This window comes from Pseudomonas lurida (assembly GCF_013522705.1).
Taxonomy (GTDB): domain Bacteria; phylum Pseudomonadota; class Gammaproteobacteria; order Pseudomonadales; family Pseudomonadaceae; genus Aquipseudomonas; species Aquipseudomonas quebecensis.
Window position 1 is genome coordinate 1 of the sequence record NZ_JAAMRE010000006.1, and the last position, 56439, is coordinate 56439.

General features: G+C 61.1%; 55 protein-coding genes and 1 pseudogene (1 of these 56 only partly in view). 27 read left to right on the forward strand and 29 right to left on the reverse strand.

The features are described 5' to 3' along the window. Positions 1-186: 186 nt before the first annotated feature. The 5 genes from G7025_RS07050 to G7025_RS07070 are packed head-to-tail and all read right to left on the reverse strand — an operon-like array spanning position 187 to position 5747. A complete protein-coding gene (locus G7025_RS07050; RefSeq protein ID WP_181077644.1) occupies positions 187-960 on the reverse strand; it encodes an enoyl-CoA hydratase in 774 nt (257 codons plus the stop codon). 11 nt (positions 961-971) lie between these two features. Continuing rightward, a complete protein-coding gene (locus G7025_RS07055; RefSeq protein WP_181077646.1) occupies positions 972-2099 on the reverse strand; it encodes an acyl-CoA dehydrogenase in 1128 nt (375 codons plus the stop codon). Positions 2100-2111: 12 nt separating this feature from the next. Beyond that, positions 2112-3296, reverse strand: a complete 1185-nt coding sequence (locus G7025_RS07060; protein ID WP_181077648.1) for an acetyl-CoA C-acyltransferase — start codon at positions 3294-3296, stop codon at positions 2112-2114. A gap of 12 nt (positions 3297-3308) precedes the next feature. After that, positions 3309-4076, reverse strand: coding sequence for an SDR family NAD(P)-dependent oxidoreductase (locus G7025_RS07065; RefSeq protein WP_181077650.1), 768 nt, complete (start codon positions 4074-4076; stop codon positions 3309-3311). 21 nt (positions 4077-4097) lie between these two features. Next, on the reverse strand, positions 4098-5747 hold the full coding sequence (locus G7025_RS07070) for an AMP-binding protein (protein ID WP_181077652.1): 1650 nt from the start codon (positions 5745-5747) through the stop codon (positions 4098-4100). 242 nt (positions 5748-5989) lie between these two features. Between G7025_RS07070 and G7025_RS07075 the strand changes: the two genes are divergently transcribed. The 5 genes from G7025_RS07075 to G7025_RS07095 all read left to right on the forward strand — a co-directional run bounded on the left by G7025_RS07075 (position 5990) and on the right by G7025_RS07095 (position 15309). Beyond that, positions 5990-6883, forward strand: a complete 894-nt coding sequence (locus G7025_RS07075) for a bestrophin family protein (RefSeq protein WP_181077654.1) — start codon at positions 5990-5992, stop codon at positions 6881-6883. A 76-nt stretch (positions 6884-6959) separates the two neighbouring features. After that, positions 6960-8018, forward strand: a complete 1059-nt coding sequence (locus tag G7025_RS07080) for a tetratricopeptide repeat protein (protein WP_181077656.1) — start codon at positions 6960-6962, stop codon at positions 8016-8018. Positions 8019-8163: 145 nt separating this feature from the next. Beyond that, positions 8164-9666, forward strand: coding sequence for an ATPase domain-containing protein (locus tag G7025_RS07085; protein ID WP_181077657.1), 1503 nt, complete (start codon positions 8164-8166; stop codon positions 9664-9666). Further along, positions 9663-11333 carry an ATP-binding protein gene (locus tag G7025_RS07090; protein ID WP_181077659.1) on the forward strand — a complete coding sequence of 557 codons (1671 nt, stop codon included), beginning with the start codon at positions 9663-9665 and terminating at the stop codon, positions 11331-11333. The genes G7025_RS07085 and G7025_RS07090 overlap by 4 nt, the downstream gene beginning before the upstream one ends. Positions 11334-11466: 133 nt before the next feature. Further along, positions 11467-15309, forward strand: coding sequence for a hypothetical protein (locus tag G7025_RS07095; protein WP_181077661.1), 3843 nt, complete (start codon positions 11467-11469; stop codon positions 15307-15309). A gap of 308 nt (positions 15310-15617) precedes the next feature. On the opposite strand, the gene G7025_RS07100 is transcribed toward G7025_RS07095, so the two are convergent. From G7025_RS07100 to G7025_RS07120, 5 genes are all read right to left on the reverse strand, one after another. Beyond that, entirely contained in the window at positions 15618-15995 is a 378-nt protein-coding gene (locus G7025_RS07100) for a response regulator (protein ID WP_181077663.1), read from the reverse strand. 79 nt (positions 15996-16074) lie between these two features. Next, complete coding sequence (locus G7025_RS07105) at positions 16075-17268, reverse strand: hybrid sensor histidine kinase/response regulator (protein ID WP_181077665.1); 1194 nt, start codon at positions 17266-17268, stop codon at positions 16075-16077. Continuing rightward, positions 17262-17861 (reverse strand): chemotaxis protein CheB, encoded by a 600-nt coding sequence (locus G7025_RS07110; RefSeq protein ID WP_181077667.1) that lies wholly within the window; start codon positions 17859-17861, stop codon positions 17262-17264. The genes G7025_RS07105 and G7025_RS07110 overlap by 7 nt, the downstream gene beginning before the upstream one ends. Next, complete coding sequence (locus G7025_RS07115) at positions 17858-18688, reverse strand: CheR family methyltransferase (protein ID WP_370694730.1); 831 nt, start codon at positions 18686-18688, stop codon at positions 17858-17860. Before G7025_RS07115 ends, G7025_RS07110 begins: the two co-directional genes overlap by 4 nt. Next, entirely contained in the window at positions 18689-22186 is a 3498-nt protein-coding gene (locus tag G7025_RS07120) for a response regulator (RefSeq protein ID WP_181077671.1), read from the reverse strand. It lies immediately after the preceding gene. A gap of 135 nt (positions 22187-22321) precedes the next feature. Between G7025_RS07120 and G7025_RS07125 the strand changes: the two genes are divergently transcribed. From G7025_RS07125 to G7025_RS26735, 7 genes are all read left to right on the forward strand, one after another. Continuing rightward, complete coding sequence (locus G7025_RS07125) at positions 22322-22525, forward strand: hypothetical protein (RefSeq protein ID WP_181077673.1); 204 nt, start codon at positions 22322-22324, stop codon at positions 22523-22525. Positions 22526-22672: 147 nt separating this feature from the next. Then, positions 22673-23038, forward strand: a complete 366-nt coding sequence (locus tag G7025_RS07130) for a response regulator (protein ID WP_181077675.1) — start codon at positions 22673-22675, stop codon at positions 23036-23038. Between the two features lie 153 nt (positions 23039-23191). Then, positions 23192-24592, forward strand: coding sequence for a DUF1254 domain-containing protein (locus G7025_RS07135; RefSeq protein ID WP_181077677.1), 1401 nt, complete (start codon positions 23192-23194; stop codon positions 24590-24592). 154 nt (positions 24593-24746) lie between these two features. Beyond that, entirely contained in the window at positions 24747-25151 is a 405-nt protein-coding gene (locus G7025_RS26725) for a J domain-containing protein (protein WP_258197647.1), read from the forward strand. Positions 25152-25314: 163 nt separating this feature from the next. Continuing rightward, positions 25315-25653 carry a hypothetical protein gene (locus tag G7025_RS26730; RefSeq protein WP_258197648.1) on the forward strand — a complete coding sequence of 113 codons (339 nt, stop codon included), beginning with the start codon at positions 25315-25317 and terminating at the stop codon, positions 25651-25653. Beyond that, positions 25653-26318, forward strand: coding sequence for a hypothetical protein (locus tag G7025_RS07145; RefSeq protein WP_258197649.1), 666 nt, complete (start codon positions 25653-25655; stop codon positions 26316-26318). Before G7025_RS26730 ends, G7025_RS07145 begins: the two co-directional genes overlap by 1 nt. Next, complete coding sequence (locus G7025_RS26735) at positions 26319-26666, forward strand: hypothetical protein (RefSeq protein WP_258197650.1); 348 nt, start codon at positions 26319-26321, stop codon at positions 26664-26666. On the opposite strand, the gene G7025_RS07150 is transcribed toward G7025_RS26735, so the two are convergent. Then, the gene (locus tag G7025_RS07150) at positions 26663-27334 is read right to left on the reverse strand and encodes a DUF3313 domain-containing protein (protein ID WP_181077679.1); all 672 of its coding nucleotides are present in this window, start codon (positions 27332-27334) and stop codon (positions 26663-26665) included. The genes G7025_RS26735 and G7025_RS07150 overlap by 4 nt on opposite strands. A 161-nt stretch (positions 27335-27495) precedes the next feature. Between G7025_RS07150 and G7025_RS07155 the strand changes: the two are divergent. Further along, positions 27496-28026: pseudogene (locus G7025_RS07155) on the forward strand (tetratricopeptide repeat protein); the annotation flags it as partial. A gap of 4 nt (positions 28027-28030) precedes the next feature. Here G7025_RS07155 and G7025_RS07160 read toward each other — a convergent pair. Then, entirely contained in the window at positions 28031-28525 is a 495-nt protein-coding gene (locus tag G7025_RS07160) for a hypothetical protein (RefSeq protein WP_181077681.1), read from the reverse strand. A gap of 225 nt (positions 28526-28750) precedes the next feature. On the opposite strand from G7025_RS07160, the gene G7025_RS07165 reads away from it, so the two are divergent. Next, positions 28751-29443 carry an aspartate/glutamate racemase family protein gene (locus tag G7025_RS07165; protein ID WP_181077683.1) on the forward strand — a complete coding sequence of 231 codons (693 nt, stop codon included), beginning with the start codon at positions 28751-28753 and terminating at the stop codon, positions 29441-29443. Here G7025_RS07165 and G7025_RS07170 read toward each other — a convergent pair. The 4 genes from G7025_RS07170 to G7025_RS07185 all read right to left on the reverse strand — a co-directional run bounded on the left by G7025_RS07170 (position 29440) and on the right by G7025_RS07185 (position 33474). Next, positions 29440-29952, reverse strand: a complete 513-nt coding sequence (locus G7025_RS07170; RefSeq protein WP_181077685.1) for a GNAT family N-acetyltransferase — start codon at positions 29950-29952, stop codon at positions 29440-29442. The genes G7025_RS07165 and G7025_RS07170 overlap by 4 nt on opposite strands. A gap of 61 nt (positions 29953-30013) precedes the next feature. Further along, on the reverse strand, positions 30014-31081 hold the full coding sequence (locus G7025_RS07175) for a DUF1176 domain-containing protein (protein ID WP_181077687.1): 1068 nt from the start codon (positions 31079-31081) through the stop codon (positions 30014-30016). A gap of 55 nt (positions 31082-31136) precedes the next feature. Continuing rightward, positions 31137-32276, reverse strand: coding sequence for a glycerate kinase (locus G7025_RS07180; protein ID WP_181077689.1), 1140 nt, complete (start codon positions 32274-32276; stop codon positions 31137-31139). A gap of 91 nt (positions 32277-32367) precedes the next feature. Next, entirely contained in the window at positions 32368-33474 is a 1107-nt protein-coding gene (locus G7025_RS07185) for a sugar diacid recognition domain-containing protein (RefSeq protein ID WP_181077691.1), read from the reverse strand. A 160-nt stretch (positions 33475-33634) separates the two neighbouring features. On the opposite strand from G7025_RS07185, the gene G7025_RS07190 reads away from it, so the two are divergent. Then, the gene (locus G7025_RS07190; protein ID WP_181077693.1) at positions 33635-34945 is read left to right on the forward strand and encodes an MFS transporter; all 1311 of its coding nucleotides are present in this window, start codon (positions 33635-33637) and stop codon (positions 34943-34945) included. A 98-nt stretch (positions 34946-35043) separates the two neighbouring features. Here G7025_RS07190 and G7025_RS07195 read toward each other — a convergent pair whose 3' ends face one another. Next, positions 35044-35748, reverse strand: a complete 705-nt coding sequence (locus tag G7025_RS07195) for an SDR family oxidoreductase (protein ID WP_181077695.1) — start codon at positions 35746-35748, stop codon at positions 35044-35046. Between the two features lie 101 nt (positions 35749-35849). Between G7025_RS07195 and G7025_RS07200 the strand changes: the two genes are divergently transcribed. The 3 genes from G7025_RS07200 to rarD all read left to right on the forward strand — a co-directional run bounded on the left by G7025_RS07200 (position 35850) and on the right by rarD (position 38848). Further along, positions 35850-36752 (forward strand): LysR family transcriptional regulator, encoded by a 903-nt coding sequence (locus tag G7025_RS07200; protein WP_181077697.1) that lies wholly within the window; start codon positions 35850-35852, stop codon positions 36750-36752. An 81-nt stretch (positions 36753-36833) separates the two neighbouring features. Next, positions 36834-37841, forward strand: coding sequence for an aldo/keto reductase (locus tag G7025_RS07205; RefSeq protein ID WP_181077699.1), 1008 nt, complete (start codon positions 36834-36836; stop codon positions 37839-37841). A 125-nt stretch (positions 37842-37966) separates the two neighbouring features. After that, a complete protein-coding gene (gene rarD / locus G7025_RS07210) occupies positions 37967-38848 on the forward strand; it encodes an EamA family transporter RarD (protein WP_181077701.1) in 882 nt (293 codons plus the stop codon). Between the two features lie 63 nt (positions 38849-38911). Here the strand turns inward: rarD and hppD are convergent, their stop codons facing one another. Beyond that, positions 38912-39988 (reverse strand): 4-hydroxyphenylpyruvate dioxygenase, encoded by a 1077-nt coding sequence (gene hppD, locus G7025_RS07215; RefSeq protein ID WP_181077703.1) that lies wholly within the window; start codon positions 39986-39988, stop codon positions 38912-38914. A gap of 261 nt (positions 39989-40249) precedes the next feature. After that, positions 40250-41173 carry a DMT family transporter gene (locus tag G7025_RS07220; protein WP_181077705.1) on the reverse strand — a complete coding sequence of 308 codons (924 nt, stop codon included), beginning with the start codon at positions 41171-41173 and terminating at the stop codon, positions 40250-40252. A gap of 76 nt (positions 41174-41249) precedes the next feature. Between G7025_RS07220 and G7025_RS07225 the strand changes: the two genes are divergently transcribed. The 3 genes from G7025_RS07225 to G7025_RS07235 all read left to right on the forward strand — a co-directional run bounded on the left by G7025_RS07225 (position 41250) and on the right by G7025_RS07235 (position 44283). Beyond that, positions 41250-42176 (forward strand): LysR family transcriptional regulator, encoded by a 927-nt coding sequence (locus G7025_RS07225; RefSeq protein WP_181077707.1) that lies wholly within the window; start codon positions 41250-41252, stop codon positions 42174-42176. Positions 42177-42205: 29 nt separating this feature from the next. Further along, positions 42206-43747, forward strand: coding sequence for an EAL domain-containing protein (locus tag G7025_RS07230; RefSeq protein WP_181077709.1), 1542 nt, complete (start codon positions 42206-42208; stop codon positions 43745-43747). A gap of 173 nt (positions 43748-43920) precedes the next feature. Continuing rightward, complete coding sequence (locus tag G7025_RS07235; protein ID WP_181077711.1) at positions 43921-44283, forward strand: histone-like nucleoid-structuring protein, MvaT/MvaU family; 363 nt, start codon at positions 43921-43923, stop codon at positions 44281-44283. Between the two features lie 109 nt (positions 44284-44392). Here the strand turns inward: G7025_RS07235 and G7025_RS07240 are convergent, their stop codons facing one another. Then, positions 44393-44929, reverse strand: a complete 537-nt coding sequence (locus G7025_RS07240; RefSeq protein ID WP_181077967.1) for a DUF4946 domain-containing protein — start codon at positions 44927-44929, stop codon at positions 44393-44395. 196 nt (positions 44930-45125) lie between these two features. On the opposite strand from G7025_RS07240, the gene gloA reads away from it, so the two are divergent. Further along, positions 45126-45647, forward strand: coding sequence for a lactoylglutathione lyase (gene gloA, locus G7025_RS07245; protein ID WP_181077713.1), 522 nt, complete (start codon positions 45126-45128; stop codon positions 45645-45647). Positions 45648-45697: 50 nt separating this feature from the next. Here the strand turns inward: gloA and ahpF are convergent, their stop codons facing one another. From ahpF to G7025_RS07260, 3 genes are all read right to left on the reverse strand, one after another. Then, positions 45698-47263: an alkyl hydroperoxide reductase subunit F gene (ahpF, locus tag G7025_RS07250; RefSeq protein WP_181077714.1), complete on the reverse strand. Its 1566-nt coding sequence runs from the start codon at positions 47261-47263 to the stop codon at positions 45698-45700. Positions 47264-47396: 133 nt separating this feature from the next. Next, positions 47397-47960, reverse strand: a complete 564-nt coding sequence (gene ahpC / locus G7025_RS07255) for an alkyl hydroperoxide reductase subunit C (RefSeq protein ID WP_003191303.1) — start codon at positions 47958-47960, stop codon at positions 47397-47399. Positions 47961-48093: 133 nt separating this feature from the next. Next, positions 48094-49026 (reverse strand): site-specific integrase, encoded by a 933-nt coding sequence (locus tag G7025_RS07260; protein ID WP_181077716.1) that lies wholly within the window; start codon positions 49024-49026, stop codon positions 48094-48096. Between the two features lie 172 nt (positions 49027-49198). Between G7025_RS07260 and G7025_RS07265 the strand changes: the two genes are divergently transcribed. Then, positions 49199-50206 carry a DNA-binding protein gene (locus tag G7025_RS07265; RefSeq protein WP_181077718.1) on the forward strand — a complete coding sequence of 336 codons (1008 nt, stop codon included), beginning with the start codon at positions 49199-49201 and terminating at the stop codon, positions 50204-50206. Here the strand turns inward: G7025_RS07265 and gorA are convergent, their stop codons facing one another. Further along, positions 50207-51565: a glutathione-disulfide reductase gene (gene gorA, locus G7025_RS07270; protein ID WP_181077720.1), complete on the reverse strand. Its 1359-nt coding sequence runs from the start codon at positions 51563-51565 to the stop codon at positions 50207-50209. It abuts the gene before it with no gap. A gap of 105 nt (positions 51566-51670) precedes the next feature. Beyond that, entirely contained in the window at positions 51671-52510 is an 840-nt protein-coding gene (gene galU / locus G7025_RS07275) for a UTP--glucose-1-phosphate uridylyltransferase GalU (RefSeq protein ID WP_003173830.1), read from the reverse strand. 307 nt (positions 52511-52817) lie between these two features. Here galU and G7025_RS07280 point away from each other — a divergent pair, with 307 nt between their 5' ends. Both G7025_RS07280 and G7025_RS07285 read left to right on the forward strand, forming a co-directional pair. Then, a complete protein-coding gene (locus G7025_RS07280) occupies positions 52818-53003 on the forward strand; it encodes a hypothetical protein (RefSeq protein ID WP_181077722.1) in 186 nt (61 codons plus the stop codon). Between the two features lie 144 nt (positions 53004-53147). Further along, positions 53148-53429 carry a hypothetical protein gene (locus G7025_RS07285; protein ID WP_181077723.1) on the forward strand — a complete coding sequence of 94 codons (282 nt, stop codon included), beginning with the start codon at positions 53148-53150 and terminating at the stop codon, positions 53427-53429. Positions 53430-53433: 4 nt separating this feature from the next. Here the strand turns inward: G7025_RS07285 and G7025_RS07290 are convergent, their stop codons facing one another. The 4 genes from G7025_RS07290 to G7025_RS07305 form a co-directional block, all read right to left on the reverse strand. After that, positions 53434-53664, reverse strand: coding sequence for a hypothetical protein (locus tag G7025_RS07290; RefSeq protein WP_034098003.1), 231 nt, complete (start codon positions 53662-53664; stop codon positions 53434-53436). A gap of 75 nt (positions 53665-53739) precedes the next feature. Next, positions 53740-54663, reverse strand: coding sequence for a c-type cytochrome (locus G7025_RS07295; protein WP_181077725.1), 924 nt, complete (start codon positions 54661-54663; stop codon positions 53740-53742). Next, positions 54660-55307 carry a c-type cytochrome gene (locus tag G7025_RS07300; RefSeq protein ID WP_181077727.1) on the reverse strand — a complete coding sequence of 216 codons (648 nt, stop codon included), beginning with the start codon at positions 55305-55307 and terminating at the stop codon, positions 54660-54662. The genes G7025_RS07295 and G7025_RS07300 overlap by 4 nt, the downstream gene beginning before the upstream one ends. Positions 55308-55477: 170 nt before the next feature. Further along, on the reverse strand, positions 55478-55828 hold the full coding sequence (locus G7025_RS07305) for a hypothetical protein (protein WP_181077729.1): 351 nt from the start codon (positions 55826-55828) through the stop codon (positions 55478-55480). Between the two features lie 212 nt (positions 55829-56040). On the opposite strand from G7025_RS07305, the gene G7025_RS07310 reads away from it, so the two are divergent. Continuing rightward, a complete protein-coding gene (locus G7025_RS07310) occupies positions 56041-56343 on the forward strand; it encodes a DUF1883 domain-containing protein (protein WP_003191319.1) in 303 nt (100 codons plus the stop codon). A gap of 24 nt (positions 56344-56367) precedes the next feature. Then, positions 56368-56439, forward strand: partial view of a hypothetical protein gene (locus G7025_RS07315; protein ID WP_181077731.1) — the 5' end (the start) only. It continues 96 nt past the right edge of the window; the window shows 72 of its 168 coding nt (coding positions 1-72); the start codon lies at positions 56368-56370; its stop codon lies beyond the right edge, outside the window.

Genomic DNA, 56439 nt, shown 5'->3' on the forward strand with positions numbered 1-56439 from the left:
GGCTTGCCCCGCGTTGGGCTGCGCAGCAGCCCCAATAGGAGCGTCGCAGTATGCCAGGCAGCTCCGGGACTATGTTTTGGGGCTGCTGCGCAGCCCGACGCGGGGCAAGCCCGCTCGCCACAGGTTACTGGTTGCCCGTTCCGTCTCTTAACTGACCGGCATTGGCGCAAGCCCCCTCCCACATTTTTACTGGTCCTTGAATTGCGGCGCGCGTTTGGCCACAAATGCCGCCATGCCTTCCTTCTGATCCTGCGTCGCGAAGGCCGCATGGAATACCCGTCGCTCAAAGCGCACGCCTTCGGACAGGCTCACTTCGAATGCACGGTTCACGCTTTCCTTGACCATCATGCTGATCGGCACCGATTTGCCCGCAATCAGCGTCGCGACTTTCAAGGCCTCATCCAGCAAATCGTCGGCCGGCACGATACGTGCGACGATGCCACAGCGCTCGGCCTCGACTGCATCGATAAAACGCCCGGTCAGGCACATTTCCATGGCCTTGGCCTTGCCCACCGCGCGAGTCAGGCGTTGAGTACCACCCATGCCCGGCAGCACACCCAGATTGATTTCCGGCTGGCCGAACTTGGCACCGTCACCGGCCAGGATAAAGTCGCACATCAACGCCAGCTCACAGCCACCACCCAGGGCAAAGCCGTTAACGGCGGCGATGATCGGCTTGCGGCGGTTGGCCACGCGGTCGCTGTCGCTGAACAGGTCGTCCATATAAATCTGCGGGTAGGTCAGCTCGGCCATTTCCTTGATATCGGCGCCGGCGGCGAAGGCCTTTTTCGAACCGGTCAGCACGATGCAGCCGATTTCCGGATTGGCCTCCAGGCCATCCAGGGCCTGGTTCAACTCGCTTACCAACTGTGCGTTCAGCGCGTTCAGCGCCTGCGGGCGGTTCAGGGTGATCAAACCGACCCGGCCTTGAACCTCAAGCAAAATAGTCTCGTAACTCATGTATCGGCTCCTTAGAGATTGCGTGAGATGACCATGCGTTGAATATCGCTGGTGCCTTCGTAAATCTGGCAGACCCGCACATCGCGATAGATGCGCTCCAGGGGAAAGTCGCTCAGGTAACCGTAACCGCCGAGGGTTTGCAAGGCGGCCGAACAGACTTTCTCAGCCATTTCCGAGGCGAACAGCTTGGCCATCGAAGCCTCCACCAGCGCCGGCTTGCCGCTGTCACGCAGGGCGGCGGCGTAATGCACCATCTGCCGCGCCACCGCGATCTGCGTGGCCATGTCCGCCAGGCGAAACGCCACAGCCTGATGTTCGATCAGCGCCTTGCCGAAGCTTTCGCGCTCGCGGGCATAGTCGCGGGCCGCCTCAAACGCAGCGCGGGCCATGCCCACCGCTTGTGCGGCGATACCTACGCGGCCGCCTTCAAGATTGGCCAGGGCGATTTTATAGCCCTCGCCCTCCTCCCCCAGGCGATTGGCCAGCGGCACCTTCAGGTCTTCGAACAGAATCTGGCAGGTGTCGGAAGCATGCTGGCCGAGCTTGTCCTCGACTCGCGCCACGCTGTAGCCCGGTGAGTCCGTCGGCACGATAAACGCGCTGATGCCACGCTTGCCCGCCGCCGGGTCGGTTACGGCAAACACAATCACCACCCCGGCGTTCTGCCCGGAGGTGATGAACTGTTTGCAGCCATTGAGCACGTAGTGATCGCCCTCCAGGCGCGCGCGGGTTTTCAGGCTGCTGGCATCCGAGCCGGCCTGGGGTTCGGTCAGGGCGAACGCGCCGAGCATGGCGCCGCTGGCCAGAGGCGTGAGGAACCGGGCCTTTTGCTGATCGTTGCCGAACTTGAGGATCGGCACGCAGCCCACCGAGTTATGCACGCTCATGATGGTGGAACAGGCGCCGTCACCGGCGGCGATTTCTTCCAGGGCCATGGCGTAGGCCAGGTAACCGGTGTCGCAACCGCCCCACTGTTCCGGCACCAGCATGCCGAAAAAGCCCAACTCGGCCATCTCGCCGATGGCTTCTTTGGGAAAGCGGTGCTCGCGGTCCCACTCGGCGGCGAATGGTTTGAGGCGTTCCTGGGCAAATTGCCGGGCCGCATCGCTGATTTGCAGGTGTTCGTCATTGGGCAGCATGGTGCAGAGTCCTTAATACAGGCATTCGACGGCCATGGCCGTGGCTTCGCCACCGCCGATGCAGATAGCGGCCACGCCGCGCTTGAGGCCTTTTTGGCGCAGGGCTGCGAGCAGGGTCACGAGGATGCGCGCGCCGGACGCGCCGATCGGGTGCCCCAACGCGCAGGCACCACCGTGGATATTGACCTTGGCATGCGCAATCTGCAGCTTGCTCATGGTCACCAGGGTCACCACGGCAAAGGCTTCGTTGATTTCAAACAGATCGACTTCGTCCAGAGTCCAGCCGGTCTTGCTCATCAGCTTGCGAATCGCCCCCACCGGCGCCACCGGGAACAATCCAGGCTCATCGGCAAAGGCCGCGTGCCCGTGGATCACCGCCAACGGCTTGAGGCCACGCTTGAGCGCCTCGGACTCGCGCATCAGCATTAGCGCCGCCGCGCCGTCGGAGATCGAGCTGGAGTTGGCCGCCGTCACCGTGCCGCCTTCGCGGAACGCCGGTTTCAACTGGGCGATCTTGTCCAATTTGGCCTTCGGCGGTTGCTCGTCGTGCAGGATGGTTTTCTGTTCCTTGCCCACCGTGACCTGGACCGGCACGATCTCGGCGGCAAAGTGCCCGTGGCTGATCGCCTCCTGGGCGCGGCCCAGGGACGCGATGGCGAAGGCGTCCTGGGCTTCACGGGTAAAGCCGTTATGCAGGGCGCACTCTTCGGCGAAGGTGCCCATCAGGCGGCCTTTGTCGTAGGCATCCTCCAGGCCGTCGAGGAACATATGGTCGAGCACACGGCCATGGCCCATGCGGTAACCGCTGCGGGCGCGGTCCAGCAGATACGGCGCGTTGGACATGCTCTCCATGCCCCCCGCGATCACCACGTCGACGCTGCCGGCCGCCAGCGAGTCGTGGGCCAGGATGGTCGCCTCCATGCCCGAGCCGCACATCTTGTTGAGGGTGGTGCAGCGAGTGCCCTTGTCCAGCCCGGCGCCCAGTGCCGCCTGGCGCGCCGGCGCCTGACCGAGGCCGGCGGGCAACACGCAACCGAACAGCACTTCATCCACGGCATCGGTGGCGATGCCGGCGCGCTCGACCACTGCGCGAATCGCCGCAGAGCCCAGCTGCGGCGCGGTCAGGCCCTTGAGGTCGCCCTGAAACCCGCCCATGGGCGTACGTGCGGCGCTGACAATCACAATCGGATCGTTCATCGGTTGTCCTCCTTACTTGGCCGCCATGCGCAAGGCGCCGTCGAGACGGATCACCTCGCCATTGAGCATGCTGTTTTCAATGATGTGCCGCACCAGCGCGGCGTATTCGGCGGGTTTGCCCAGGCGCGGCGGGAATGGCACGCCGGCGGCCAGGGAGTCGCGTACTTCGGGGGTCATGCCGGCCATCATAGGGGTCTCGAAGATGCCGGGGGCGATGGTCATCACACGGATGCCAAAGCGTGCCAGTTCTCGGGCGGCGGGCAAGGTGAGGCTGGCAATCGCGCCTTTGGACGCCGCGTATGCAGCCTGGCCGATCTGCCCGTCGAATGCGGCGACCGACGCGGTATTAATGATCACGCCGCGCTCGCCCTCGGCATTGGCCTCGGTTTCAGCGATGGCCGCCGCCGCCAGGCGCAGCAGGTTGAAGCTGCCGATCAGGTTGACGTTGATGACCTGCGCAAAACTCGCCAGCCCATGAGGGCCGTTCTTGCCGAGGATCTTCTCGCCACGCACCACACCGGCGCAATTGACCAGCCCGTGCAGCCCGCCAAACGCCGCCACCGTGGCCTGCACCGCCGCTTCAGCCGCCGCTTCCTGGCTGATATCGGCGACCGTGCTGCGGGCGTTGTCGCCCAGGTGCCGGGCCTTGGCCGCCACGGCGTCGGCATTCAAATCCACCAGCATCACCTTGGCGCCGGCACCGACCAACATGTCGGCGGTGGCCGCGCCGAGGCCCGAAGCGCCGCCGCTGACCAGGAATACCTTGTTTTCAATCTGCATCGTTGTGTCCTTAAAAAGGGATCACGCCACCGCTGCTTGAGCTTTGGCGATTTCCTGATTACGCAAGATAAAACGTTGCAACTTGCCGCTGGGGGTCTTGGGCAAGTCACTGACGAATTCGATTTCCCGTGGATAGGCATGCGCGGCCAGGCGCTGGCGCACATGCAGGCGCAGTTCTTCGGCCAGTTCCGGCGTGGCGCGGTATTGCTCGTTGATCACCACGAACGCTTTGACCAACTCGGTGCGCTCCGGGTCGGGTTTGCCGACCACCGCCGCCTCGATCACCGCCGGGTGCTCGACCAGTGCACTTTCCACGTCGAACGGGCCCACGCGATAACCGGAAGTGGTAATCACGTCGTCACTGCGTCCGACAAAACTGATGCTGCCGTCCGGGTTCAGCTCCACGGTGTCGCCGCTGAGGTAGTACTTGCCGACAAAGGCCTTGGTCTTGACGCCTTCGTAGCCGGCAAACCAGCACATCGGCGACTGCTCGCGGTCGATGGCCAGGATGCCGGGCTGGCCGGCGGGTAATTCCTGGTACGCCTCGTCCAGCACCACGATACGGTGCCCCGGCGACGCGAACCCGGCGGAGCCGACGTGCACCGGATGAGCCAGGCCATGGTGATTGCACAGCACCATGCCCAACTCGGTCTGGCCATAGTGGTCGTGGATGGTCACGCCGAGGTTGTCGGCGAACCAGCGGATCACCTCCGGGTTCAGCGGCTCGCCGGCACTGCTGACAATGCGCAGTTTGCCCTTGATCGACCGGGCGAACTGCTCGCCGCCGGCAATCAGCAAACGGTAGGCGGTGGGAGAACCGGTGAGGTTGGTGATCCCGTATTTGTTGATCACCCGGCAGGTACTCTCCAGGGTGAACGGGCCGTCGTAGAAGGTAATCGGGTGGCCCATGTACAGCGGCCCGGTCACGCCGAAATAGATGCCGTAGGCCCAGCCCGGATCGGCGACGTTCCAGAACGCGTCTTCGGGCCGCAGGTCGACGGCGTCGCGGGTGTAGCTCTGGAATGCGACAATCGCCTTGAGCGGCACCGACAGTGCTTTGGACGGGCCGGTGGTGCCCGACGTAAACATCAGCAGGAACGGTTCCTCCGCGCTCAGCAGCACCGGCTCGCAGAGGTTGGAATACGTGGGGAGCTCGGCCCAGAAACTGAAGTCGCCGCGCACGATGCCTTCGCCCTTGGGGCCAGCGACCGTGACGATAAGGGGGCAACCCTGCACCTCGGCGAGCTTGGGCCGGTTAACCGCGTCGGTGACCACCAGCGCCGCGCCGGAGCTGTTCACACGGTGTTCAATGGCCTTGGGGCCGAACGCGGTAAACAGCGGCTGGTATACCGCGCCTATGCGCCAGGTGGCCAGCACCACCACCAGCAACTCCGCCGTGCGTGGCAGCAGACCGGCGACCTTGTCGCCGCGCTTCACACCTTGGGCGAGGAGGAAATTGGCGAAGCGTGCCGCCTGGTCCTGCAGGTCGGTAAAAGTGACGGTGGCGCTGCGCCCGTCCTTGCCCTCCCAGAACAGCGCGATGCGCCCCGGCAACGCGTAGCGGTCGCAGCATTCGACGCAGGCGTTCAGGCCCTGCAGGCTGCCCGCCAGAGTGGCCTCGACGGTGAGCGGATAATCAAATTCGGTGGTGGCGGCCAAATAGTCACGCATCGCTTGGAATCCTTCGGTCGTTTTTATTTTCAGGACGTTTTTTTTACGACAAGCACCGCGGAAATAGTCGCTCCAGCGCGCTTCACCAGCAATGGTCAAAGCCTTCAACATGGCTGACTGTTTTGGCCAATGCCGCGTTTGATCATAGACCGCGCCGATGAAGCGGTCGGCCCAAGCGATTGGACGCCCTGCCCGTCAGCTTCTACCCTGACGAGCTGCGCCACCTGAGAAGCTCCCGCCCGATGATCGTGCGTCCCAAACCCAACCTGCTGGGTATCCTGTTTTCCCTCAAGGGGTCGATTGCCAAGCGCATTGCCTTGCGCAGCCTGCTGGTGACGTTGCTCGCGTCGGTGATCGTGCTGGTGGAAACCCTGCACCCGGCGTACTTCTCCAAGGTCAATGCCACCCCCTTCACCTTGCTCGGGCTGTCGCTGTCGATCTTCATGAGTTTTCGCAACAACGCCTGCTACGACCGCTGGTGGGAAGGCCGCAAGCAACTGGGTCAGATGGTGATCGAAGTGCGCTCGCTGATTCGGCAAACCCAGGTGCTGACCGATACGTCCGAGCGAGCGCACGTGTTGCGCGCTGTGTGTGGCTTCGCCCACGGCTTGATCGCGCGTCTGCGCCATGAAGACGAAGCCTCGGCCATACAACCGTGGACGCAGGCGCAGGCCGACCACCCGAACCTGCCCGATCAAGTGCTGCAGCAGGTGGGCGCGCGCTTCAGCGAACTGGCCGCGCGCGGCGCAATCAGCGAATGGCGCTACACCCAGTGGGAAACTCGCCTGGTCAGCCTGAGCCAGGTGCAGGCCGCGTGTGAGCGGATCAAGCACACGCCGCTGCCCTTCCCTTACACGCTGCTGCTGCACCGCACCATCTACCTGTTCTGCATCCTGCTGCCCTTCGCCATGGCCGAACCCCTCGGCTGGCTGACGCCGGTATTCACCGCCATTGTCAGCTACACCTTTTTCGGCCTCGACGAAATCGGCGATGACCTGGAAGACCCGTTTGGCTTTGACGAGAACGATCTGCCCTGCAACGCGATCCTGCGCACCCTGGAGCGCGAGGTGCTGGCCGCCCTCGGTGTGACGCAGCTGCCGCCGGCCTTGGAGCCGGTGGAATACGTGCTCACCTGATGCGGGTTTGACACCTGCCGTGGTCTGGTCGAAGCTTGCGGCTTTAAACGAGCTGCCCACGCTTTCGGACGCCTGCATGTCAAAGTCACGCCGTTACGCCCTCGTCGGCCTGTGCGCCCTGTTGTTTATCGGACTGATCATTGGGTATTTCACCCACACCCCCCAAGTGGCCGTGCCGCCTGCCATTGCCAAAGGCTATTCGAAAGCGTTGAAACAGGCGCATAACGGCGAGCCCGGCGCAGCGCGCGTGCTGTACCAGCAACTCGCGCGCCCGGACCTGTCGCCGGAACGCCGTGCCGCGTTGCATGCCGAATTGCCCAACTACCCCAGCCCCCAGGCGCTGAAGCTGGCGGATAAGGACCTGGCTCACGAGGCACCGCTGGTGCGCGAGGCGGCGATCCATAGCATCGTCGGCCTGGTGCCCAGCGGCCAGCGCACTCTGTTGCTCGGTCCGCTGCTGGATGACCCGGAGCAACGCGTTCGTTTTGCCGCCGCCAACGCCCTGCTCGGCCTGTCGCCCGACGCCCTGGGCCTGTATTTCGGCCCGCTGCAACAGGTGCTGGACGAATACGTCAAACACCTCAAGGCCCAGCCCGAAACTGCTGAAGGCTGGATTCAATTGGCGCGCCTGTACATCCACAGCGCGCTGCTGCCCGAGGCGCAAAATGCGCTGGAACAGGCCACACGCCTGCAGCCGGACAATCTGCCGGCGGTGGTGGCGCAGATCGAGTTGCTCGACAAACAGGGCAAGACCGACGAATCGCGGCAGCTGTTGGCCCGGCAATTGGCGGCGCATCCGGAGTCGGCTTACCTGCAGCACGCCCTCGGCCTGTGGCTGCTGCACCATGGCGAGCGCACGTATGCGTTGCTCGGCCTGTCCAAAGCGGTAGAGCTGGAACCGGATAATCAGGATTACCGCTACGACCTGGCCACCACTCTGCACGCCCAGCAGGAACTGGAAGCTGCCCAGCGCCAGTTGGAAGAAATCGTCCAGCGCCACCCGGCCAACCGCAAGGCGCGCGTGTTGCTGATCAACTACTGGAAAGAGAGCGGCCAGTTGCAGAACGTGCAGGTATTGCTGGCCCAGCTCGAACAACAGAACCCGGATGACCCGGCGCTGCAGCAAGGCCTGTAAGGCTTATACAAAAAGTTGGAAAAAAGTCGCAGTCGCGCACAAACCCGCGCAAAACGTTGAACCCCCGCAACAGCCAACGGTCAAGTGCTTAAGGCGCGCCCGAACGGGTGCGCACATCTCCTCGTATGTGACCTGAGGGCACTTCTTGTCTACATCTAAAGCGTTGTTAACCGAAAAAGCAGCCATCGGCATTGAAGGTCTCGACGACATTCTTTCCGGTGGGTTGTCCCGCAGCCATTTGTTTCTGCTCGAAGGTGAGCCAGGGACCGGCAAAACCACCGTAGCCTTGCATTTCCTGCAGGCCGGCGCGAAAAACGGTGAAACATCGTTGTACATCACCCTGTCCGAAACCGAGCGTGAGCTGCGCCAGGGTGCCAAGTCCCACGGTTGGGACCTGGACGACAATATCCATATCTTTGAATTGACCCCGCCCGAGAGCCTGCTCAACGCCGAGCACCAGCAGAGCCTGCTGTACTCCTCGGACCTGGAACTGGGTGAAGCGACCCGGCAGATTTTCGAAGTAGTCGAGCGTGTCAAGCCAACCCGCGTGGTGATCGACAGCCTGTCCGAGATCCGCCTGCTTGCCCAGAGTTCGCTGCGTTATCGCCGGCAAATCCTGGCCATCAAGCATTACTTCGTGCGCTATGACGCCACGGTGCTGCTGTTGGACGACCTGACCACCGAATCCCTGGACAAGACCGTGCACAGCGTCGCCCACGGCGTGATCCGCCTGGAAGAACTGACACCCAACTACGGCGCCGAACGCCGCCGCGTGCGCGTGGTGAAGTACCGCGGCCAGAAATACCGCGGTGGGTTCCACGATTTCACCATCATGGGCGACGGCATTCATGTGTTCCCGCGCCTGGTGGCGGCCGAGCATCGTGGCGGTTATGTGCGCCAGACCCTGAGCAGCGGCATCCACGAACTGGATGCGTTGATGGGCGGCGGTGTCGAGACCGGCTCCAGCAGCCTGATTCTGGGTCCGGCGGGCACCGGCAAATCGCTGATTTCGATGATCTTCGCCGCCGCCGCGGTAGCGCGTGGGGAAAAGGCCGCGCTGTTTATCTTCGACGAAGAGCTGGGGCTGCTGTTCGAACGCATGCGCAATATGGGCATTGACCTTGTCGCGCTGCAAGCGACCGGAAACCTGCTGATCGAACAGGTGGACGCCGCCGAGCTGTCGCCTGGTGAGTTTTCCCACCGCGTGCGACGTTGCGTGGATGAGCGCGGGATCAAGACCGTGGTGATCGACAGCATCAACGGCTATCAGGCCGCGATGCCTGAAGAAAACGCCTTGATCCTGCATATGCACGAGCTGTTGCTGTACCTCAACCGCCGTGGCGCGGCGACGTTCATGACCGTCGCGCAACATGGCCTCGTTGGCGACATGCAGGCGCCGGTCGACATTACTTACCTGGCCGACACCGTGATCCTGCTGCGTTACTTCGAAGCACAGGGCAAAGTGCGTCGCGCCATCTCCATCATCAAGAAACGCACGGGCACCCATGAGTCGACCATTCGCGAGTATCGCATCAGTCACCAGGGCATGACCGTCGGTGAACCGCTGGCCAACTTCCAGGGCGTCCTGCGTGGCATTCCTACCTACATGGGCGCCGGTTCGCCTTTGTTGAAGGAAGAGGGAGAGTGACGGCCCTGGCACCCGCCTCCGAGCGCGCTATCGTTCTGGCGCCTCTGGGCCGCGACGGCACCTTGGCGCTGATGATGCTCAACGAAGCCGGCTACAGCGGCATCATTGCCAGCAATCTCATGGCGCTGTGCGAGGCCCTGGAAGAAGGTGCCGGCCTGTTGATCATCGCCGCCGAAGCCTTGCGGGGGGTCGATCTGGAGCCATTGCTGGAGCACTTGCATCGTCAACCGGCGTGGTCGGACCTGCCCATCGTACTGCTGACTCACCACGGCGGCAGCGAGCAGAACGGTTCGTCGGACCTCAGTGGCTTGCTGGGTAACGTGACCTTCCTCGAGCGGCCGTTCCATCCGGTAACGTTGATCAGCCTGGTCAGCGCAGCCCTGCGTGGGCGACGCCGCCAGTACGAGGCCCGCGATCGCTTGATCGACCTCAGCGCCAGCGAACTGCGCCTGCAGCGCACCCTGGAAACGCTTGAGCAACAGGTCGAAGAACGTACCGCGCAGTTGCGCAGCAATGAAGAGGCGTTGCGCCAGTCCCAGAAGATGGAAGCGGTCGGTCAGTTGACCGGCGGCATCGCCCATGACTTCAACAACATGCTCACCGGTATTATCGGCAGCCTGGAATTGCTGCGCCGGCGCGTGGCCCGCGGCAAGCTCGACGACCTTGACAGCCTGATCGACCTGGGCGTGACTTCCGCCAACCGGGCGGCGGGGCTGACCCACCGGCTCCTGGCGTTTTCCCGCCGCCAGTCCCTGGATTCCAAACCGGTGCAGATCAATCGACTGGTCACCTCCATGGGCGAGTTGCTGCAACGCAGCATTAACGAAAGCATCAGCCTGAACATGCGCTTGAGCGAGCAACTGTGGACCGCCGAAGCCGACCCCAACCAGCTGGAGAGCGCCCTGCTCAACCTGGTGATCAATGCGCGGGATGCCATGCCCAATGGCGGCCGACTGACGGTGGAAACCAGCAACCGCCACCTCGACAGCGTGTTCACCGCCGCCTACGGCTCACTCACGCCCGGCGACTACGTGGAATTGAGCGTCAGCGACACCGGGTGCGGCATCCCCGAAAGTGTCATGGGCCGGGTGTTCGATCCGTTCTTCACCACCAAGCCGATTGGCCAAGGCACCGGGCTCGGGCTGTCGATGATCTACGGCTTTGCCCGCCAATCCCGGGGTCACGTGATCATTCACAGCGAAGTCGACAAAGGCACCACAGTCAGCCTGTTCCTGCCACGCTTCGTCGGCGAAGTGGTCGCCGATGAAGCGAGCAATCCGACGCTGCTGCCGTTCGCCAACGAAGGCGAAACGGTACTGATCGTCGAGGACGACGCCGCAGTGCGCGTGCTGGTCAGTGCGGTACTCAAGGAACTGGGCTATGCCTACGTCGAGGCCGGCGATGCCAACACCGCCGTGCCGATCATCGAGTCGGACCAGCGTATCGACCTGCTGATCAGCGACGTTGGCCTGCCCGGCATGAACGGCCGGCAACTGGCCGAAATCGGCCGGCAGATCAGGCCAGACCTCAAGGTGCTGTTCATTACCGGTTATGCCGAGCATGCGGCGGTGCGCGGCGGGTTCCTGGAGCCTGGGATGCAACTGATCGCCAAGCCCTTCACGTTTGATCTGTTGACGGCCAAGGTGCGGGAGATGATCCGGGCGTAATCGACGCAGCGTCAACATGCCGCAACATTCGACCCGTGGCATCGTGGAACGGTCCTACAAGTAACGGTTACTCAGCAATAGGTCCGCGCGCTCTGCGCTGAGTTATTTCTGAACGCCAGCGAGTTACTTGCCTATGATGATCTCTTCCCTTCGAACGTTACTCACCCAGCCCGTCGAGGCTCAAGCCCCAACGCAGCTCGCTGTACGCGAGCCACCGGTCGGGCGCGCGGCCCAGGTGAACCTTGGGCAACCGCCCCAAGGGGTGCAGGGTGTGTCCGGCGACAACGAAATGGCCTTTCGTTATGCCAAAACGCTGCTCCAGATCGCCGGCGACCCGGAGAAGGACAATGCGATCATGGTCGAAGCAATGCCCATGCACTCGACGTTCGGACAATGGTGGAAGCAATTGGGAAGCGCGATGCAGTCCCCCGAGGTGCTCGATTGGATAAGACGCGTGGGCGCAGACCCTGACAGCATCAGAATCAAGCCGGATACCGGTCAGGTGTTCTACAATCCGAAAAATCGCGGGTCTAATCCGCCACGGCTCGTAGTCGGTCCGGAAAACAAGGATTGGGCAACGGTCAGCGGGCCGTTGATGATGGCAGGACGGGCCATTTCCAACTTCTACGTCTTCAAGCCGCCGCTGACCGAGCGCAGCGACAGCGCGCCGTGGAAGCTGGTACGCGCCTTCTACTTCCAACCGCCTGCCAACGACCCGACGCAAGCGCAAGAGCAAGCCGTGCGTCTGGAGCGTGATCTGACCTTCATGAGTGTGGATTGGGACCGCGACCCGGCTTTCTATGCCGCACGCAGCGACGAAGCGCTCAATGAACAGAAACGGGTACGGGGCGACAACAGCAACCTGTACTTCCTGCTGGGCGAGTTGCGCCACCTCGGCAGGGGCCTGGACTCGGGCAGTGTCTTGAGTGACGAAATTGTTGATTATCTGCAGCGCACCCGACTTGACATCCATCCCGACTCTTCCTGGGCGCAGGCATTCGCCACGCAGGCTGGCGCGAAGGTCAGCCTCAACGATTACATCCTGCAAAATGGCTGGGACCTTCCCACCAACGCCGAGCAAGTGCAAAACCTCTTGGACGCGCTGCCCAAGACGCTGGAGAAAGGCCCGGCGCTTGGTGACTACAGCGGCGCGTTGTCCTGGCCCATGCCTCTTGACGAGCAGAGCCAACTGACACTGCGCAGTATGCTGCGGCACGCTACCGTGGGTGATCTGGATGTAAGCCCCTACAAGAACGTTCTTGAGTACTTGCTGCACGGCGCTTCATTGGAACCCTCGCAACTGGCCAATCCCCGCCGAGTTCTCGACAGACTGATTCAATCGCCCAAGGGACAGGCGCTTGGCCTGGCTATCCAAGCCAGGTTCGAGGCCAACTCGATCAAAGGCAGCGTTAATGACTGGCTATTGGCGGCCTTAAGTCAGGATACGGACGCCCCCGCGCCTAACGCGCCATCAACCCGAACCCAGGTGGCCGGCTTCAACCTGGCCGGCGATCACCACTGGGGCAGGCCCGCTTCGCAGGTCGTCACGCGTCTGGCCGAACACCTGGAAACCACCGGTCGCTCGTCCTCGCCCGAGAAGGCGCGCTTACAGGCGCATCTGTTGCTGTCATCAAGGGCCCCGGAGTTTCTGGTCAAGGGGCTCCCCGAGCAACTGCTCTACGGCTCACATGGCTGGGTCAGTTTCGCCACCGCCGTGGCGCGTATCGAATCTGCAACGCCCGGTGCAACAGCAGACATGTCCTACTCCCAGGTGATGACTTGGGCGAGCACGGCGCCTGTCACGCAAACGCAACGCAAGGTCGAATGGGAGGCGCAGAACACTGCGCTCAAGGACTGGGGCGTGGCCAATGGCGTGATCGAATCGAACCCGCACGATGTGTATAACGATGGGCAGATGCAACGGGTGCGCAGCGCCTTCAATGAGCAGATCCGAGCATTGAAGCAGGCGTCCGAGGCCCGTAGCAGCGATGTGCCTGATTTGCACAAACGAACGGATGACTATTTGAGAGCGACATTAGGCCCGGATGTCGACCTGGAAGCGAAGGTCATCCAGCTCTCCCCGGCACATGTGGATTTTCCGGGACCATACTCAATCAAGGACCTCTATCTGAAGGAGCGGTTGTTCTCGTTGCCCGGAAAATCTTCCGGGCTCGATAACTTCAAGGCTGGTCGTTTCTATCCGTTCATTTCGGCTCAGCAGACAATTACTCAAACGTCGGGCTCCGACTACCGCTGGGTCTCGCTCAGCGACAAGCTGGATATTGCTGACGTGGCCAGTAAGTTGAAGGAGGGGCCTGACCTCATCGGCGCGTTCAGGCAGGACATTTCAACTTATGCGAAGGGAATGGAAAAAAGCGTCGAAGTCGGTATCAACTTCAACCTCTCGCAATTGCCGCTCGAGGAACAAAAAGACTTTCAATATGGCGCGCTGAGCGTATTCCGGGAGGTCGGCGTCAGGCAGGACAACTTCGGCGGGGCTACCCGGCGAGTAGGTAACGGCGCTTCGAACGAACCCGAACCCACGGAGTTGATCTTCCGTACTACACGCAATGCGCACACTCGGCACTACCAGATCAACGTAGATGGGACAATCAAACAGCGCCCCGACTTGGGATTGTTCGAGCCTGGACGGCAACCCCCGGTCCACACGCACTTTCATTACGACATGGTGCCGGTAAAGCTATCGGCCGATGGCTTCGACAGCGCTCCAGGCCTGACCGAGGAAACCCCGCCTGACGAGCGAACGCCACAGAGTTTTAACAGTAACCGAACCAAGGCGATTGCGCGCACGGTCACGCAGGAACTGGGGCTGGTCAATAAAATCCAGCAACAAGGCCAGGTGCTGACCACCTTTGACCAGGAAGTGCCTACCTACAAACAAATCCAGGAAGCTGTACTTAACCTGATCCCCTTTTATTCGGCGATCGTCAGTTTTTCAAAAGGTGACATCGGCGGCGGAATCACGGACCTGGCCTTTGATGCGTTGGGCTTTTTGACGGCCGGCACCGGCGTTGTAGGCAAGGGCGCAAAAGTGCTGCGTAGTGCGGCCAGTGGGTTGAGCAAAGCGTCCAGACTCACCGGAATTATCGGCCGCGCCGCTATCGGGGCGATCAACCCGCTGGACGGCGTGGCGGATCTGGCCCGAGGAGCAGTCAAATCGGTGCGACGTGGATACGAAGCCACACGCACAGGCTTCAAGCAACTGCGCGCGGCCCTGACCAAAGTTGACGCCGTGGCCCTCACAAAGACGCCGGGGATCGCCCAGGGTGGGATCAAATCGTCCAACGCAATCGACGAGCTGGCGCTATTTGCCCGGCTGGATGAAAAGATGGGCAACTGGCATGCCTTTAACCCAGCGACGCGGCAGCCCTTCGGCCCGGCGCTCAAGGGTTTCGAACCCAAAGTGCTTTCCAGTGCAGAGCTGAGTGACAATCTGGTCGCGTTGTTCAAAAAGTTGGATAAAGAGCCTCAGTTGGATATCTGTTACGCCACCGCCTTGCGCACTGCTCAAGCCGACAAAAAAATCACCGACACCGCATTCAACAAGATCATCCCCGAAGTCCTCAATGGCGGATCGGAGCGCTATAACCAGGTCATGAAAATTGGCCCCGGCACGCGCAAAACTAGTTTCAATGCCGCCCATATCAACGAATCAGGCGTCATGACCTTTGTGAGTCGAGGCGGCTACAACAAAGATAAAATTGTTCATGCCGTCTACCTTCAGAAAGCCCCGGACGGCCAACTGCACCTCTATCAGTCAAACTCACATGCACTGGATCACGCCCTTGGTGGTACAAAACAGGTGCCCAACACCGCAGGTAAAGCCAACGTCTACCCACTTGGCGCGGAGCAACAGGCGGGCATTCAAGAGTTCATGGACACGGGCGCGGGCTTTGACATAGTGTTCACACCCTCCAGCACCCTGGAATCCAGCATCAGGGGCGTGCTTGCCTGAGCATAGGTATACCTATCTTCAGTGATACCTAACCTGGGGAAATGAGAGTTTTGTGGTGGTGAACCGGCTTGCTCACCACAAAAAACTGTCAGGCGCGCAACGTTTTTGCAGCGCCCGGGAGCCCTTGAAATTTGCGATGGCGTGCTTGTAGCACAGTACGCTGCCATGCGGCGTGTAGAGGTCTCGTTGCAGGATAGTGGCCAGCAACCGCGCCGAATTTCAGCAGAAGAAATCCGTCGGCCGATTTTCAATCGTCTTGAATTTACTGAACCGTTGGCATTAGCGGCGCCTGACAAGCGCCGCGCCACTCACGCCAGCAGGCGCTGGATATGTTCCTGCAGCGTATCCAGATCGAACGGCTTGGCCAGCACCGGCGCATTGCGCGTGATCGGGCTGTTGCAGTCGTGGATTTCCTGGGGGTAGCCGCTGATGAAGATGACTTTCAACTCCGGCCGCAGCTTTAACGCCGGCTCGGCGATCTGCACACCGGAAATGCCACCCGGCAGGCGGTAATCGGTGACCATCAGGTCCAAGTGCGGTTTGGTGGCCAGGATTTCGAAGGCCTGTTCACCATTGATCGCCTTCAAGACCCGGTAACCCAGGCCCGCCAGGTACTCACCCAACACAAACATAATGGATTCGTCGTCTTCGACGATCAGTACGACATCTTGTGCATCTTCACTCATGGGAAGCCTTTGTCCGGTCAATTGCTGCAACTACGACCATAGGGTCACGCAGAAGGTTGCGTCGAGGTGACGATTGATTTCACGCCGTGGGTTCAAGGGGCAGGCACACCCGAAACAGGGCGCCCTCGCCTATCCGGCTCTCGACTTCGATGGTGCCGCCATGGGCCGCGACGATCTGCTCTGAGATGAACAATCCAAGGCCCAGCCCCGCCGCTACCTGGCTGGCGGAGACGCGCTCGAATTGCTGGAAGATGCGCTTCTGGTTTTCCTCGCTGATGCCGATCCCTCGGTCGCGCACTTCGACCCGCGCTTCGCCGTGTTCGCGATACACCCGCACATCCACCGGGCTCTTGGCCCCGTAGCGCAGCGCATTGGTGAGCAGATTAGTGATCACCTGCTCGATACGGAACTCATCCCAGTTGCCCACCACCGGCCCTTCGGCCGACAGCTGCATGGACGATTCGGCGGCGGCCACTTGCGGCGCGAAGTTTTCCACCAGGTTGCTGACCAGTTGCGCCAGGTCGAAACGCGCTGGACGGATCGACAACTTGCCGGTGCGAATGCGCGATACATCGAGCATGTCTTCGATCAAACGGATCAGGCTGCGGATCTGACGCTCATCGCGGTCGACCATGGCGTGCATCTTGTCCAGGGTGAATGCGGCAGCGTTGTCCCGCGCCAGGTGCATCTTGCGCAGCTGAGTCTCCAGGATCAGCCCGTTGAGCGGGGTGCGCACCTCATGGGCGACGATCGACATAAAGTCATCGCGCATGCGCACCGCCTGCTCCAGCTCGGCCTGGGTGGCCTGCAGGCGGTTGAGCAACAGCTCCTGCTCGCGGCGGCTGCGCTCCAGCTCTTCAACCTGCAGTTTCATCGCCTTGCTCTGGCGATACAGGTCGACAAACACGTTGACCTTGCTCTTGACCGCATGGATATCCAGCGGCTTGTGCAAAAAGTCCACGGCGCCGCTTTCATAGCCCTTGAACGCATAGTTCAGTTCGCGCCCGGCGGCACTCACAAATACGATGGGAATGTTCTTGGTCTTCTCGGTGCCGCGCATCAGCTCGGCCAATTCAAAACCATTCATGCCGGGCATCTGTACATCGAGAATCGCCATGGCGAACTCATGCTCGAGCAACAGGGACAACGCTTCGTCGGCGCTCAATGCCTTGAAGACCTGGCGATCCTCGCGTTTGATCAACGCTTCGAGGGCGAGCAGGTTTTCCGGCAGATCGTCGACGATCAGCAGCTTGGCCTGGACGGTACTTAACATGGGGTAGATTCCAGCAAAACCAGCAATGAGCCAATCCGGCCCAGAGTCAGAATATGGTCAGGTGTCTGCAACGCCAGGGCTGCACGGGGCATGACGTCCACGCGTGCTTCCGCAGGGTCCTGTACAACGGTGATGCCGTGCTGCTGTTTAACGTAGGCCAGGCCGCGTGCGCCGTCCTGGTTGGCGCCGGTGAGCAGGATCGCCAGCAGGCCGGAGCCATACGCGTCCGCCGCCGAGGTGAACAGGAAATCGATGGACGGGCGCGAGTGATGCACGCGTTCTTCCTGGCTCAGGGACAGGCTGCGGTCCTGCTCCACCGACAGGTGGTAGCCGGGACCGGCGAAGTACAACGTGCCGGCCTCGATGGCTTCTTTGTCGCGGGCCTCGCGCACCGGAATACGCAGCCGCCGCGCGAACACTTCCGCCAGTTGGCTGCGGCGCTCATCCGGCAAGTGCAGCACCGCAATGATGGGCAGCGCGAAGCCTTGGGGCAGCTCGCCGAAAATACTCAGCAACGCCTCCACACCACCGGCAGACGCGCCGACGACAATGGCTTCAATCCCGCGAATCGGGCTGGCTGCGGCGTCGTTCATGATTTGCGGTAGATCCGTTCCTGCTTGACCAAGGGTTCGAAGTGTTTGCTGTAGCCAGAAAAATCCAGGGTTTCCTTGCTGCCGAGCACCAGGAAGCCGCGATGGCACAGCGACTCATGAAACAACCCAAACGCCCGGTCCTGCAACTTTTTATTGAAATAAATCAGTACGTTGCGACAAGAAATTAATTGTGTTTCTGAAAATACGCTGTCGGTGGCCAGGCTGTGGTCGGCGAACGTCACGTTCTCCCGCAGCGTTTTATCGAAGATCGCGTAATCGTAAGCCGCGGTGTAGTAGTCGGCAAACGAACGTTGCCCTCCGGCCTGTTGATAATTGCTGGTGTACGCCCGCACGTTCTCCAGAGAGAAAATGCCCTGTTTGGCTTTATCCAGGGACGCCGGGTTGATGTCGGTGGCGTAGATAATCGTACGCTCCAGCAGGCCCTCTTCACGCAACAGGATAGCCATGGAGTACACCTCCTCCCCCGTGCTGCAACCGGCGATCCAGATCTTGATCGACGGGTAGGTCTTGAGCAGCGGCACCACTTCCTGGCGGATCGCCAGGAAGTGCGACGGGTCGCGAAACATCTCGCTCACCGGGATCGTCAGGAACTGCAATAACTGCATGAACGCCGCCGGGTCATGCAGCACCCGCTCCTGCAGCGCGGAAATGGTGGCGCAGTCGAACTGGCGCATGGCATGGGCCACGCGTCGTTTGACCGACGCCCCGGAGTAGTCGCGAAAGTCATAGCTGTACTTGAGGTAAATCGCCTCGATCAGGAGGCGCAGCTCAATATCGCTGCTTTTTTCCAAAAAACTTCGCTCCACTTAAATGCGTTCCATCTTCGGCAGCCATACGCGAATCAACGAGAACAGACGATCCAGGTCGATCGGTTTGGCCAGGTAATCATTGGAGCCCGCCGCGAGGCAGCGCTCCTGGTCGTCTTTCATGGCCTTAGCGGTCACGGCGATGATCGGCAGCTTTTTCCAGCGTGGGTCCTGGCGAATCAACGCCGTGGCCTCGTAACCGTCCATCTCCGGCATCATGACGTCCATCAGCACCAGATCGATGTCCTCGACTTCATTGAGACGGTCGATGGCTTCACGGCCGTTACGCCCGATCACCACCACCGCGCCTTTGTGCTCCAGGGCGCTGGTCAGGGCGAAGATGTTACGCACATCGTCGTCCACCAACAGAATCTTGCGCCCCTCGAACACCTTGTCGCGGCTGCGGGCAGTCTTGAGCATCTTCTGGCGCTCATGGGACAGCTGGGATTCGACTTTGTGCAGAAAGAGTGTGACTTCGTCCAACAGACGCTCCGGCGAGCGCGCGCCCTTGATGATGATCGAGCGCGAATATTTACGCAGCTCGGCTTCTTCATCGCGAGTCAGGTTGCGCCCGGTGTAGACGATTACCGGCGGGAACGAACAAATGTCCTCGGTGGCCATGCGCTTGAGCAGCTCGTTGCCCAGCATGTCCGGCAGCTTGAGATCGATGATCATGCAGTCGTAGACGTTGTTGCGCAGCAGTTCCAGGGCTTCCTGGGCGAAGCCGACGGCGGTGATTTCGATGTCATCGTCGCCGATCAGGCGGGCGATGCTGTCGCGCTGCAGGTCGTCGTCCTCCACCAGCAGCACACGCTTGACCTTTTGCGTCAGTTTGGCTTCCAGGCGCGCAAACACGTCCTTGAGCTCTTCACGGGTGGTGGGCTTGACGGCATAACCGATGGCGCCCATGTGCATGGCGGCTTCGACACGGTCTTCCACGGAAATGACGTGCACCGGGATATGGCGGGTATTGGCGTGTTCCTTCAGACGCTGCAGCACGGTCAAGCCGGAATGGTCCGGCAGGCGCATGTCGAGCAGGATCGCATCGGGAATGTACTGCTCGGCCAGGTTGTAGCCTTCGTCGGCCCCGTGGGCGACCAGGCACTGATAGCCCAGCTCGTGGGCCAGGTCGAACAGAATCCGCGCGAAGTTCGGCTCGTCTTCTACGACCAGGATGCAGCGCGTGGTGAACGGGGCCTTGTCGCGGTCGTCGGCAAAGCGTGGGATCTGCTCCGCATCGGCCACCGGCAACGGCGAGACCTTGACGGGGGCCGGTGCGGGCGCTGCAACCACTGGGCGCGGCGCCTCCTCGGTGGCGGCGTCCTGTGGGCGCTCTTCATACTGCTCCGGCAGCACCAGGGTAAACACGCTGCCCTTGCCAGGCTCACTGGTCACCTGGATCGAGCCGCCGAGCAGGGTCGCCAGGTCGCGGGAGATCGACAGCCCCAGGCCGGTACCGCCGTAACGTCGATTGGTGGTGCCGTCGGCCTGGCGGAAGGCTTCAAAGATGCTTTCCTGCTGGTCCAGGGCAATGCCGATGCCGGAATCGCGCACGCTGAACACAATGCCGCCTTCGGCGGCGCCGGACACCGACAGGCTCACCTGGCCCTGCTCGGTAAACTTGATTGCGTTGGACAGCAGGTTCTTGAGGATCTGCTCCAGGCGCTGGCGGTCGGTGAACAGCATGGCGGGAGCGCCCTCCTGCACCTCCACCTGGAAGCCCAGCTTGCGATCGGCCGCCAAAGGTTCGAACATCCCCCGCAGACCGTCCACCAGGCGCGCCACGCTGGAGGTTTCCGGGCGCACTTCCAGTTTGCCGGCTTCGACCTTGGAAATATCGAGGATGTCATTGATCAGATTGAGCAGGTCGTTGCCCGCCGAATAGATCGACTCGGCAAACTTGACCTGCTCGGCGCTCAGGTTGTCCTGGGGGTTTTCCGCCAGCAGTTTGGCCAGGATCAGCGAGCTGTTGAGCGGCGTGCGCAGCTCATGGGACATGTTGGCGAGGAACTCGGATTTGTACTTGCTTGAACGCTGCAGTTCTTCGGCGCGGTCTTCCAGTTCCAGTTGGGCCTGGTTGAGCTCGATGTTCTTGCGGTCCATGGCGTCGCGCTGCTCGGCCAGGGTCTGGGTCTGTTCGGCCAGTTGCTCGTTGGTCTGCTCCAGTTCGGCCTGCTGGGTTTCCAGATGGGCCTGGGACTCCTTGAGGATGCGCGACTGTTCTTCGAGCTCTTCGTTGGCGGTCTTGAGTTCTTCCTGCTGCACTTGCAGCTCTTCGTTGAGCTGCTGCGTCTCGGCCAGCACTTCCTGCAGGCGCTGGCGATAACGCGCGGCCTCGATGGAGGTGCCGATGTTGCCGGCGATCAGTTCCACCAGTTCCACGTCGCGCTCCTGCAGCGGACGCAGGAAGCCCAGCTCGACGACGCCGTTGACGCGATCATCGTCGCTGGTCGGCATCACCAGCACACTGCGGGTGGTGCCTTCACCCAGGCCCGAGCTGACCTTGAAGTAGTCCACCGGCACATCGTCCAGACGGATCAAGCGATCGAGCTGCGCGGCCTGGCCGACGATGCCCTCGTCGCTGTAGATCGCCTGCTCCTGTTGCTCCTGCTCGCGGGAAAAGCCGTAGGTTGCAATGCGCTTCAGGCCGCCGTGCTCTTCGCGCACATAGAGTGCCCCGACCGCCGAGCCCATGTATTGGGCGAAAAACTGCAGGATATTGCGACCCAGCATGTTCAAGGTCAGTTGGCCCAACACCTGCTCGGCCAGTTCGGTCTGGCCATTACGCAGCCATGCTTGCTGTTCCAGACGCCGTGCGATCTTCTGTTGTGACGCGAGGTTTGCGCTGTAACTTACTGAAAGTGAGACTAGATTTTTTCTGCCGATATACGCGAGAAAGGCGCTCAGGCCCAGCACGAATACCAGGTAAAGGCCTACGCTTGCCACCGTGGTGCGGGTGACGTCGGCGTTACGGGCGATGCGGAACTGCTGCTCCATGGCCACCGCATCGTCGTATTCCTTGCGAATCTCGTCGGTCAAGCGCTTGCCCCGCCCGGCCTTTACCGCGCTGCGGTAGTCGCCGCTCTGGCGCTGCATATCAATCATCGACTGGGCGTACTTGTTCCACTCCAGTTGCAACGCTTCCAGGCGCTTGAGGCGGTCGACCTGCTGCGGGTTGTCGGCCACCAGCTCCTGCAGGTTATGCAGGTCCGCAATGATGCGCGGCTTGGCCACTTCGTACGGGTCGAGGAAATGCTCGTCCCCGGTGATCAGGAAGCCGCGCATGCCGGTTTCCAGATCGACCGTCAGCTTTGACGTCTCATTGAGATTGTTGATGACCCGGTCGGTGTGCTCCACCCATTGGATCACCGAGAGCAAATAGGTGATCAGGCACACGAAAAACACCGCGCTGAGCACGCCCACACCCAGGGGCAATGCCACGTTTCTGCTCAGCAGGGTACGGAAGCTCTTTTCATCGACGGACGAAGCGGGAGTCATGGGCATGCCTTGGCCAAATACGGAAAAACCGGGAGTTTGCCCCAAAGTTGCGCCTGAACGCCATTTTTCTGATGGCAACGGTTCACCAAGGCGCGGCCAGTGCCGTAAAAACGCCTGCCGGAACCCAACTCCGGAATGGCCAAATTCACCACCTTGCAGTCAATGCAGGAGGGGATGGAAAAGGTCCTTAACAGCGGAGGCATTGCCGCTACGCTATCGCCTTACGGCAGCAAGCGCGGGGCGCGGGAGTTTTACGTCAGTACGTTTGATGTGGCCGACTTGAGCGCAGCCAACGTCAAGAAACCCGCGTTACAAGCGATCCTGGACGAGGCTTTGTAAAACCTACGTACCTGAGCAGGAGACATTACTGGCCGGTATCGTCACAATGCGCCGGCCAGGGGAACTTGCCTGGATCAAAAAGACTCACTAGTGACGCGTCTTGTTGAATTCTATGACCTGCTTTCTTTCTTCTCAGGAACTCCCACTATGCCCCTACCCCCGTCCACCATCCTGGTTGTCGAAGACGACAACATCGTGCGCATGCTGATTGTCGATGTGCTCGAAGAACTGGAGTACGTGGTGATCGAGGCGGCGGATGCGGCGGCAGCACTCAAGGTGGTCAGCGACAAGGGCCAGGTCATCGACCTGATGATGAGCGATGTGGGCCTGCCGGACATGGACGGCAAGGAGTTGGCCAAAGAGGTCCGCGCACTGCGCCCTGGTCTGCCGATCCTGTTTGCCAGCGGCTATGCCGAACATATCGGCGCCCCCGCCGATATGCACGTGATTGGCAAACCGTTTTCCATCGATCAATTGCGTGACAAGGTCAAATCAATCCTTTCTTCTGTTTGAGCTGGCTTCTCCATTGAATGCCGCCCTTTCGGGCGGCATTTTTGTATCGGGCAACGAGAGATTTACGTGACCTTGGGCAAATAAAATCGGAAACTCTGCGCGTTCCCATATCCTTTGAAAAAATCGTCAAGAGCCTCAAAAGGACGCGACAACATGATCAGAAAACCGACGCGCCTGCTGTTGGCGAGCCTCTCGATACTCCTGAGCAGCGGCGCCTGGGCCGATTTCACCGCCACCCCGAGCGAAGCGCGGGCCATCGCCAAGGAAGCCTACCTGTACGGGTTCCCGGTGGTGGAAATGTACAAGACGCTCTACACCCAGGCCGTTGACAAAGGCGGCGCCAACTTCAAGGCGCCGTTCAACCACATCGGCAATACCTCCCAGGTGTTCACGCCCAAGGACACCGCATTCGTCACCCCGAACTCCGACACGCCCTACTCGTTCGTGTGGATGGACCTGCGCCGCGAACCGTTGGTGCTGACCCTGCCCAAGATCGACGACAACCGTTACTACTCGGTGCAGTTGATCGACCTCTATACGCAGAACTTCGCGTACCTGGGCACGCGCAGCACCGGCAACAACGGTGGCCACTACATGATCGCCGGGCCGGATTGGAAAGGTCAGCAACCGGTAGACATCGACCGTGTGGTCTACAGCGAGAGCAACATCGCTTATGCGCTGTACCGCACGCAGTTGTTCGACGAAAAAGACCTGGGCAAGGTCAAGCAGATTCAGAGCGGCTATAAAGTCCAGCCGCTGAGCAGCTACGTCAAGCAACCTGCACCGGCCAGCGCGCCGAAGGTCGAGTGGCCCAAACCCACCGCCACCATGAGCGACAGCCCGCAACTGTTCCGCTACCTGAATTTCATGCTGGCGTTCGCCGCGCCCCAGGACAGCGAGAAAGACCTGCTGGCGCGCTTCGCCAAAATCGGCATCGCCCCGGGCGCGCCGTTCAAGCTCAACCAGCTCAGCGCCGAACAGCGCAAGGCCCTGGAAGACGGGATTGCCGACGGCAAGGCTGAGTTTGCCGCGTTCAAGAAAGACAAAATAGACACCCGCCAAGTGCCAAGCGGCGACCTGTTCGGTAGTCGTGATCGCTTGCAGAACAACTACCTGTACCGCTACGCCGGTGCGAATCTGAGCATTTTTGGCAATTCAACCGATGAAGCCGCGTACCTGGAGTATCTGGTCGACAGCGAAGGCAAGCCCGCCAATGGCGCCCGCCATAGCTATACCGTGCACTTCAACAAGGATCAACTGCCGCCGGCGGATGCGTTCTGGTCGCTGACCATGTACGACGCCAGGACAAAGCTACTGGTACCCAACCACAAGAAGCGCTACCTGATCAACTCGCGCATGTTGCCTGGTCTCAAGCTCGACGCTGATGGAGGTCTGACCCTGGCCCTGCAGCATCACGAACCGCCCAAAGCCGAACAGAGCAATTGGTTGCCGGCTCCCCCCGGTCCTTTTTATGCCGTACTGCGAATCTACCTGCCCAAGCCTGAGGTGGGTAGCGGTCAGTGGAAATTGCCGCCGTTGACACCGCTCAAGTGATACCGCGCGCGGTCCAGCCAGGGGCGGGCCGCGCGCGCCGATTTGCAGCGATCCGGCACACTACAAAGCGTTAAGCAGTGTCCTTACTACTGCTGGCTTACTGGCCAATGAAACAGGTAAGGTGCGCGCGATTCTTCACGGAGCTGCACCGCACATGACTTGCTGGGAAGTTCTTGATCTGCCCCCGGATGCCGATAGCCGCACCATCAAGCGCACCTACGCGGCGCTGCTGAAGAAAACCCGGCCGGATGCTGATCCCGAGGGTTTCCAGCGCCTGCGTGAAGCGTATGAAGCGGCCATGAGTGGGCAAGAATCGGCGCTGGATGACGCGTTTGCCGCCACGGCGGTCGAGATGGCCGCGCCAGAACCGGTGGACGCCACCCTACCCCAGCGCTATCAGCAAGCCTTGGCCCAAGGCAACGGCCCGGCATTCGAGGTGGCGCTGCTCGAACGCTGTATCAGCGACGACACCGTGAGCGATGAGGAGCGTCGCTGGGCGTTTGATACCTTCCACTGGCTCAGCGCCTGGAGCTGCCTGCGCAATGGCTGGATGCCCTGACCTCTCAATGCAGGCAGGCGTTGCACAGCCGATTGGCGCTGGCCCTTGCACAACGTAACGAAGCAGATTTCCTTGATGCGTACGCCCGGCGTGACGATCACGCCTGGTTGCGCCAGCCGGCGCACGCTCATTGCCGCTGCGCGATCTGCTGCCGGGGGCGATCATGAGTGTTGCCATCAGTGTTCAATTCGGCCCGGTTGCGGGCCTGATGATGGTGGCGACCCTGGCCGTGATCGGAGCGGGTAAACGTCAAGCACGCACGGGTTACAAAGAATGGTCCAGCCTCCATCCGCGCAAGACCATCGGCGCATTTGGCCTTATCACGTTGCTCATGGCAGTGATGTTCGCAGCGCTCAAAAGCATTGACAGTCATTATCAGGTAGATCGCAATCAAGGCCTGCAACAGTGGACAGAGCGCGTGTGCAGCCGCATGCCGAGAACCGCACAGCCCTGCCAGGCACCCGCGACCCAGGCACAGTGGTACGGCCAGGAGGCTGAGTGATGAAGCCAATCATGTTGTACCCCGTTGGGGTGGTGTTGATCCTGTGCCTATTCAGCCTGGCCGGCGCCAGCAAACAACTGCAGATTGTCGAGTGGTGGCTCAACCAACTGGACAGCCCCCAGACCGCAACGGCCGGCGCGCTTGCGCCGATCATCGATTGCGTTAACCGCGTTGACCGCGATACTCGGCTGGCCTACTACTTGCTGACTCAGGGCGACGCCTCAGTCCGGACGTCTGAGCGCTCCGGCGCCGCGAACGTGCCTCGGGAAGAATTTGGCGACAACGCAGAGCCCCAAGCCCGCCTGATCCAAAAGCAACTATGCACTCCTGCAATCACCCTCCAGCTGGAACGCCAAGCCCCCGGCAGTCCATTGATTACGACTACGCAACAGTACGTGCAGGCCCTTCGCAGAATCAGCGATGTCGGTACGCTGCTCAGCCCCAGTCAAACTCCCGGCACGAAAACGCCGCAGCAGCAATTATTTGGCAACGTCATGCTTGACCAATTGAAAGCAGAACTAAGCCGTAACGGTGGCGACTACCTGTCGGCATCCGCGGCTCTGCGTGACGATCTGACGCGTGAGGAGCAGCGTTTGCGCCCCGTACAGCTGGATTTGCTGGAAGCACGTCTGGGCCGAGATCTGCATTGGCAGCTGCTCAACTAGATGATCGTGGCGCGCCAGGCGGTCGATCGGATCGACCAAGGGGTACGCGCTGCCGACCTGACACCCCAAGCCCTGGCGGCGTTGACCGCTTCGGTTCAGCGTGCGCAGCAAAGTGCCGCAGCCTTTGTCGATCGGATGCCGGATAAAGAACTCAGCGAAGAAACGCTGCACCTTTGGTACACCCTGAGAAGCCCCGCCGATGCGTACCTTGCTGCCCTGCAAGGCCTGCTTCAAGACTGGCTCAACCACGCCAACCCGCATCAGCTGAGTGACGACTATGACCTCGTCACCCGCCGTTACGACGCCCTGCTCAGCTATCACAACCGACCGGCCCGCAATGCGTTTTAGTGTTGCTTGAATTTCAGATAGGAGTGATGCAGGTCCGACGCCCAGCCGTCGATCACGCTTTTCACGTCGTCGGCCTTCATCACCTGGGCGTCGTTCTCCAAAGGCTTGCCGGTGCCTTTGCGCACCACCTGGGCGAGCACCTTGCCGTTGGCGCCGTCGAGGAACTGTGCCTCGGTGGCCAGGGTGGTTTCCTGATCGCGGATGCCGGTGCCGGTGCTGACCGCCGCCGCCACCAATGCCACCGGGATGAACTCATAGGGCTTGAGCCCTTCGGTCTTGCTGCTGACGGCGGTGATGGCCGCGCGCACCACGATCACGCCCGGGCCGGGGCCGTTGGCCAATGGCAAGGATTTGCCCAGCTCACGCTTGAGCGCCTGGTTGTAGTAGGTGTTGATGCCGTTGAGGGTGCTGTCCGGGATTTTCGCGGTGGCCTGGGGCTTGGGATAGAACTGGGTCGGCTCGATGTACACCGCGTTGTAGCGGCTCAGGTCCAGCTGGGGATCGACCCAGCGCATCACCTCGGCGCCTGACGGTGACTTGGCTTGCTTGAGTTGGCTGTAGTTGGAGAGGAAGCCTGAATATTCATCCGGTTGCGTGACCTTGCTGGCACAGCCCGCCAACCCGAGCGAAGCCACGCACAACGTACTGATCATTAGCCTTAGTTTCATCATTGAACTCCCTGGCGGTCATCATCGAAAGACGGAGCTCTAGGTATAGCCAACTCTGGGGAAATAGCCTCTATTTTGCGCTGCCGGTTTGACAGGCCGAGGGCCAACGTTAAAGCTGCACGCAGCCCGCCATGCCGCAGACCGTCCCTGCGGATTTCAACGACCGCGCCGAGGCCAACCTCAACCTGGCCATGCTTTACCAGGCCAGCGGCCGGCAAGACAAAGTCGAGTCCCAGCTACGCACTGCCCTGCTGCGCGATCCTGATTTTTTTCCCGCGCTGGTCACCCTGGCACAATGGCTGGAAGCCCATGAACGCGGCGAAGAAGCACGCGCCCTGATCGCCGGGCAGCTGGCCGAGCATCCTGACGCTGCGCTGTTGCAACACACCCAGGGCTTGATGCTGATACGCAGCGACGCTGCCGCCGAAGCGATGGGCTATCTGCGCAACGCCGCGCGTCTGGACCCGGCCAACGCCCAGTATGGCTTTGTGCTGGCGGTGGCGCTGCATGACGGCGGCCAGGTCGAACAGGCCTGCCAGCAGTTGGAAGCGGTGCTCCAGCGTCAGCCGTATCATCGCAATGCGCGGCTGTCGCTGATCCAGTACTACCTGGAGAGTGGCCAGGAGCCGAAGGCGCAACGGGTCTTGCAGAGCTGGAAACAACTCAACCCTGGCGACCCGGCGTTGAAGTAGAGCCTTAGCCGCGTTCGCGTGGAATCAGACTCTGCAACTGCGAGGCCAGGAAGTTGGCGTCGAAGCCAAAGGTGTCCGGGTCTTTGAGGCCATTGGTTTTCTTCCATAGCCAGTCATTTTTGTCGGCCGGCAGCACCAGCGACACGCTGCCGTGACGGGCAGCGGTCAAGCCCATCACCGATACCGAGATCAAGCCGCCCATGGCCATGACGTCAGGCACAAACTCCACGGTTTTACCGGTGATCTGTACCAATAGCTTTTCAGTCTTGAAGGTTGATGTTTCCACCGGCACGCTCGGCCCGCTGGCGACATAGGTTTGACGTTGGACCTCCAGCAAGCCGACGCGCTTGACCGGCTCCAGCCATTGCTCGATCTGCCCGAACAACTCGTCGAGCTTTTGCGTCCAACGGGCCGACTGCACCTCGAACTGCTGCTTCTTGTGCGCTTCGCTATCGGCGTAATGACGAAGCATCTCGCCCAGTTGCTGTACATCGTCCATTGCGGATTTCCTTGGGTGTGCCAGGTTGCGATATCCGATCATGGCAGATGCGGCCATTCACCGTACGATTAACGCCGATGGCCGCCGTGGGCGTGCACGAGACGAGCCTGGAATCGGCGTTTGCCGCTGAATCAGAACTGCACCGGTCATTTGGCGGGTAACTGCGTCTGACTATTCAGCGGCCGATGCGTAAGGTGAAGGCACTTTCCCTGTCAGGAGCATCGCATGCGCACCATCGGCCTTATCGGCGGCATGAGCTGGGAGTCCAGCGCCGAGTATTACCGCCTTATCAATCAGCGGGTGCGCGCCCAGCTCGGGCCGTTGCGTTCGGCGCCGATGTTGATGTACAGCGTGGATTTCGGGCCGGTGGCCCAGGCGCAGCACGACGGGCGTTGGGACGATGCCGCACAGATCCTCGAAGACGCGGCGCGGCGCCTGCAGGCCGGCGGCGCGGACTGTGTGGTGCTGTGCACCAACACCATGCATCGGGTGGCGCCGCGTATCGAGGCGGCGGTGTCGATTCCTTTCCTGCATATCGCCGACGCCGTCGGCCGGGCTGCCGTGCAGGCCGGCACACTCGCCGTCGGCTTGCTCGGCACCGCCTTCACCATGGAACAGGACTTTCTCAAGGCGCGCCTGGCGGAGCATGGCTTGAGCGTGCTGGTGCCCGAGGCCGAGGAGCGCAAAGCCGTGCATAAGATCATTTATGAAGAGTTATGCGTGGGAATCATCAGCGACACCTCGCGCCAGGCTTATCTGCGCATCATCGCTGCGCTGGCCGCGCGGGGCGCCCAGGCGATCGTCCTCGGGTGCACGGAGATTGGTCTGCTGATCAAGCCTGAACACACGGACCTGCCGCTGCTGGACACCACCGAGCTGCATGCACAGGCTGCGGTGGCGTTTGCAGTGCAGGATTAAGCCGACGGGCGCAGACGCGCCATGCTGACGGTGTCGACATACACGCCGTCACGCAGGGCGTAGTCGCGCAGCACTCCTTCCACTTCGAAACCAAACGTGCGGTACAGACGTTGCGCGGCCTGGTTGTCGGCGTACACCGTCAACTCGACGCGGTGCAGGTTCATCCAGTTGTCGGCCACGTCCAGGGCCGTCTTCAACAGCCGCGACCCCACGCCCTTGCCCTGCCAGGCGGTCGCCACGCCCATGCCGAACGTGCCGACGTGGGCCTGGCGCACGCGCAAGTACTGTTGCAGCCCCAGCTGGCCCACCACTTCGCCGCCATGCAATGCCACCAGTTGCAGGCGACGCTCGTCATCCAGCACCAGGCGCTTGCGCCACACCTCGATCGACTGGAACGGCATCTGCAGCACCTGACGACACACCGCCGGCTCGTTGTAGAGCGCCGCGACGCCTTCAAGGTGGGCCTCGGTAAAGCGCTGGATGACGATATGGGGTTCAGGCGTGTGCATGCGGTTTCATCCTTGGAAAAACAGGGGGCCTGCCAGTGTAGAGGCGTCGGCCGTCCGCTGCCTAGGGCGCCGGGGCGGTCGTCCACAACGACGGCCAATCGCCGTAGGCCACGCCGGTGCAGCGCGACATTATGTGGAACTCGCTGAGCTGGAATGCCTTGCCATCAAACACCCAGGCCGCCCCGGCCCCGCAATCGCCGAGCCCGCGTTGCTTGTAGAAATAACTCAAGGTGCCGGTGGCCGGATCGTAGCCCACCGAACCCTGCAGCGCGGCCCCGTCCAACGGCAACGGCTCCAGCTGCAAGGCGGCCTGGGCATAAGGCGCCTGGCGCGCGCGTTGCACCACCTCGTATTCACAGTTATAGGCCGCGCAGTCGTAACGCAACACGGTGATGGCGTGCGACGCCGTCAACGCACCGGCGCTGGCTTCGGGTGGCGGCGAATCCTCTTGCGCCGTTTCGCCTTTGAGCGCCTCGGCCACCAGGTTTTTCTGCTCCTGGGCGGTCAATGCCGGTGCGCCGGGGAATGCACGCAGCAAGGGCACCGGCATGTGCGCCGGTACGCTACTCGCCGCGCCCTTGCCCGGCCGCGCCAGAGCCGTGACGTTATCCACCCGGCCCTGCACCGCATCCATCAACAGCAGCGAAGCGCTCAGCCCACTCAGCGACACATGCGCGTCGGTATCGGCGGGCACTTGCAGGCGCTGACCATTGCGCAAGCGTTGCAACCACCGATGTGCCGCGTCGTCGTCCAGGACGCCGTAGGACTGCACATCCGGATCGCCACCCTGGTCATCCCGCTGCGCCTGCAAATCCTGGGTCAAGGCATCGCCCAGGGGCTGGCCGTCCAGTTGCAGGGTCGACAAGTCCACGGCCTCGCCCCGATGGTCGAAGCGCAAGCGCAAGTAACCCTGCGGCCCGGCCTTGTGCCAGATATGCAGGGTCAGCGAGCTGTAGTCTTCTTCATTGGCACCACTCGGTGCGCTGAGGGCGTGACAATCGCGCAGGTTGTCGCAACCGACCACCCATTCCTTGATGTCACGCAGCAGCGGCACACTCTCGGCAGCGGGTTGTGCAAAGGCTTGGGCAGAGGAACCGGCCAGCAGGGCCAGGAGTAAGGGGCGCAACATGGGGACTCTCCGTGTCGGAAAAAGACGCGGATTGTCACATGTTCGGCGCGTGCCGTCAGCGCCCGGCAGCCACCCGCCACACCCGCGCAATATCCGCCGCCCGCTCGCGCAACAAGCGCGGCGCTTCGTTGCAGGCCTGCGCGAGGCTCATCGGTCCGCTTGGCAAGGCGAAGGCTGCGGCGACGCCGTGTTGATACATCTGCGCGTAGCCATCACCGAGGGTGCCGGCGATGACGATCACCGGCACACCGTGTTGGCGGGCGATGCGTGCGACGCCGAACGGGGTTTTACCGCGCAGGGTCTGGGCATCGAATTGGCCTTCGCCGGTGATGACCAGGTCGGCGCCACGTATGGCCGCATCCAGGCCCACCAGGTCGGCGACCACCTCGACGCCCGCGCGGAACCGGGCGCCGAGAAACGCCTTGGCGGCGAAGCCCAGGCCGCCGGCGGCGCCGCTGCCGGGTTCATCGCGCACGTCGCGGGGCAGCACCCTGGCGCAATGATCGGCGAAGTGCCCGAGGGCGGCATCGAGCTGTTGCACCTGTTGCGGGCCCGCGCCTTTTTGCGGGCCGAAAATCGCCGAAGCGCCGTGAGGGCCGCAGAGCGGGTTGTTGACGTCGGCGGCTATGTCGAAACGCACCTGGGCCAGGCGTGGATCGAGGCTGTCCAGGCCGATGCGCGCCAACTGTGCCAAGGCCAGGCCTCCGGGCGGCAGGACGCGGTCGTCGGCGTCAAACAGCTGCACACCCAGCGCCTGCATCGCGCCGGCGCCTCCGTCGTTGGTGGCGCTGCCGCCGATGGCCAGGATGATGCGCCGCGCACCCGCTTCAAGCGCCGCGTGGATCAGTTCACCGGTGCCGAAGGTGCTGGTGCGGCACGCATCGCGCGCCTCCGGCGGTACCAACTGCAGGCCGCTGGCTTCGGCCATTTCGATGATGGCGGTGTGGCTGTCGGCCAACCAGCCCCAGTGCGCCTCGACCGGGGTACCCAATGGGCCGCGAACCGTCCGGCGACGCAGCTCACCGTGGCAGGCGGCGAGCACGGCGGCCACCGTACCTTCACCGCCGTCGGCCATCGGGCACTGGATCAACTGCGCCTGCGGCCAGACCTCGGCCAACCCGTCGGCAATCGCCTGGGCGACGCCCTCGGCACTCAGGCTGTCCTTGAACGAGTCGGGGGCGATGATGATCTTCATGGGCGTTCTCCGGTTTTTATGCCGTCCATGCTGCCAGTTGGCAGCGGCAATAACGCCGGTCCGATGCACAAGTGCGGCGTGGGTTTGTTGTTCATTCCGACAAAGCCTGGGGCAACAATTGCACGCCCAGGTACAAGGCGAGCATGCCGTCCAGGGTCAGCGGGTCAACGCCGCTGAGTTCGGCGATGCGCTCCATGCGATAGCGCAGGCTGTTGCGGTGGATGCCCAGCGCGTCGGCACAGGCCTGGCTTTGCCCATCGTGCTCGCACCAGCTGCGCAGGGTCGCCAGTAACTGCCCATTGGCGTCCTTGGCCAGGACTTTGCGCAACGGGTTGAGCAGTTCGTCGAGGGCGTCGTCGTTGCGATGGCGCCAAAGCATTACCGGCAGACGATAGCGGTTCAGGGTCAGCAACTGCGCATGGGGCAGGATATCGCGCCCGTAGGCCAGCAGGTCGCCGACCCGTCGGTAGCAGCGCCGCAGCCCGGCCAATCCATCGGCCTGACCGCCCACGGCCACGCGCAGAACAGGCCAGCCCTGGCCGGCGAGCTTTTCCAGCAGTTTGGGGTTGTCCACCCAGACCCCGGCCGGTCGGCACCACAGCAGTGAAAACTGCGCCGAGCTGACGCACCAACTGTCGGGATAGCGTGCGCTCAGCCAGGCGGCGAGGTCCTGCGCGCAGGCGCCTTCGCCCAATTCGAACAAGTACGGTATGCGCGGCATGTGAGGCTTGAGCCCCAGCTGCCGGGCTTCGTCGATCAAGCGCGGCGAGTCGCCGGCATCGGCCAGCAATAACGCCAGCAGATCATCGCAACGCTGGCGTCGCCACTGCTGGTCGGCCTGCTGATGGCGATGGCTGACCAGCATTTCAGCGGTCATGCGCACCAGTTCGGCGTAAGTGCGCAGCAATTCGGGCTCGCCGGTAAGGCCCAGTACGCCGATCAGGCGTTGGTCGTGCATCAGCGGCAGGTTGATACCGGGTTGCACGCCTTTGAGGTGTTTGGCGGTCTGGCCGTCGATCTCGACCACGCGGCCGTTGGCCAGCACCAGTTGCGCGCCTTCATGCCGGGTGTTGATGCGTTCGGGCTCGCCACTGCCGAGGATCAGCCCCTGGCTGTCCATGACGTTGACGTTATAAGGCAGGATGGCCATGGTGCGATCGACGATATCCTGCGCCAGGTCATGATCCAGCTCGAACATGGGGCTAACTTCCTGCAAGGCGTGGTTGGTCATCGGCACAGCGCAAAGCCGGCTTCACTGTGCGCGAGCACAAAGACAGCCGCCTGCCACCTGGCCGAGACTCTTGGGGCGATCAACGTTACCCTCGCATCGCGAAAAATCATAATAAAGAGAGAACGCCATGTCACAGAGCGCCGCTGTCACCCAGGCCAACGATGACGATAAAAACGCTGTCTACAAGCGCGTGACCCTGCGCTTGATCCCCTTCATTTTTATCTGCTACCTGTTCAACTACCTCGACCGCGTCAACGTCGGCTTCGCCAAGCTGCAGATGCTCGATGCCCTCAAATTCAGCGAAACCGTGTACGGCCTCGGGGCCGGGATCTTCTTCATCGGCTATGTGCTGTGCGGCGTGCCGAGCAACCTGGCCCTGAATAAATTCGGTCCACGGCGCTGGATCGCGCTGATGATGATCGTGTGGGGAACGTTGTCGACCTGCCTGCTGTTCGTCACCACACCGACCCATTTCTATACCCTGCGCCTGTTTACCGGTGCCGCCGAAGCCGGCTTTTTCCCCGGCGTGGTGCTGTACCTGTCGCAGTGGTTCCCGACCTTTCGCCGTGGGCGGATCATGGCGTTGTTCATGTCGGCGATCCCTGTGTCAGGCCTGCTGGGCAGTCCGTTTTCCGGCTGGATTCTCAACCACTTCGCCGCCGGCCAGGGCGGTCTGGCCGGCTGGCAGTGGATGTTCCTGCTGCAAGGCATCCCCACGGTTCTGCTGGGCGCCCTCGCCTACTTCCTGCTCAGCGACAGTTTCGCCCATGCCACGTGGCTCACGCCCAAGGAGCGCGCAGTGCTGGAAGCCGACCAGGCCACGGACCTGGCGAACAAGCCCAAGACCACCAGCGACTCCCTCGCCGAAGTGTTCAAAAACCCGGCGATCTGGGCCTTCGGCCTGATCTACTTCTGTATTCAGAGCGGCGTGTACGCGATCAACTTCTGGCTGCCGTCGATCATCAAGAACCTGGGTTTCAGCGATAACCTGGTGATCGGCTGGCTCAGTGCGATCCCTTATCTGCTGGCTGCGGTGTTTATGTTGCTGGTGGGCCGTTCGGCGGACTTGCGCAAAGAGCGTCGCTGGCATTTGGTGGTGCCGATGCTGATGGGCGCGGTGGGCCTGGTGATCGCGGTAAACTTCGCCACCACGCCGGCCATCGCCATCCTCGGTCTGACCATTGCCACCATGGGCGCTCTCACCGGCCTGCCGATGTTCTGGCCGGTGCCGACGGCGATGCTCAGCGCAGGCGCAGCGGCGGGTGGCCTGGCGTTGATCAACTCCATGGGCCAGATGGCGGGCTTCCTCAGCCCTTATATCGTCGGGTTCGTAAAGGACGCCACGGGTTCGACGGATGTTGCGTTGTACCTGCTGGCGGCGGTGATTGTGGCGGGCAGTGCGCTGGCACTGCGCATGACACGGACCTTGAAGGTCTAACGCAGTCCAGATGGGAGGGGTTTGCCAGATGGCGACAGGTATCGATACAAATCAAACGACTGTCACCACGGCAAGCTCCCTCCCTCAGTAGGCTGCGGTTACAGCAGGCCGCCGCCGTTGATATCGATGACAGCGCCGCAGATAAAGCCATTTTCCATGGCCAGCACATAGCCTGCCGCCACCTCCTCGGCCTGCCCCACGCGGCCCACCGGCAACGCGCTTGCGGCGTTGGCAAACGTCGCCAGGCGCTGGTCTTCGGCCAACCCGGCATACGCCGGGGTATCAATTACACCGGGGCTCACCACGTTGACCCGACGCGGCGCCAGTTCCTTGGCCAGCTGCTTGCCCAGGGCTTCAGTGGCGGCGTTGATACCGACTTTGATGAACTGCCCCGACGCCAATTTGCGCCCCAATTGCCCGGAGGTCAGGCTGATGCTGCCGCGCTCGTCGAGGAACGGCAGCGCCTGCTGGATTGCCCGCAAGGCCCCCCAGAGTTTCACGTTGAAGTTGTCCTGGGCTTCGTCCAGATCGGTATCTATCAAGGCTTTGGCATGCACCGATGGGCCGGACGTGTACACCAAATGATCAAAGCGTCCAACGGTTTCGAACAAGCGCCGCAGGGACTCGGTGTCGGTGACGTCCACGGGCTCGCTGCGCAGGCCGTTGTCGCGGCTCGATGACAGGCGTCGTCCCGCCAGCACCACTTGAGCGCCGCGTGCGGCGGCGGCCTTGGCCACTGCCGCGCCGATACCGCTGCTGCCACCGATCACGATGACGGTTTGGCCATTGAGGGGAGAAGTCATGAAGGAGAGTCCTGGGTTAGAAAGTGAGCGTTCATCTTCCCAGCTTGGCAATCTGCAAAAAATCCCGGTAAAACGACAGGATCTTTAAAGGATTTTTACAAATGAGTTCACTCCTGGACCTTGAAGTCTTCGTGCGCACCGCCGACACGGGCAGCCTGTCCGCCGCTGCCAGAGGGTTGGGCCTGACTCCAGCAGCGGCCAGTATTGCTCTCAAACGCCTGGAAACCCGGTTGGGCACTCGCCTGCTGGCACGCTCCACCCGAAGCATGCGCCTGACCGAAGAAGGCCGGCGCTACCTCGACAGCGCGCGCGAGGCCCTGGCTGCTTTGGCCGAAGGCGAGCAAGCGCTCAGGCAGCAGAGTCAGGGCCTGACCGGTTTGCTGCAGCTGGCCGCACCCTCGGATTTCGGGCGCAATGTGGTGCTGGGCTGGCTGGATGAGTTCAAGCTGGAACACCCGAACATCCGCCTGCAATTACTGCTCAACGACAGCAATGCCGACCTGTTTCGCGACACCGTCGACATTGCGCTGCGTTTCGGCGTCCCACGGGATTCCAGCCTGGTGGCGCTGCCGGTGGTGCCCGGCCACCAACGCCTGCCCTGCGCCAGCCCCGACTACCTGGCGCGCCACGGCACACCGCGCACGCCGGCGGAGTTGGCGCAGCACAACACGCTGCGGTACATGCGTCAGGGCCGGGCCAACAGCACTTGGTACTTTCGACAGGGCACGGCATTGCAGGAAGTCGAGGTGACGGGCGACTACCTGAGCGATGACGGTGAAATCGTGCGGCGCTGGGCGCTGGCTGGCCACGGAATTGCCTACAAAGCCAACCTCGACATCGCCCGGGACCTCAAGGCCGGACGCCTGGTGCGCCTGTTGCCTGACTGGCAGGGAGAACCCACGCCGTTCAACTTGATGTGCCCTCACCGCCTGCAGGTGTCGGAGCGAGTGAAAGTGCTGCACCGATTTCTACAAGCGCGCTGCCAGGCCCTGCTGAGTGCGTGAAGAAACGCGCGCGGGTCTTGTTCCAGAGCCGGCGACTCTGGTATTGCATAGGTAACGTCTCATAGCCGCAAGGAGCTTTGCATGATTTATCGCACGTTGGGCCAGTCCGGGTTGAAGGTCAGTGTCCTGACCCTGGGCACCATGATGTTCGGCGAACAGACCAACACCGAAGACTCGCTGCGCATCATCGACAAGGCCTGGGATCAGGGTGTCAACTTTATCGACACGGCGGACGTGTACACCGGCGGGCGTTCCGAAGAGTTGGTGGGTGAAGCCATCGCCCGGCAGCGCCACGATTGGGTGGTGGCGTCCAAAGTCGGCTTCGGCCCGGCCGATGGTGTGCCCAACCGCAGCGGCCTGAGCCGCAAGCGAATATTCAACGCGCTCGATGCGAGCTTGACCCGCCTCGACACCGATTACCTGGACATCTACTACCTGCACCGCGAAGACCACCAGACGCCGTTGGAAGTGACCGTCTCGGCCATCGGCGACCTGATCCGCCAGGGCAAGATCCGCTACTGGGGCCTGTCCAACTATCGCGGCTGGCGCATTGCAGAAGTGATCCGCGTGGCCGAACGCCTGGGCGTGGACAGGCCTGTAATCAGCCAGCCGTTGTACAACATCGTCAACCGCCAGGCCGAGGTGGAGCAGATCACCGCCGCCGCTGCGTATGGCCTCGGTGTGGTGCCCTACAGCCCGCTGGCGCGCGGGGTGTTGAGCGGTAAATACGCCCCGGATGTCACCCCGCAAGCCGGCAGCCGCGCCGCGCGCCAGGACAAGCGCATCCTGGAAACCGAATGGCGCATGGAGTCGCTGCGCATCGCCCAGCAGATCCAGCAGTACACCCAAGGGCGTGGCGTGGGCATGGTGGAATTCGCCATCGCCTGGGTGCTCAACAACGCCGCGGTGAGTTCGGCGATTGTCGGGCCGCGCACCGAAGCGCAATGGGATGCCTACACCGGCGCGCTGCAGGTGAAGATCACGGCCGAAGACGAGGCGTTCATTGATTCGCTGGTCACGCCGGGGCATGCGTCCACACCAGGGTTCAATGACGTGGGCCACTTCGTTTCGGGACGCACGCCGCTGTGAGCGCGCTCTGACAGCGCAGCGTGGGAAAGTTTTCGGTGATTTGCCCCAAAACAGAGCAGCCTTGACGCGCCGAAAGCACCATAATCCCCTGCTCTTTTGATTGAATCGGCTTTCGCGAGGACAGTGTGTCTAAAGGTGTGGTGTTATCGGTCTCGGCCTCGGTGTTGTTTGCCGTCATGTACTACTTCACGTCGTTGCTCACGCCATTGAGCGGCCTGGAGATTTTCGGCTGGCGCATGTTGCTGACCGTGCCGTGCATGACGGTATTCATGGTGGTCAGCGGCGAGTGGCGACACGTGTGGGAACTGCTGCGCCGGCTCACGGCCGAGCCACGCTTGATTGCCGGCGTGGTGGTGTCGTCGGCCCTGCTGGGCGTGCAGTTGTGGCTGTTCATGTGGGCGCCGCTCAACGGGCGCAGCCTGGACGTGTCGGTGGGGTATTTCCTGTTGCCACTGACCATGGTGCTGACCGGGCGCCTGGTGTGGGGCGAACAGCTGTCCTATTTGCAGAAGATCGCGGTATTTTTTGCCGCGCTCGGTGTGCTCAACGAGTTGTATCAGGCCGGTGGGTTCTCCTGGGCGACCCTGGTGGTCATCATCGGTTACCCGCTGTACTTCATCGCGCGCAAATACCTCAAGACCGATCACCTTGGCGGCCTGTGGCTGGACATGGCGCTGATGCTGCCCGTGGCATGGTGGTTCGTGCAAAGTGGCGAACAGGGCTTTGCGGTGATGGATGCGCAGCCGAAGCTCTATGCATTGATTCCGATCCTGGGCCTGATCAGTGCCTCGGCGCTGGTGAGCTATATCATCGCCAGTCGCTTGCTGGCCTTCAGCCTGTTCGGCCTGCTCAGTTATGTCGAGCCAGTGCTGTTGCTGCTGGTGGCGCTCTTGCTGGGTGAAGGCATCAAGGCCGGGCAATGGCTGACCTACATTCCGATCTGGATAGCGGTCATGGTCCTGGTGTTTGAAGGGTTCAAGCACTTGGTGCGCCAGCGCCGGGCGTAACGCCCAGGCAATAAAAAGCCCGGCCAGGGTTTACGTTGGCCGGGCTTTTTTCTACACGTGCGTTCAGTCGGCGGTCAACACACCGCGACGGACCTGGTCACGCTCGATGGATTCGAACAGGGCCTTGAAGTTGCCCTCGCCGAAGCCATCGTCCCCCTTGCGCTGGATAAACTCGAAGAACACCGGGCCCATCAGGGTTTCCGAGAAAATCTGCAGCAACAGACGCTTGTCGCCTTCGATGGACGAACCGTCCAGCAGAATGCCACGGGCCTGCAGTTGATCGACTGGCTCGCCGTGGTTGGGCAAGCGACCTTCGAGCATCTCGTAGTAGGTGTCCGGCGGCGCGGTCATGAAGCGCATGCCGATTTTCTTCAGCGCGTCCCAGGTCTGGACCAGGTCGTCGGTGAGGAACGCCACATGCTGGATGCCCTCGCCATTGAACTGCATCAGGAACTCTTCGATCTGCCCGGCGCCCTTGGAGGACTCTTCGTTCAGTGGGATGCGGATCATGCCGTCGGGGGCGCTCATGGCCTTGGAGGTCAGGCCGGTGTACTCGCCCTTGATGTCGAAATAGCGAGCTTCACGGAAGTTGAACAGCTTCTCGTAGAAGTTGGCCCAGTACACCATGCGCCCGCGATAGACGTTGTGGGTCAGGTGGTCGATGACCTTGAGGCCGGCGCCCTTAGGGTTGCGGTCCACACCGTCGAGGAAGACGAAATCGATGTCGTAGATCGAGCTGCCTTCGCCGAAACGATCGATCAGGTACAGCGGCGCGCCGCCGATGCCTTTGATGGCCGGCAGGTTGAGTTCCATCGGGCCGGTTTCGATATGGATCGGCTGAGCGCCCAGTTCCAGTGCGCGGTTGTAGGCCTTTTGCGAATCCTTGACCCGGAACGCCATGCCGCACACCGACGGGCCGTGCTCCGCCGCGAAGTACGAGGCGATGCTGTTGGGCTCGTTGTTGAGGATCAGGTTGATCTCGCCCTGGCGATACAGGTGCACGTTCTTGGAGCGGTGGGTGGCGACTTTGCTGAACCCCATGATCTCGAAGATCGGCTCAAGGGTGCCTGGGGTCGGCGAGGCGAATTCGATGAATTCAAAGCCCATCAGGCCCATTGGGTTTGCGTGTTGGTCGGTCATGTTCGGTGCCTCATCCTGCTCTTTGAAATAAAGAGTCTGATTAACGAAAAATCAATTGCCAGCAAGGATGAGGTACGGGGGTGGCGCGCAGGACAGGCCTCGCACGCTGCGGGCGAGGAAGTCACCAAAGATGAGGGGGGAGCCGAGTCGCTTCATGGTTGCATCAGTCTCTGACGGCCGAGGCTTGCGTGAGCGCAAGTCCATATTCTTGTATGCGTAAATCGATTCTACACAGCGTAACAGGGTTTGTCCGTACTCTTATCAAATCCCCATCACCCGCGCCGGTGCAAGGGGTTTGTTGCACAGGTAGATACCCCACAGTATTACCGCGCCACCCATCAGCATCGGCGCGCTGAGTGGCTCGCCCAGCAACAGCGCGCCACAGATGACCGCAGTGAGCGGGTTAAGCGCAATAAACACGCCGGAGCGAGTGGCGCCGATGCGGCGGATGCCGTCGTAGTAGCCGATATAGGCCAGGGCCGAGCCCAGCACGCCGAGATAGCCCAGGCTCAGCGCCTGCGGCAGGTCAATGCGGCTCACTGCCTGAAGCGAGAAACCGCCCATGAAGGCGGTGGCGGCGGCCAGCATCGCGGCGCCCAGCAGCACCGACCAGGTCACTGTCTGCAGCGGCCCGAGGCTGGCGTTGAGTTCACGGGAATACAACGAATAAATGCCCCACCCCACCACGCAGCCCAGAATCAGCAGGTCCCCCAGCCCATGATAGGGAGCGCCCTGGAGCAACTGCGGATTGCGGCTGACAATCACGGTCGCGGCGCCCCCCAGGCACAGTGCGATACCGATGATGCGTGCGCGCCCCAGTTGTTCCTTGAACAGCAGCGAGGACGCCAGGCCGATCACCGCAGGGTTCAGGGCCACGATCAACGATGCTCGCGAGGCATTGATGTAGTGCAGCCCATAGAAGAAACACAGGTTGTAGAAGAAAATCCCGAAAAAACCCAGCAAGGCCAACTGTCGCAGTTGCCCACCCGTTGGCCGCACCAGTCGAATGCGCGCCAGGGCCATGAACAACAGCAACGCCAGGCTGGCCAGGATAAACCGCAGGCTGGCGGCCAGCAGTGGGTCGATATGATCGGCCAGGTAGCGACCGGCGACGAAGGTGCCACCCCAGATCATGGTGACGGCGGCAAGCTTGCAGTAAGTCAGGTGGTCGGAGGTGGCATGCATGATTGTGGCTCAACGCGTGACTGATTAAAGGTATTCTCTGAGTAATGACTCATCATCGTAAAATGAGTAAACACTCATGACCCTGACCCAATTGGAAATCTTTTCCCTGGTTGCCGAACTGCAGGGCTTTACCAGTGCCGCCTACCGCCTGGGTATCAGCCAATCGGCCGTGTCCCATGCCATCAAGGCGCTGGAGCAGGAGCTGGGCGTGGCGCTATTCCGGCGGCATCAAACCCTGGTCGAACCCAGCGACATCGGCCTGCAATTACTTGCACGCGCACGCGCCATGCTTGGCCTGGCCAATACGTTGCAACAGGAAGCCGCGGACGCCCGTGGCATGAAGCGCGGCACCTTGCGCATCGGCTCATTCGGCCCGACCGCGTCGATACGGTTGCTGCCAGCCATCCTCCAGCGCTTTCGCGCCGACTACCCGGGAATTGAAGTGCATGTAGACGAAGGGCCGGATCGGCAGGTGATCCAGTGGCTGGAGGAGCGGCGCATCGACGTCGGTTTTGTGGTGCTGGAACAGGAGCGCTTCGATACCTTCGCGTTGTGCGAGGATCAGATGGTCGCGCTGCTGCCGGCGGACCATCCGCTGACCGCGCAGGACGCCTTGCCCCTGCGGGCGCTGTGCGATGATCCGTTTATTCTGACCGAAGCCGGGTCGTCGGAGCTGGTCAGCCTTCTGTTTGCCGGCGCCCAGTTGCAACCCAAGGTGCGTTATCGCTGCGCGCAGCTGCTGAGCACGCTGGAGGCGGTCTGCCGGGGTGACGGCGTCAGTGTCGTGGCGCAGGCGTCGTTACCCTGCGGTCACGATTCACGCTACGTCACACGGCCATTGTTACCCAGCGTTGCGCGCCGGATTGGCCTGGCTGTGCTGGATCGGCGACAGGCATCTCCTGCTGCGCTGGCGTTCATAGAGATTGCACAAAACCTGACCAAGGCGAGCATATTTGAGCCCGGCCATCTATCATCGAAACATTCCTCACCGGCGCGCCGGTAACCCCCGCTGCGCAACAGGCCCCAGAACCCATGCCGCTTCGTGTCAATGGCCCTCGAAAGCCCATTACCCGCTTCTCGATCAGCGCCATGTGTGGCCTGCTGCCCGTGCTGCTCGGGGTCGTCATCCTGTATTGGCAGGCCGAACGTACCCTGGAGCAAAGCACGACGCAGACCGCCGAAGAGGCGGTGCGCCAGTTCGACCTGATGCTCGACAACACCGCGCTTGCCGCCCAGGCGCTGGTGCCGCTGGCGGGGCAGCCGTGCGACAGCGCCACTCAACTGGCGCTGCGCGAACAGGTGACGCGCCGGCCATTTGTACGCGCCACCACGTTGTCCTGGCAGAAAAATATCTATTGCAGCTCCCTGTTCGGCGGCGATTACACCTCGCCGGTCAACCCGGATGATTACGTCGATGGGCGCCTGTGGCTGATGGACGGCAACCCGGTCACCCCGGACACCGCGCTGCTGGTTTATCGCCTGGTCGAAGGGGACAAGGCCGCGTTCGCCTCGGTTGACGGCTACCACCTCACCAATGCCCTGCGCCTGATCAGCCGCTATGCGCAACTGATTCTGCAGGTCGGCCCGCACTGGCTCGACGCCGATGGCCAGGTGCGCCGGACACCGCCGCCGACGTTCGCGGTGGCCCATCAGCACCTGGCTTCGACGCGCTATGCCTACAGTGTCGATGCCGGCATGCCGGACGGTGAGGTGTGGCGTTACATGCAGGCGCGTTACCCTGCCCTGTTCAGCCTATTGGTGTTTTTTGGCGGGCTGGCGGCACTGCTCGCGCACTGGCTGCAAAAGCGCGCCTCGTCGCCAACCCATGAGTTGCAACGGGCACTGGGCGCCAATGAGTTCATCCCTTACTACCAACCGGTGGTGCGCGGCGACACCCGCGCGTGGGCCGGTTGCGAAGTGCTGATGCGCTGGAAGCATCCGAAGGAAGGCCTGGTGCGCCCGGACCTGTTCATTCCGCTGGCTGAGGATTGCGGCCTGATCGTGCCGATGACCCGCGCCCTGCTCCGCCGGACCGCCGCCGAGTTGGCGCCTCACGCGTCGCGTTTCACGCCGGGGTTCCATATCGGCGTAAACATCACCGCGCGTCACTGCCAGGACCTGCAACTGGTGGACGACTGCCGCGAGTTCCTCGCGGCCTTCGCCCCGGGGCAGGTTACGCTGGTGCTGGAACTGACCGAGCGCGAGTTGATCGAGCCTACTGAGATCACCTGTCGCCTGTTCGAGGCGCTCCACGCGCTGGGCGTGATGATCGCCATCGACGACTTCGGCACCGGCCATTCAAGCCTGGGTTATTTGCGCAACTTCAATGTGGACTACCTGAAGATCGACCAGAGCTTTGTCGCCATGATCGGCGTCGACGCGCTGTCCGGGCATATCCTGGACAGCATCATTGAATTGTCCGGCAAGCTTGACTTGGGTATCGTCGCCGAGGGCGTTGAAACAGCGCAGCAGTGCCAATACCTCGCGAGTCGAGGAGTCGACTTCCTTCAAGGTTATCTATTTGGCCGGCCACTACCGTGTGAGGAATTCGTTAACAGCCTGGCCAAGGATTGAATAGGCCCGCACTAGGCAGCTTCAAAAAGTGTTAATGAGACAAAAGACGTGATTTACTCGTGACGTATTAACTACTACAATTTTTCTTGCCCGTTTAGAGTCACCTTAAAGCGCTTGGCTTGCAGCTTTGTTTGCAGTTGATATCAGCCAACTACACTATTGGAGTACCGACTTTGTCCAAACTCGCCGAATTTCGCGCAGCAGAAAGAGCCCTTCAAGAGCAGCTTGCCCAGCTGGAATCCTTGAAGAACGATGCCAGCCTGAAGAAAGAAATCGAATTCGAAGAAAAACTCCAGGGGCTGATGAAAACCTACGGCAAGGGCCTGCGTGACATTATTGCCATCCTGGACCCTAACCCAGGCAAGGCCAGCAGCGTTGCCAGCGCGCCAAAGCAGCGCCGCGCACGCGTCGTCAAGGTCTATCAGAACCCGCACACCGGCGAGTTGATCGAAACCAAGGGCGGCAACCACCGTGGCCTCAAAGCCTGGAAGGAAGAGCACGGCGCACAAACCGTAGAGTCCTGGCTGCGCAAGTGAACCGCACCCAGTCACATAAAGCCCCGCACATGCGGGGCTTTTTATTCAAGGTTCGAAAGTGAACTTAAATAACATTTCATTTTGTTCAGAATCGCTCGATGTCACTGGCTTAAAGTTTCAAGCTGTTACGCACCGAGCCCACTTCATTCTTGCTTTCGTCATAGGCCTGTGCCTGACCGGCGTATGAAAATACATACGCTTTATCGGTATCCACCGCGCCTATCAATGTTTGCGAGAGCACGTGACGGCCGTTTTCGGTAATCACGCAAGTAGTTTCCAGCGCATCGAGACGGCTTAATGTCGTAGGGTGCATTTTGGTGCACACACTTTGATAGCCACCTTGGGCGAAGTCTTTCTGGATAGATTTGCGCATCTCCAGCAACACCCCTTGAAGATTAACTTTATGTCCCGCTTCAATGGGCGTACCGGTCAATTCCATAACCATCAGGGTCTTGCCATTCTCGTCATTCTTGATCGCCCGTTGCCGGGACACAGCCTGCGCCTGGGCGGGCGTATCCGCCGCAGGGGCCACCTCTTCGATCTGCCAGCCGCTGGGCCAATGGATTTCCGGTTCAGCAGCCACTGCCCACGGGCTGGCCAGCAGCACACACATAGCGCTCAATAGCGGTTTACGACAGTCGATCATTGCAAAAACACCAAAGGGTCGAGCCACAAAGTGTGAGCCCCTCCAGCGGCTGGTCGCAAGGCCCGCGCCGGGCTTTTTCATTTGGCGCGGCGGCCAGGCCTTGCGTATCATGGCCCGGCTGCATGAATGCTTGCCGCAAGCCAAGGGAGCGCTCCCGAGTGGAGTCGCGTTTGCCCCATTTTTTTCTGGAGGGCCCATGAGCCTGCACGAACTGAACACTGTCCCCGGCGTTACCGCGCAACCTGACACCGCCACCACGCACTTCGTGTTCAACCACACGATGCTGCGCGTCAAAGACATCACTCGTTCGCTGGATTTCTACACCCGCGTTCTGGGTTTCTCGCTGGTTGAAAAGCGCGATTTTCCGGAAGCCGAATTCAGCCTCTACTTCCTGGCCCTGGTGGACAAAACCCAGATCCCCGCAGACGCCGCCGAGCGTACTCAGTGGATGAAGTCGATCCCCGGCATCCTGGAACTGACCCACAACCACGGCACCGAAAACGACCCTGCCTTCGCCTACCACAACGGCAACACCGACCCGCGCGGCTTTGGTCATATCTGCATTTCGGTGCCGGATATCGTCGCTGCCTGCGAGCGCTTCGAAACCCTGGGCTGCGACTTCCAGAAGCGCCTGACCGATGGCCGCATGAAAAGCCTGGCGTTCATCAAGGACCCGGACGGTTACTGGGTTGAGATCATTCAGCCAGCACCGATGTAAACAAAAAACCCCATGATCGCTCATGGGGTTTTTCATTTGCGTGCTCGGTTTTACGCCGGGGCGGATGTGCGGATCAGGTGATCGAACGCGCTCAGGGAAGCCTTGGCGCCCTCGCCCACTGCAATCACGATCTGCTTGTACGGCACTGTGGTGACATCGCCGGCGGCAAACACGCCGGGCAGCGAGGTCTCACCACGGGCATCGACGATGATCTCGCCACGGGGCGTCAGCTCCACCGTGCCCTTGAGCCAGTCGGTATTGGGCAGTAGGCCGATCTGTACGAAAATGCCTTCCAGGTCGAGCGTTTTGAACGCACCGCTGTCGCGATCCTTGTATGCCAGGCCGGTGACTTTCTGACCGTCACCCTTCACTTCGCTGGTCAATGCGCTGGTGATCACCTCCACGTTCGGCAGGCTGTACAACTTGCGCTGCAGTACCGCATCGGCGCGCAGCTTGCTGTCGAACTCAAGCAGCGTCACGTGACTGACGATACCCGCCAGGTCGATGGCTGCTTCGACACCGGAGTTGCCGCCGCCGATCACCGCCACGCGCTTGCCCTTGAACAGCGGGCCGTCGCAGTGCGGGCAGAAGCACACGCCCTTGGCCTTGTATTCCTGCTCGCCCGGCACGCCCATTTCACGCCAGCGTGCGCCGGTGGCGAGGATCACCGTTCTGGACTTGAGCGTGGCGCCACTTTCGAAGCGGATCTCGTGCAGCTCTCCGGGATTCTTTGCTGGAACCAGGCTGCTGGCGCGCTGCAGGTTCATGATGTCAACGTCGTACTGACGCACGTGGGCTTCCAGGGCACTGGCCAGTTTCGGCCCTTCGGTTTCCTGGACCGAGATAAAGTTCTCGATCGACATCGTGTCCAGCACCTGGCCACCGAAACGCTCAGCGGCGACACCGGTGCGGATACCTTTACGTGCCGCGTAGATGGCCGCCGACGAGCCCGCCGGGCCTCCGCCGACCACCAGCACATCAAAGGCGGCCTTGGCGCTGATTTTCTCGGCAGCTTTTTCGGCGCCGCTGGTGTCGAGCTTGGCGAGGATTTCTTCCAGGCCCATGCGGCCCTGGCCGAAGTTCACACCATTGAGGTAGACGCTCGGTACCGCCATGATCTGACGTTCGTCGACTTCGGCCTGGAACAATGCGCCGTCGATGGCGACGTGGCGGATGTTGGGGTTGAGCACGGCCATCAGGTTCAACGCCTGGACCACGTCCGGGCAGTTCTGGCAGGAGAGTGAGAAGTACGTCTCGAAGCTGAACTCGCCCTTCAGCGCACGGATTTGTTCAATCACTTCAACACTGGCCTTCGACGGGTGGCCACCGACTTGCAGCAGGGCCAGCACCAACGAAGTGAATTCATGGCCCATGGGGATGCCGGCGAAACGCAGACTGATTTCGGCACCCGGGCGGTTGATGGAAAATGACGGCTTGCGCGCATCATCGCCATCGGTTTTCAACGTGATCAGCGTGGTGAGGCTGGTGACGTCTTGCAAAAGAGCCAGCATTTCCTGGGATTTCGCACCGTCGTCGAGGGAGGCGACGATCTCGATCGGCTGGGTGACCCGTTCCAGGTATGACTTCAACTGAGCTTTAAGATTGGCGTCCAACATACGGGCGATTTCCTGTTAATTCGGTTTATTACAGTCGAAAAAAAACGCCCGAGCGAATCTCGCCCGGGCGTTTTTAGGGGCGGTTGCGGCTTACTTCACAGGTGCGGAAACCCGCCCCAGGTGCTTCACAGACTTAGATCTTGCCGACCAGGTCCAGGGACGGAGCCAGGGTGGCCTCGCCTTCTTTCCACTTGGCTGGGCAGACTTCGCCCGGGTGGGCGGCAACGTATTGAGCAGCCTTGATTTTGCGCAGCAGCTCGGAAGCGTCACGGCCAACGCCGCCGTCGTTCAGCTCAACGATTTTGATCTGACCTTCCGGGTTGATCACGAAGGTACCGCGGTCCGCCAGGCCGGCTTCTTCGATCAGCACGTCGAAGTTGCGCGAGATGGTCAGGGTCGGGTCGCCGATCATGGTGTACTGGATTTTGCCGATGGCCGGCGAAGTGTTGTGCCAGGCTGCGTGGGCAAAGTGGGTGTCGGTGGAAACGCTGTAGATCTCGACGCCCAGTTTCTGGAACTCGGCATAGTTGTCAGCCAGGTCTTCCAGCTCGGTTGGGCAAACGAAGGTGAAGTCGGCTGGGTAGAAGAACACGACCGACCACTTGCCTTTCAGGTCAGCGTCGGTCACATCTACGAAGCTGCCGTTTTTGAACGCGGTGGCTTTGAACGGTTTTACTTGGCTGTTGATGATAGGCATCGTTGACTCTCCGTCAGGGGTTAAGAAGTTGATGGGGTGAATCCTACCCAGTCTGTTGATAGATGGCTCATTGGCAAACCTGATGCTGACGATTGGTTTTCGCTATCAGGTAACCGTATATATAGAAGAAAAATCAAATCAACGGTTGGCTGGCCAGCGTCATCCCCAGAAAGGGCGTCGCTTCAACATAGCGCATGGCGGATTTCATGTCGTTCCAGCCGACGTAACTCATCAACGACTTCATATCCCAGCCGCTGCGATGGGCCCAGGTGGCGAAGCCTCGGCGCAGCGAATGGCTGGTGTAGTGCTCGGCGGCAATCCCGGCCCGCTCAAGCGCCTGGCGCAATAGCGGAATGACACTATTGGCGTGCAAACCCGTCTCTGCCAGGTTGCCCCAGCGATCAATGCTGCGGAACACCGGCCCACGCACCAGCGCCGCGGCGTTCAGCCAGTCGCTGTAGGCCTGCACCGGGCACAAGCGCAACAATGCCGGCGTGTGATAGGTCTTGCCGAGGTTGTCGCGGTCACTTTTGCTGCGCGGCACATACAGGCTGATGCCGACGCCAGGCGTGGCCTGCACATGCTCGACCTGCAGACGGCACAGTTCGTCGCTGCGAAAGCCACGCCAGAAACCCAGCAGGATCAGCGCCGTATCGCGCTTGGCGCGCAGCAGGCGCGCGGGGTCCTGAGCCGCATTTGCCTCTTGCGCGTCGCGCTCAAGAAAGGCCACCACTTGCTCAAGATGCTGGAGCTGCAACGGCTCGGCCTGTTTTTCCCGCGCCGGGTGCACGGCGCGGATGCCTTTAAGCACCTTGCGCACCACCGGCGCCTTGGTCGGGTCGGGAAACCCCTGGCTGATGTGCCATTGCGCCAATGCAGACAGGCGCAGTTTGAGCGTGTTGACCGCCAGCACGCCCGCATGCGCCACCAGATAGCGCGCCACGCTGTCGCTGGTCGCCGGCAGGAAACCGCCCCAGATAACCTCGAAGTGCTCGATCGCGGCGCGATAGCTGCGACGCGTGTTATCGCGGGTGGCGGCGGTGAGGTATCGATCCAGATCGCTCATGGGCGGGCCTATTCGTACGGTAAACGGAGGTGGCAGGCGCTTAAAACGCGCATGACACGGGATAATACGCCAATATCCCATCTGTTGAATCTCAAATTTAACGGCGTTTTCATACGTGATACAGTATGTAAATACATACTATGTAAAACAGTATCAAATCGACGGAGACTCCATGGCACGCGGCGGCATTAACAAAGCAGTGGTTCAGACGGCACGCCTGGCGATCATCGCCCGTGGCGAACATCCCAGCATCGACGCGGTACGCATCGAAATGGGCAATACCGGCTCCAAAACCACCATTCATCGGTATCTGAAAGAGCTGGACGAGAGCGAAACCCGCGCCAGCATTACTGCGGCACCGATCGACGATGAATTGAGCGAACTGGTCGCGCGCCTGGCCCAGCGCCTTAAAGACAAGGCTCAAGAGCCGATCGACCTGGCATTGGCGCAATTTGAGCAAGAGAAGGCCGCCCTGCTCGCCCAACTGCAAACGCTGCAGGACGCGCACCAGCAACTTCAGCAACAGTTCGATATTCAGGCCGCCGCTCTGGCCGAAGAAAGCGCGGCACTGCAGACCGCCAGCACCAGCCTGCAGACAGAGCAGACCCGCAACGCCGGGCTCAGCCAGGCATGCAGCGATTACGAATTGCGCATCAACGACAAGGACGAGCAGATCCGCTCATTGGAAGACAAGCACACACACGCGCGGGATGCCCTTGAGCACTACCGCACGGCCATCAAGGAACAACGCGAGCAGGAACAGCGACGGCACGAGGGTCAGTTGCAGCAGATCCAGGCAGAACTGCGCCAGGCCCAGCAGAGCGCCATGGTTCGCCAGGACGAGATCACGCAATTGCATCGGGATAACGAACGCTTGCTCATTGAGCATCGAGTTACGCTCAAAGAGCTGGCGGCCCTGCAGGAGAGCGCCCGCAAGGATCAGGCCGAGCATCTCAAGCTCAACGAACGCCTTAATCGTATCGACAGCGAGCGCGCCTTGCTTGAGGAGCGCCTGCGCGTGGCATTGCTGGACAGTCAGTCGCGCCAGGAGGCATTGGCTGAATACCAGCAAGCCAACAAGGCCCTGGAACTGGACCTGATCAAGGCTCAGGCCAGTATCGAAGCCCTGCGTCTGGCTACCGCCGTTGCGACGGCGCCAGAGGCCAAGCCAGCCGACTGATCAGTCGGCCACAGGGGTGCGCATGGTGACGAATTCTTCCGCCGCCGTAGGATGCACGCCGATGGTTTCGTCGAAATGCCGTTTGGTCGCGCCCGCCTTGAGCGCGATCGCCAGGCCCTGGACGATTTCGCCGGCATCCGGCCCGACCATATGGCAGCCGAGCACCTTATCGGTGTCGGCATCCACCACCAGCTTCATCAGGGTTTTCTCCTGGCAGTCGGTCAGGGTCAGCTTCATCGGACGGAAACGGCTTTCGAACACCTGGACCTTGTGGCCGCTCTTCTTCGCCTCCTCCTCCGTGAGGCCCACCGTGCCGATATTCGGCAGGCTGAACACGGCGGTCGGGATCATCGCGTAGTCCACCGGGCGGTACTGCTCAGGCTTGAACAGGCGCCGCGCCACGGCCATGCCTTCAGCCAGGGCGACAGGCGTCAGCTGTACGCGGCCGATCACATCGCCGATGGCCAATATCGAAGGCTCGGTGGTCTCGTACTGATCATTGACCTGCACAAAGCCACGCTCATCGAGGGTGACGCCGGTGTTCTCCAGCCCAAGGTTATCCAGCATGGGGCGCCGACCGGTCGCGTAAAACACGCAATCGGCTTCCAGCACGCGACCATCCTTGAGGGTAGCTTTGAGACTGCCATCGGCTTGCTTGTCGATGCGTTCGATGTCTGCATTGAATTGCAGGTCCAGACCGCGCTTGGTCAGCTCCTCCTGCAAATGCTTGCGCACCGAGCCGTCAAACCCACGCAGGAACAAATCACCGCGGTACAACAGGCGGGTTTGCGCGCCCAGTCCATGGAAGATTCCGGCAAACTCAACGGCGATATAACCGCCGCCAACTACCAGCACGCGCTTTGGCAGCTCCTTGAGGAAGAACGCTTCATTGGAGCCAATCGCATGTTCGCGCCCGGGGATATCCGGAATCTGCGGCCAGCCGCCCGTGGCGATCAGGATGTGCCTGGCCGTGAAACGCTCGCCATTGATTTCCACCTGATGTGGATCCACCAGGCGCGCATGCCCTTCGTGCAGGGTCACGCCGCTGTTGACCAGCAGGTTGCGATAGATGCCGTTGAGGCGGTTGATCTCGCGATCCTTATTGGCGATCAGCGTCGCCCAATCGAAATTCGCCTCGCCCAGGGACCAGCCAAAACCGCTGGCCTGCTCGAAATCCTCGGCAAAATGCGCGCCGTACACCAACAGTTTTTTCGGCACGCAGCCCACGTTCACGCAGGTGCCACCCAGGTAGCGGCTTTCCGCGACGGCCACCTTGGCGCCGAAGCCTGCGGCGAAACGCGCTGCGCGAACACCGCCGGAACCGGCGCCAATTACATACAGATCAAAATCGTAGGCCATTTCACTCTCCTCGGCAGGACATCAGCATACCGACTTACATGGGGCTGAAAAACGAAAAAGCCACCCGAAGGTGGCTTTCTCTTAAAACCAGCGAACAGGCGTGAATCAGTAAGCCTTGCCAGTTTTGTAGAAGTGCTCGTAGCAGAAGTTGGTTGCTTCGATGTAGCCTTCCGCGCCGCCGCAGTCGAAGCGCTGGCCCTTGAACTTGTAGGCAATTACACAGCCATCTTTGGCCTGCTTCAACAGGGCGTCGGTGATCTGAATCTCGCCACCTTTGCCTGGCTCGGTTTCTTCGATCAGCTTGAAGATGTCCGGGGTCAGGATGTAGCGACCGATAATGGCCAGGTTGGACGGTGCGTCTTCCGGCGCCGGCTTCTCGACCATGTCGCGTACGCGGATCAGGCCATCACCAATGTCGTCGCCGGCAATAACGCCGTACTTGTTGGTTTCGGTCGGGTTGACTTCCATCACTGCGACGATAGTGCAGCGGTATTTCTGGTACAGCTTGACCATCTGGGTCAGTACGCCGTCGCCTTCCAGGTTCACACACAGGTCATCCGCCAGTACCACGGCGAACGGTTCGTCACCGATCAGCGGACGGCCGGTCAGGATGGCGTGGCCGAGGCCTTTCATCTGGGTCTGGCGAGTGTAGGAGAACGAGCACTCGTCCAACAGTTTGCGGATGCCGACCAGGTATTTTTCCTTGTCGGTGCCCTTGATCTGATTTTCCAGCTCGTAGCTGATGTCAAAGTGGTCTTCCAGCGCGCGCTTACCGCGACCGGTCACGATGGAGATTTCGTTCAGACCGGCATCCAGGGCTTCTTCCACACCGTACTGAATCAGTGGCTTGTTCACCACCGGCAGCATCTCTTTGGGCATGGCCTTGGTCGCTGGCAAGAAGCGAGTGCCGTAACCGGCTGCTGGGAACAAGCATTTCTTGATCATATGGGTCCTTACAAAGGGCTATGCGTACGGAATTCGGCGCAGTCTAATCAGGCCGCAGCCACCTTACAATGGGTCCTGCTGGCGTTGCGATGTCATCATAGAGAAAAAAACTGAGCGTAAGTTCCACTTATCTTACAAACAGCAGCGCCATTGACTCGGCAAAATTGCCGACTGCTTATGGCCGCTATCTACCTGAATCTTTTAGCACGCTTTCGCGGCGGTGCGTTGACGTGGATTAACGTGCACGTGTCGACGACATTTGGCGCTATGATTGCGCCCTTGAACCAGACCACGAGATTGTTAATAGATGTCAGAACCCAAAGGTGTGAACGGCTACCTGATTACCCAGCGTGCGGACGGCTGGCACTTGATCAACTTTCACGGCGACAGCGTTGCCGGTTGCTTCGCGACCGAGCGTGAAGCCATTGCGGTCGCTGAAGTGTTCGTGGACGAAGCCGGTCACGCATCGAGCAAGCGGCCGAAGGGCAAGTAAGCTGCGGCCCGGGTACATGAAGCCTCGCATAGCGAGGCTTTTTTGCGTTTGTCTGTACGTAGATGGCAGTTCGCTATAATCTTCGGCAAACGCCCCACGACAGTGTCAGCGCGTCCCTCCTAACACCCTTGATGACGAACACCTATGAACAAGATTCTGGCACTGACTGCAGTCCTGGCGCTCGCCGGCTGCACTACCACCTCTGACGTCTATTTGAAAAACGGCGAACAAGGCCTGACCATCGACTGTTCCGGCGAAGCCAATTCCTGGGCCAGCTGCTACGAAAAAGCCGATGCATCCTGCGCGGGCACCGGCTATCGCATCGTTGGCACCGAAGGCACGCCGTCGCTCAAGGAGAGCGACAAGACCCTGGGGCAGGACGTAGGCAACTACAAAAACCGCAGCGTGGTTGTGGTCTGCAAGTAAGCGTTTATAGCTGTATGTCGGCGAACTTGATGCCCAGGCCGCGAATGGTCTCGATCAGGTCATCCAGCCGCTGGAAAGATTCCACTTCATCCTGATCGTCCACCAGGAAAAAACTGCGACCGCCGCTCTTTTTGAAAAACACGATCCACTCGCCCAGATCGGCCGGATTCTGGATGACATGGGTGGCCGAGATCTGACCCTCGGCGTGGCGGGCTCTGACATCTTCACGTTTCATAACGGGCTTCCAAAAAAGACAAATACCGCGCAACCCCAGGGCTGCGCGGTATTTTTGCATTGAATGGCCGACAGTCTAACGGATGCCCTGCCCGATCAGCACGCCTTCCACTGTTTGGCCATATAGATTGACACCGTCATTGGCATGAAACTTCACCCGGGTTTTCTCTACCGAGCCCTCAATCAGGCGCGGGTCCTGCGGCCGCTCATGACTGTTGATGTAGGCTGCGACATCCCAGGCCTGCTGGTCGCTCAAGCTGGCGCCTTTACCCAGCGGCATGTTGTGCTTGATAAACGCAGCCGCCGTGTTGATCCGGTGCATGCCGGCGCCCCAGTTGTAGGAGTCTTTACCCCACAGCGGCGGCATCGCGTAGTGATCGCCGACCTTTTGCCCCTGCCCTTGCGCGCCATGGCAAACCGCGCACTGATCCCCATACACCTGTGCGCCTCGGACGATGCTGTAGCCCTGCGCGGGTTGTGCCACATCGGGGTAACCGCGCCCCGGCTGTTCCACGCCCAAGGGTGCCTTACTGGCCAGCCAATAGGAATACACGGACAACGCGGTGATTTCCGGGCTGTCGGCAGCCGGCGGGGTGCCACCGTTCATGCTGAATTGGAAACAGCCCTGGAGCCGCTCGGCGTAGGTGTTGACCTTGTCGTTTTTCTTGCGGTAAGCCGGATACATCGGATAAGCCGCCCACAATGGCGCCGAGTTGGCCAGGCGCCCCTGGTCCAGATGGCAATTGCTGCAATTAAGGCCGTTGCCGACAAATTGCGGCGCCAGGCGCTTGGTGTCGACGAATAAGGCATATCCCTGCCTGACCAGCTTGCCGTACGCATTATCCGGCAAGTCTTTTTCCGACGGTGGCTGAAACAACGCGGCTTGTTGACCAGCCGGGCGTGGCACCAGCTGGGATTGATCTTCCATGGCAATGGTCGCGGCCTGGATCGGCAGAGCCATCAACAAGCCGACCACGCTTACAAGCACAAACGGCTTCATGGCTTGACCTCCAGGCTTAACGACGCGAAATACTGGGCCACGTCCTGGGCTTCCTGCGCAGTCAGTGACTTGGCGATAGGCCCCATCAGGTCGTTGACATCGTTGTGACGGGTGCCGTTCTGCCACGCGATCAACTGCGCGGCGAGGTAGCCCGCGGGCTGCCCGGCAAGCGGCGGGAACGTATCGCCGACGCCGCTGCCCGCCGGCCCGTGACAGCTGACACAGGCTGGAATCTGCCGCTCCCACGCGCCTTGCAAGGCAAGTTTCTGCGCGGCATTGGTCGGCATTTCGCTGCGATACACCGGGACGGGGGCGGCAGCCGGCATTGCGGCGATGGTCTGGCTCAGCGCTTGCACCTCGGCATCCGTCAGCGCGATTGCCAGTGGACGCATCACCGGGTTATCGCGACTGCCACGCTTAAAGTCCTCCAATTGCTTACGCAGATAAGCCGCAGGCAATCCGGCCAACCTCGGAAAACCCGCCGCCGCGACACCGCCGCCATCCGCCCCGTGGCACGCGACGCAGGCCATCGCTGCGGGCTGCGCGCCCCCCTCGGTGAAAATCTTGCTGCCATCCAACGCGTGCGCGCTGCCCAGCAGAAAAAACAGTGCACTCCCCACCAGTGTTCGTTGCAGAGGTCTCATCATCACTCCCTGTTTATAGTTATAAGCTTAGACATTCACGGTATAAGCCTTACAAATAACATGGGAATGATCCTGCTTCCACAACATTCCAGGCAGCATTAAAAAAGCCTGGCGCTGCGTTTGCAGGGCCAGGCTTTTATCGGATTCGAAGGCGCGCGCCGGGCTGGAGATCAGCCAGAGATGCAGTCTTCACCGGCTTTTTTCACATCACCTGGGCGAATCGGCACGTTCGACATGCTCTCGTAGAGCTTGATGCTGCTGCCGCTGGAGCGCTCTTCAATTTCGAAGATCGCCGATGGGTCAGCCGAGAATTTCTGCGGCACGATCACACGCACGCCTTCCTTGTGAGGTTCGATCTGCGAAGGACGACGTGTCGTGGACAATTTGTGTACGACACAAGCAGCGTATTCCTGCGGCTTTTTCCCGGAAATGACCGCCAATGTCGGCGGGGTCTGCTTGATGTCTGCAACCGAAGCACACCCACCCAACGCCAAGGCCAGAACCAACACACTCCACTTCATACAAAACCTCCGATAAAGACCCTACGACAGCGGGGATGGTAATTTTCTCCCGGACACGTAGGATTTATCCCTAATCACACGGTAAATAACTGTTTTAAATTGTCGACGGCGTCGAAGACGGGCCGATAATAAACGCGCTGGGGCTGATAAACTCCATCTTAACCTACGTATCCTTCTGATTTTGCAGAAAAAGCCCTTCTGGAGACACTCCCATGAAATTCATCCACCAGCGCGAGCACCTCAACGAGGGAGATATTGTTGTCATCGAATGCTCGCAGACTTGTAATATCCGTCTGATGAGCGATGCGAACTTTCGCAGCTTCAAGAACGGCGGGCGCCACACCTACCATGGCGGCGCGTTTGACAAATTCCCGGCTAAAATCACCGCGCCGAGCACCGGGTTCTGGAACATCACCCTGGACGTCGTCACCCGCCGCGCCATCAGCGTGACCCGCAAACCTGCTTTGTCCCACAAGATTCGCATCGTGCGTCGTACCAGCTCCAAGCTGAGCTGATCCGCCCTTTCACAGGAAATAGCCGTGACCGCCACCACAAAATACGTGATCAAGTACAAACTCAACGACGAGCGTCGTTTCGAGTTTGCCCACCTG

Coding starts and splice junctions, on each gene's coding strand:
- G7025_RS07065 (WP_181077650.1), bottom strand. CDS start 4,076: ATGCAGATTGAAAACAAGGTATTCCTGGTCAGCGGCGGCGCTTCGGGC.
- G7025_RS07075 (WP_181077654.1), top strand. CDS start 5,990: ATGATCGTGCGTCCCAAACCCAACCTGCTGGGTATCCTGTTTTCCCTC.
- G7025_RS07060 (WP_181077648.1), bottom strand. CDS start 3,296: ATGAACGATCCGATTGTGATTGTCAGCGCCGCACGTACGCCCATGGGC.
- G7025_RS07055 (WP_181077646.1), bottom strand. CDS start 2,099: ATGCTGCCCAATGACGAACACCTGCAAATCAGCGATGCGGCCCGGCAA.
- G7025_RS07285 (WP_181077723.1), top strand. CDS start 53,148: ATGAACAAGATTCTGGCACTGACTGCAGTCCTGGCGCTCGCCGGCTGC.
- G7025_RS07260 (WP_181077716.1), bottom strand. CDS start 49,026: ATGAGCGATCTGGATCGATACCTCACCGCCGCCACCCGCGATAACACG.
- G7025_RS07050 (WP_181077644.1), bottom strand. CDS start 960: ATGAGTTACGAGACTATTTTGCTTGAGGTTCAAGGCCGGGTCGGTTTG.
- G7025_RS07150 (WP_181077679.1), bottom strand. CDS start 27,334: ATGAAACTAAGGCTAATGATCAGTACGTTGTGCGTGGCTTCGCTCGGG.
- G7025_RS07095 (WP_181077661.1), top strand. CDS start 11,467: ATGATGATCTCTTCCCTTCGAACGTTACTCACCCAGCCCGTCGAGGCT.
- G7025_RS07120 (WP_181077671.1), bottom strand. CDS start 22,186: ATGACTCCCGCTTCGTCCGTCGATGAAAAGAGCTTCCGTACCCTGCTG.
- G7025_RS07280 (WP_181077722.1), top strand. CDS start 52,818: ATGTCAGAACCCAAAGGTGTGAACGGCTACCTGATTACCCAGCGTGCG.
- G7025_RS07175 (WP_181077687.1), bottom strand. CDS start 31,081: ATGTTGCGCCCCTTACTCCTGGCCCTGCTGGCCGGTTCCTCTGCCCAA.
- G7025_RS07130 (WP_181077675.1), top strand. CDS start 22,673: ATGCCCCTACCCCCGTCCACCATCCTGGTTGTCGAAGACGACAACATC.
- G7025_RS07305 (WP_181077729.1), bottom strand. CDS start 55,828: ATGAAGTGGAGTGTGTTGGTTCTGGCCTTGGCGTTGGGTGGGTGTGCT.
- G7025_RS07105 (WP_181077665.1), bottom strand. CDS start 17,268: ATGTTAAGTACCGTCCAGGCCAAGCTGCTGATCGTCGACGATCTGCCG.
- G7025_RS07205 (WP_181077699.1), top strand. CDS start 36,834: ATGATTTATCGCACGTTGGGCCAGTCCGGGTTGAAGGTCAGTGTCCTG.
- G7025_RS07080 (WP_181077656.1), top strand. CDS start 6,960: ATGTCAAAGTCACGCCGTTACGCCCTCGTCGGCCTGTGCGCCCTGTTG.
- G7025_RS07195 (WP_181077695.1), bottom strand. CDS start 35,748: ATGACTTCTCCCCTCAATGGCCAAACCGTCATCGTGATCGGTGGCAGC.
- ahpC (WP_003191303.1), bottom strand. CDS start 47,960: ATGCCTATCATCAACAGCCAAGTAAAACCGTTCAAAGCCACCGCGTTC.
- G7025_RS07190 (WP_181077693.1), top strand. CDS start 33,635: ATGTCACAGAGCGCCGCTGTCACCCAGGCCAACGATGACGATAAAAAC.
- G7025_RS07180 (WP_181077689.1), bottom strand. CDS start 32,276: ATGAAGATCATCATCGCCCCCGACTCGTTCAAGGACAGCCTGAGTGCC.
- G7025_RS07265 (WP_181077718.1), top strand. CDS start 49,199: ATGGCACGCGGCGGCATTAACAAAGCAGTGGTTCAGACGGCACGCCTG.
- G7025_RS07170 (WP_181077685.1), bottom strand. CDS start 29,952: ATGCACACGCCTGAACCCCATATCGTCATCCAGCGCTTTACCGAGGCC.
- G7025_RS07145 (WP_258197649.1), top strand. CDS start 25,653: ATGAAGCCAATCATGTTGTACCCCGTTGGGGTGGTGTTGATCCTGTGC.
- G7025_RS07290 (WP_034098003.1), bottom strand. CDS start 53,664: ATGAAACGTGAAGATGTCAGAGCCCGCCACGCCGAGGGTCAGATCTCG.
- G7025_RS07070 (WP_181077652.1), bottom strand. CDS start 5,747: ATGCGTGACTATTTGGCCGCCACCACCGAATTTGATTATCCGCTCACC.
- G7025_RS07310 (WP_003191319.1), top strand. CDS start 56,041: ATGAAATTCATCCACCAGCGCGAGCACCTCAACGAGGGAGATATTGTT.
- G7025_RS07300 (WP_181077727.1), bottom strand. CDS start 55,307: ATGAGACCTCTGCAACGAACACTGGTGGGGAGTGCACTGTTTTTTCTG.
- G7025_RS07125 (WP_181077673.1), top strand. CDS start 22,322: ATGGCCAAATTCACCACCTTGCAGTCAATGCAGGAGGGGATGGAAAAG.
- G7025_RS07200 (WP_181077697.1), top strand. CDS start 35,850: ATGAGTTCACTCCTGGACCTTGAAGTCTTCGTGCGCACCGCCGACACG.
- G7025_RS07295 (WP_181077725.1), bottom strand. CDS start 54,663: ATGAAGCCGTTTGTGCTTGTAAGCGTGGTCGGCTTGTTGATGGCTCTG.
- hppD (WP_181077703.1), bottom strand. CDS start 39,988: ATGACCGACCAACACGCAAACCCAATGGGCCTGATGGGCTTTGAATTC.
- ahpF (WP_181077714.1), bottom strand. CDS start 47,263: ATGTTGGACGCCAATCTTAAAGCTCAGTTGAAGTCATACCTGGAACGG.
- gorA (WP_181077720.1), bottom strand. CDS start 51,565: ATGGCCTACGATTTTGATCTGTATGTAATTGGCGCCGGTTCCGGCGGT.
- G7025_RS07240 (WP_181077967.1), bottom strand. CDS start 44,929: ATGATCGACTGTCGTAAACCGCTATTGAGCGCTATGTGTGTGCTGCTG.
- galU (WP_003173830.1), bottom strand. CDS start 52,510: ATGATCAAGAAATGCTTGTTCCCAGCAGCCGGTTACGGCACTCGCTTC.
- G7025_RS07165 (WP_181077683.1), top strand. CDS start 28,751: ATGCGCACCATCGGCCTTATCGGCGGCATGAGCTGGGAGTCCAGCGCC.
- G7025_RS07225 (WP_181077707.1), top strand. CDS start 41,250: ATGACCCTGACCCAATTGGAAATCTTTTCCCTGGTTGCCGAACTGCAG.
- G7025_RS26730 (WP_258197648.1), top strand. CDS start 25,315: ATGAGTGTTGCCATCAGTGTTCAATTCGGCCCGGTTGCGGGCCTGATG.
- G7025_RS07230 (WP_181077709.1), top strand. CDS start 42,206: ATGCCGCTTCGTGTCAATGGCCCTCGAAAGCCCATTACCCGCTTCTCG.
- G7025_RS07185 (WP_181077691.1), bottom strand. CDS start 33,474: ATGTTCGAGCTGGATCATGACCTGGCGCAGGATATCGTCGATCGCACC.
- G7025_RS26735 (WP_258197650.1), top strand. CDS start 26,319: ATGATCGTGGCGCGCCAGGCGGTCGATCGGATCGACCAAGGGGTACGC.
- G7025_RS26725 (WP_258197647.1), top strand. CDS start 24,747: ATGACTTGCTGGGAAGTTCTTGATCTGCCCCCGGATGCCGATAGCCGC.
- G7025_RS07160 (WP_181077681.1), bottom strand. CDS start 28,525: ATGGACGATGTACAGCAACTGGGCGAGATGCTTCGTCATTACGCCGAT.
- G7025_RS07110 (WP_181077667.1), bottom strand. CDS start 17,861: ATGAACGACGCCGCAGCCAGCCCGATTCGCGGGATTGAAGCCATTGTC.
- G7025_RS07135 (WP_181077677.1), top strand. CDS start 23,192: ATGATCAGAAAACCGACGCGCCTGCTGTTGGCGAGCCTCTCGATACTC.
- G7025_RS07220 (WP_181077705.1), bottom strand. CDS start 41,173: ATGCATGCCACCTCCGACCACCTGACTTACTGCAAGCTTGCCGCCGTC.
- gloA (WP_181077713.1), top strand. CDS start 45,126: ATGAGCCTGCACGAACTGAACACTGTCCCCGGCGTTACCGCGCAACCT.
- G7025_RS07100 (WP_181077663.1), bottom strand. CDS start 15,995: ATGAGTGAAGATGCACAAGATGTCGTACTGATCGTCGAAGACGACGAA.